The 52778-nt window shown below is 73.1% G+C and carries 45 protein-coding genes, 1 tRNA gene and 1 pseudogene; 10 read left to right on the top strand and 37 right to left on the bottom strand.

Annotation, left to right across the window (positions count from 1 at the left end; genetic code table 11):
* Window positions 1-12: 12 nt before the first annotated feature.
* Window positions 13-618, top strand: a pseudogene (locus BM142_RS11320) (DUF222 domain-containing protein); the annotation flags it as partial.
* 522 nt (window positions 619-1140) lie between these two features.
* Here BM142_RS11320 and BM142_RS11315 read toward each other — a convergent pair.
* The 9 genes from BM142_RS11315 to BM142_RS11275 all read right to left on the bottom strand — a co-directional run bounded on the left by BM142_RS11315 (window position 1141) and on the right by BM142_RS11275 (window position 14429).
* Window positions 1141-2547, bottom strand: a complete 1407-nt coding sequence (locus BM142_RS11315; RefSeq protein WP_092198224.1) for a sugar porter family MFS transporter — start codon at window positions 2545-2547, stop codon at window positions 1141-1143.
* 116 nt (window positions 2548-2663) lie between these two features.
* The gene (gene pgi / locus BM142_RS11310; protein ID WP_092198306.1) at window positions 2664-4295 is read right to left on the bottom strand and encodes a glucose-6-phosphate isomerase; all 1632 of its coding nucleotides are present in this window, start codon (window positions 4293-4295) and stop codon (window positions 2664-2666) included.
* Between the two features lie 154 nt (window positions 4296-4449).
* Window positions 4450-6741 (bottom strand): heavy metal translocating P-type ATPase, encoded by a 2292-nt coding sequence (locus BM142_RS11305; protein WP_254790808.1) that lies wholly within the window; start codon window positions 6739-6741, stop codon window positions 4450-4452.
* 74 nt (window positions 6742-6815) lie between these two features.
* A complete protein-coding gene (locus BM142_RS25510; protein ID WP_092198218.1) occupies window positions 6816-8144 on the bottom strand; it encodes a methyl-accepting chemotaxis protein in 1329 nt (442 codons plus the stop codon).
* 49 nt (window positions 8145-8193) lie between these two features.
* Entirely contained in the window at window positions 8194-9945 is a 1752-nt protein-coding gene (locus BM142_RS11295; protein ID WP_092198215.1) for an FAD-dependent oxidoreductase, read from the bottom strand.
* Window positions 9932-11413: a flavin-containing monooxygenase gene (locus BM142_RS11290; protein WP_092198212.1), complete on the bottom strand. Its 1482-nt coding sequence runs from the start codon at window positions 11411-11413 to the stop codon at window positions 9932-9934. The genes BM142_RS11295 and BM142_RS11290 overlap by 14 nt, the downstream gene beginning before the upstream one ends.
* Window positions 11414-11432: 19 nt before the next feature.
* On the bottom strand, window positions 11433-12251 hold the full coding sequence (locus BM142_RS11285; RefSeq protein WP_092198209.1) for an enoyl-CoA hydratase-related protein: 819 nt from the start codon (window positions 12249-12251) through the stop codon (window positions 11433-11435).
* The gene (locus BM142_RS11280) at window positions 12248-13795 is read right to left on the bottom strand and encodes an acetyl-CoA acetyltransferase (RefSeq protein ID WP_092198206.1); all 1548 of its coding nucleotides are present in this window, start codon (window positions 13793-13795) and stop codon (window positions 12248-12250) included. The genes BM142_RS11285 and BM142_RS11280 overlap by 4 nt, the downstream gene beginning before the upstream one ends.
* 22 nt (window positions 13796-13817) lie before the next feature.
* Window positions 13818-14429, bottom strand: coding sequence for a TetR/AcrR family transcriptional regulator (locus BM142_RS11275; protein WP_092198203.1), 612 nt, complete (start codon window positions 14427-14429; stop codon window positions 13818-13820).
* Between the two features lie 109 nt (window positions 14430-14538).
* Here BM142_RS11275 and BM142_RS11270 point away from each other — a divergent pair, with 109 nt between their 5' ends.
* Window positions 14539-15678 (top strand): acyl-CoA dehydrogenase family protein, encoded by a 1140-nt coding sequence (locus BM142_RS11270; RefSeq protein WP_217640682.1) that lies wholly within the window; start codon window positions 14539-14541, stop codon window positions 15676-15678.
* A gap of 66 nt (window positions 15679-15744) precedes the next feature.
* On the opposite strand, the gene BM142_RS11265 is transcribed toward BM142_RS11270, so the two are convergent.
* Window positions 15745-16206, bottom strand: coding sequence for a PepSY domain-containing protein (locus tag BM142_RS11265; protein WP_092198197.1), 462 nt, complete (start codon window positions 16204-16206; stop codon window positions 15745-15747).
* A gap of 140 nt (window positions 16207-16346) precedes the next feature.
* On the opposite strand from BM142_RS11265, the gene BM142_RS11260 reads away from it, so the two are divergent.
* From BM142_RS11260 to BM142_RS11250, 3 genes are read left to right on the top strand one after another with little or no spacing between them, the layout of a single operon-like run.
* Window positions 16347-17030: a response regulator transcription factor gene (locus BM142_RS11260; RefSeq protein WP_092198194.1), complete on the top strand. Its 684-nt coding sequence runs from the start codon at window positions 16347-16349 to the stop codon at window positions 17028-17030.
* Between the two features lie 5 nt (window positions 17031-17035).
* Window positions 17036-18412: an ATP-binding protein gene (locus tag BM142_RS11255; protein WP_175527238.1), complete on the top strand. Its 1377-nt coding sequence runs from the start codon at window positions 17036-17038 to the stop codon at window positions 18410-18412.
* A 47-nt stretch (window positions 18413-18459) separates the two neighbouring features.
* Window positions 18460-18891: a DUF1707 SHOCT-like domain-containing protein gene (locus tag BM142_RS11250; RefSeq protein WP_092198188.1), complete on the top strand. Its 432-nt coding sequence runs from the start codon at window positions 18460-18462 to the stop codon at window positions 18889-18891.
* Window positions 18892-18915: 24 nt separating this feature from the next.
* Here BM142_RS11250 and BM142_RS11245 read toward each other — a convergent pair whose 3' ends face one another.
* From BM142_RS11245 to BM142_RS11225, 5 genes are all read right to left on the bottom strand, one after another.
* A complete protein-coding gene (locus tag BM142_RS11245; RefSeq protein ID WP_092198185.1) occupies window positions 18916-19551 on the bottom strand; it encodes a trimeric intracellular cation channel family protein in 636 nt (211 codons plus the stop codon).
* Between the two features lie 109 nt (window positions 19552-19660).
* Complete coding sequence (locus BM142_RS24520) at window positions 19661-20203, bottom strand: TetR/AcrR family transcriptional regulator (protein WP_175527237.1); 543 nt, start codon at window positions 20201-20203, stop codon at window positions 19661-19663.
* A gap of 107 nt (window positions 20204-20310) precedes the next feature.
* Window positions 20311-22482 (bottom strand): 3-hydroxyacyl-CoA dehydrogenase NAD-binding domain-containing protein, encoded by a 2172-nt coding sequence (locus BM142_RS11235; RefSeq protein ID WP_092198180.1) that lies wholly within the window; start codon window positions 22480-22482, stop codon window positions 20311-20313.
* 23 nt (window positions 22483-22505) lie between these two features.
* Window positions 22506-23720: an acetyl-CoA C-acetyltransferase gene (locus BM142_RS11230; protein ID WP_092198177.1), complete on the bottom strand. Its 1215-nt coding sequence runs from the start codon at window positions 23718-23720 to the stop codon at window positions 22506-22508.
* Window positions 23721-23752: 32 nt separating this feature from the next.
* Window positions 23753-24895 (bottom strand): acyl-CoA dehydrogenase family protein, encoded by a 1143-nt coding sequence (locus BM142_RS11225; protein ID WP_092198174.1) that lies wholly within the window; start codon window positions 24893-24895, stop codon window positions 23753-23755.
* Between the two features lie 125 nt (window positions 24896-25020).
* On the opposite strand from BM142_RS11225, the gene BM142_RS11220 reads away from it, so the two are divergent.
* Window positions 25021-26811: an AMP-dependent synthetase/ligase gene (locus BM142_RS11220; protein WP_092198171.1), complete on the top strand. Its 1791-nt coding sequence runs from the start codon at window positions 25021-25023 to the stop codon at window positions 26809-26811.
* A 156-nt stretch (window positions 26812-26967) separates the two neighbouring features.
* Entirely contained in the window at window positions 26968-27210 is a 243-nt protein-coding gene (locus BM142_RS11215) for a hypothetical protein (RefSeq protein ID WP_092198168.1), read from the top strand.
* Between the two features lie 88 nt (window positions 27211-27298).
* On the opposite strand, the gene BM142_RS11210 is transcribed toward BM142_RS11215, so the two are convergent.
* From BM142_RS11210 to BM142_RS11195, 4 genes are all read right to left on the bottom strand, one after another.
* Entirely contained in the window at window positions 27299-27580 is a 282-nt protein-coding gene (locus tag BM142_RS11210; RefSeq protein ID WP_092198165.1) for a ubiquitin-like small modifier protein 1, read from the bottom strand.
* Window positions 27577-28659: a sialidase family protein gene (locus tag BM142_RS11205; protein WP_092198162.1), complete on the bottom strand. Its 1083-nt coding sequence runs from the start codon at window positions 28657-28659 to the stop codon at window positions 27577-27579. Before BM142_RS11205 ends, BM142_RS11210 begins: the two co-directional genes overlap by 4 nt.
* A gap of 182 nt (window positions 28660-28841) precedes the next feature.
* Complete coding sequence (locus BM142_RS11200) at window positions 28842-29366, bottom strand: hypothetical protein (protein ID WP_175527236.1); 525 nt, start codon at window positions 29364-29366, stop codon at window positions 28842-28844.
* A gap of 74 nt (window positions 29367-29440) precedes the next feature.
* Entirely contained in the window at window positions 29441-30619 is a 1179-nt protein-coding gene (locus BM142_RS11195; RefSeq protein WP_254790806.1) for a L,D-transpeptidase, read from the bottom strand.
* 181 nt (window positions 30620-30800) lie between these two features.
* Here BM142_RS11195 and BM142_RS11190 point away from each other — a divergent pair.
* Window positions 30801-30876, top strand: a tRNA-Lys gene (locus BM142_RS11190).
* A 550-nt stretch (window positions 30877-31426) separates the two neighbouring features.
* On the opposite strand, the gene BM142_RS11185 is transcribed toward BM142_RS11190, so the two are convergent.
* The 3 genes from BM142_RS11185 to BM142_RS11175 all read right to left on the bottom strand — a co-directional run bounded on the left by BM142_RS11185 (window position 31427) and on the right by BM142_RS11175 (window position 36055).
* Entirely contained in the window at window positions 31427-32764 is a 1338-nt protein-coding gene (locus tag BM142_RS11185) for a peroxidase family protein (RefSeq protein ID WP_175527235.1), read from the bottom strand.
* A 505-nt stretch (window positions 32765-33269) separates the two neighbouring features.
* Complete coding sequence (locus BM142_RS11180) at window positions 33270-35864, bottom strand: AAA family ATPase (RefSeq protein WP_092198153.1); 2595 nt, start codon at window positions 35862-35864, stop codon at window positions 33270-33272.
* Entirely contained in the window at window positions 35861-36055 is a 195-nt protein-coding gene (locus BM142_RS11175; protein ID WP_139228860.1) for a hypothetical protein, read from the bottom strand. Before BM142_RS11175 ends, BM142_RS11180 begins: the two co-directional genes overlap by 4 nt.
* Before the next feature lie 479 nt (window positions 36056-36534).
* On the opposite strand from BM142_RS11175, the gene BM142_RS11165 reads away from it, so the two are divergent.
* Entirely contained in the window at window positions 36535-36780 is a 246-nt protein-coding gene (locus tag BM142_RS11165; protein ID WP_139228859.1) for a hypothetical protein, read from the top strand.
* Window positions 36781-36849: 69 nt separating this feature from the next.
* Complete coding sequence (locus BM142_RS25395; RefSeq protein WP_092198141.1) at window positions 36850-37368, top strand: GNAT family N-acetyltransferase; 519 nt, start codon at window positions 36850-36852, stop codon at window positions 37366-37368.
* A gap of 681 nt (window positions 37369-38049) precedes the next feature.
* Here BM142_RS25395 and BM142_RS11155 read toward each other — a convergent pair.
* The 15 genes from BM142_RS11155 to BM142_RS11085 form a co-directional block, all read right to left on the bottom strand.
* Window positions 38050-38376: a hypothetical protein gene (locus tag BM142_RS11155; protein WP_092198138.1), complete on the bottom strand. Its 327-nt coding sequence runs from the start codon at window positions 38374-38376 to the stop codon at window positions 38050-38052.
* A gap of 171 nt (window positions 38377-38547) precedes the next feature.
* Window positions 38548-38736 (bottom strand): hypothetical protein, encoded by a 189-nt coding sequence (locus tag BM142_RS11150; protein WP_139228858.1) that lies wholly within the window; start codon window positions 38734-38736, stop codon window positions 38548-38550.
* A gap of 590 nt (window positions 38737-39326) precedes the next feature.
* Window positions 39327-40673 (bottom strand): hypothetical protein, encoded by a 1347-nt coding sequence (locus BM142_RS11145; protein ID WP_092198132.1) that lies wholly within the window; start codon window positions 40671-40673, stop codon window positions 39327-39329.
* A gap of 2 nt (window positions 40674-40675) precedes the next feature.
* A complete protein-coding gene (locus tag BM142_RS11140; RefSeq protein ID WP_092198129.1) occupies window positions 40676-40984 on the bottom strand; it encodes a hypothetical protein in 309 nt (102 codons plus the stop codon).
* Between the two features lie 200 nt (window positions 40985-41184).
* Window positions 41185-41583 carry a single-stranded DNA-binding protein gene (ssb, locus tag BM142_RS11135; protein WP_092198125.1) on the bottom strand — a complete coding sequence of 133 codons (399 nt, stop codon included), beginning with the start codon at window positions 41581-41583 and terminating at the stop codon, window positions 41185-41187.
* Window positions 41584-41642: 59 nt separating this feature from the next.
* The gene (locus BM142_RS11130) at window positions 41643-42197 is read right to left on the bottom strand and encodes a hypothetical protein (RefSeq protein ID WP_175527232.1); all 555 of its coding nucleotides are present in this window, start codon (window positions 42195-42197) and stop codon (window positions 41643-41645) included.
* On the bottom strand, window positions 42197-42820 hold the full coding sequence (locus BM142_RS11125) for a hypothetical protein (protein ID WP_175527231.1): 624 nt from the start codon (window positions 42818-42820) through the stop codon (window positions 42197-42199). Before BM142_RS11125 ends, BM142_RS11130 begins: the two co-directional genes overlap by 1 nt.
* A complete protein-coding gene (locus tag BM142_RS11120) occupies window positions 42810-44750 on the bottom strand; it encodes a type IV secretory system conjugative DNA transfer family protein (protein WP_254790804.1) in 1941 nt (646 codons plus the stop codon). The genes BM142_RS11125 and BM142_RS11120 overlap by 11 nt, the downstream gene beginning before the upstream one ends.
* Complete coding sequence (locus BM142_RS11115) at window positions 44747-45859, bottom strand: M23 family metallopeptidase (RefSeq protein WP_254790802.1); 1113 nt, start codon at window positions 45857-45859, stop codon at window positions 44747-44749. Before BM142_RS11115 ends, BM142_RS11120 begins: the two co-directional genes overlap by 4 nt.
* Window positions 45860-45938: 79 nt before the next feature.
* Window positions 45939-47438 carry an ATP-binding protein gene (locus tag BM142_RS11110; RefSeq protein ID WP_092198118.1) on the bottom strand — a complete coding sequence of 500 codons (1500 nt, stop codon included), beginning with the start codon at window positions 47436-47438 and terminating at the stop codon, window positions 45939-45941.
* Window positions 47435-48949, bottom strand: a complete 1515-nt coding sequence (locus tag BM142_RS11105; RefSeq protein ID WP_217640680.1) for an SCO6880 family protein — start codon at window positions 48947-48949, stop codon at window positions 47435-47437. The genes BM142_RS11110 and BM142_RS11105 overlap by 4 nt, the downstream gene beginning before the upstream one ends.
* Entirely contained in the window at window positions 48946-50511 is a 1566-nt protein-coding gene (locus BM142_RS11100) for a hypothetical protein (RefSeq protein WP_254790800.1), read from the bottom strand. Before BM142_RS11100 ends, BM142_RS11105 begins: the two co-directional genes overlap by 4 nt.
* On the bottom strand, window positions 50504-51082 hold the full coding sequence (locus BM142_RS11095) for a hypothetical protein (RefSeq protein WP_254790798.1): 579 nt from the start codon (window positions 51080-51082) through the stop codon (window positions 50504-50506). Before BM142_RS11095 ends, BM142_RS11100 begins: the two co-directional genes overlap by 8 nt.
* 251 nt (window positions 51083-51333) lie before the next feature.
* Window positions 51334-51702 (bottom strand): hypothetical protein, encoded by a 369-nt coding sequence (locus BM142_RS11090; protein ID WP_254790796.1) that lies wholly within the window; start codon window positions 51700-51702, stop codon window positions 51334-51336.
* A 20-nt stretch (window positions 51703-51722) separates the two neighbouring features.
* Complete coding sequence (locus tag BM142_RS11085; RefSeq protein WP_175527230.1) at window positions 51723-52445, bottom strand: hypothetical protein; 723 nt, start codon at window positions 52443-52445, stop codon at window positions 51723-51725.
* Window positions 52446-52778: the final 333 nt, after the last annotated feature.

Genomic DNA, 52778 nt, shown 5'->3' with positions numbered 1-52778 from the left:
GGCGCGGGCGGGGTGTCGGCCGAGCAGGTGGCCGAGGTGGCCCGGGCGGTCACCCCGCGTGCGCTGGGGCTGGCCGCCGACCAGGGCATCGACCTGGCCGCGGTCGATGCGGCGTTCGCGCAGGTCGCCGTGGTCGGGGGGCACCAGGAGCTGGTCGCCGTCGTGGACGGCTACCTGGCGCGGCTGGATCAGGACGGGCCGGAGCCGGACCCGACGGAGGGCCGGTCGATGTCGATCGCCACCCATCCCGACGGCAGCGTCTCGGGCCGGTTCGAGCTCGACGCGGTGGGCGGGGAGAAGTTCAAGGCGGCGGTGGAGTCGCTGGTGCAGGCCGACCGGCCGGCCGGTGACGACCGGTCCCGGGCCCAGCAGCAGGGCGACGCCCTGGTCGCCCTCTGCGACCGGCTGCTGGCTGCCGGCGGTCTGCCGGTGCTGCGCACGGTCAAGCCGCAGGTGGTGGTCACCATCGACCTCGACGACCTGGCCGACCCCGCGACCGGCCCGGGTGCCGGGCGGATGGGCTCCGGCGCCACGATCTCCGCCGCCCGCGCCCGCTGGCTGGCCTGCGACGGTCAGATCGGCCGGATCGTGTTCGGCCCCGACGGCACCCCGCTGGACGTGGGCCGCTCCCACCGGGTGGTGCCCCCGCATCTGCGGCGGGCGAACGAGGCCCGGGACCGGCACTGCGTGTTCACCGGCTGCGGAGCCCCGACCCAGTGGTGCGACGTCCACCACCTGGTCCACTGGATCGACGGCGGCGAGACGTCGCTGGAGAACTCAGCGTTGCTGTGCGAGCGGCACTCGCACCTTGTGTGCACCACGGGTTCCGGGTGGAACGCCAACCCGACGGCCGATGGCGCACCTGGCGCCCCGACGGCACCGAGATCCTCATCGGCACACCCCTGCTCGCCTGAGACGGTCCGCGGCTGCCCGCGGACAACGCCGTCGTCTGCACGCTCGACGATCCGAGGACGCCGGGCGAGGAGTCGGTCCGCCCGCCCGCCGTCTGGGTCGTCGGGGAGGTCGTCGAGCTGGCCGCGCGGCCCGCGGTGCGCCGCCACGCCGACGCCGTACGCAGGTGACGGCCGGTCAGGGGCGGCCCGCCGGCCGGCAGGCGGGCCGCCGGGACCCGGCCGGCTGCTACTCCATGTCCTCCAGCTGGCGGCCCTTCGTCTCCCGGACGAACTTCGCGACGAAGAAGAAGGAGAGGACGGCGAACGCGGTGTAGAGCCCGTAGGCCAGCGACAGCGCGATGCCGGCCAGCACCGGGAACGTCTGGGAGATCACGAAGTTGCTGACCCACTGGGCCGACGCGGCCAGGCCGAGAGCACCGGCGCGGATCCGGTTGTTGAACATCTCGCCGAGCAGCACCCAGACCACCGGGCCCCACGACACCCCGAAGAAGACGACGAAGAGGTTGGCCGCGACCAGCGCCACGATTCCCGCCGTGTCGCCGAGCAACGGCTCGCCGTCCACCACCGGCGCGGTGCCGAACATCCAGGCCAGCGTGCCCAGGCTCAGCGCCATCCCCGCCGATCCGACGAGCAGCAGGATCCGCCGGCCCACCTTGTCGATCGTGGCGATGGCGACCAGCGTCACCACGATGTTGGTGACGGACGTGATCACGGTGATCGTGAGGGCGTCGGACTCGCTGAAGCCGACCTGCTGCCACAGCGCGGTGCTGTAGTAGAAGATCACGTTGATCCCGACGGCCTGCTGGAAGACCGACAGCAGGATCCCCACCCAGACGATCGGCTTGAGGCCGAGGACGTGCCCCCGCAGGTCGGCGAAGCTCGCCTTGCGCCGCTCCTCGGCCTGCACCGTGCGCTCGATCTCGGAGATCCGGTGGTCCACCCCGGCCGTGAGCACCCGGCCGAGCGCCCGGCGCGCCTCCTTCGGCTCCCCCTGGGCGACGAGGTACCGCGGGGACTCCGGGATGGTCAGGCACATCACCAGGTAGACCAGGCCCGGCAGGGCCTCGGCGATGAACATCCAGCGCCAGGCCTGCAGGCCGAAGGCCAGGTCCTCGGCCGCCCCGCCCGCGAGGTTGGCCAGCAGGGCGTCGACCAGCAGCGAGATGAAGATGCCGGTGACGATCGCCAGCTGCTGCAGCGAGCCGAGCCGGCCGCGGATCGGGGCCGGCGAGATCTCGGCGATGTAGGCCGGCGCGATGACCGAGGCGGCGCCCACCGCGATGCCGCCGACCACCCGCCAGACGGTCAGGTCGATCGGGCCGAAGGCCAGGCCGGAGCCGAAGGCGCTGCTGATGAACAGCACCGCGGCCCCGAACATGACCCGGATGCGGCCGTACCGGTCGGCCACCCGGCCCGCGCCCCACGCGCCCAGCGCCGCACCGAGGAGGGCCGAGGCGACGACGAAGCCGGTGAGGCCGGCGCCCATCGCGAAGTCCCCGCGCAGCGCCACGACGGCGCCGTTGATCACGGCCGTGTCGTAGCCGAACAGGAAGCCGCCGAGCGCGGCGACGGCGGCCAGGTGGATGGCCCGGACGGTGTTGTACTGCTCCTGGGTGCCCGTGGTCTCGGCCATGTTCCGCCCCGGTCCGGAGAGAGATGGGTCGCGCTATGTGACCACGTCGTCCCGGCGGCGGCATCTCCACCGGGACACGCCCGGGCGGGACCGCGCCCCCGGCCGTGCGCCGGGGCTCAGGTCGCCCGGCCCCGCATCCGCCGGTACTCGGCCACCAGGGCGGCCGTGGACCCGTCCTGGTCCACGGCCACCGGTTCCGCGCCGGTCAGGGCCGGCGCGAGCTCGCGGGCCATCACCTTGCCGAGCTCGACACCCCACTGGTCGAAGGAGTCGATCTGCCAGATCACGCCCTGGGTGAGGACCACGTGCTCGTACAGCGCGATCAGCTGCCCCAGGACCCCCGGGGTCAGCCGCGGCGCCAGGATCATCGAGCTCGGCCGGTTGCCGGGCATCACCTTGTGCGGCACCACCGACGGCGGCGTGCCGTCGGCGGCCACCTCCTCCGCGGTGCGGCCGAAGGCGAGGGCCGCGGCCTGGGCGAACATGTTCGCCATCAGCAGGTCGTGCATCTCGCCGATGTCGTGGGCCGGCTCCCCGAAACCGATGAAGTCAGCGGGGATGAGGGTCGTCCCCTGGTGCAGCAGCTGGTGGAAGGCGTGCTGGCCGTTGGTGCCCGGTTCGCCCCAGTACACCTCGCCGGTGGCGGTGGGCACCGGCTCCCCGTCCGCGCGGACGGACTTGCCGTTGCTCTCCATCGTCAGCTGCTGCAGGTAGGCCGGCAGCCGGGACAGGTACTGACTGTAGGGCAGCACCGCGTGCGACTGGGCGCCGAAGAAGTTGCGGTACCAGACGTTCAGCAGCCCGAGCAGCACCGGGACGTTGGCCTCCAGCGGGGCGGTGCGGAGGTGCTCGTCGACGGCGTGGCACCCGGCGAGCAGCTCGTCGTAAGCCTCCGGCCCGATCGCCACCATGAGGGACAGCCCGATGGCGGAGGTCATGGAGTAGCGCCCGCCGACCCAGTCCCAGAAGCCGAACATGTTCTCCGGGTCGATGCCGAAATCCCGGACGGCGTCGGTGTTGGTCGACACCGCCACGAAGTGCCTCGCCACCGCGGCGTCGTCCACGCCCAGGCCCCGGAGCAGCCAGTCGCGGGCGACCGCGGCGTTGGTCAGGGTCTCCAGCGTCGTGAACGTCTTGGAGCTGACCACGAAGAGCGTCTCGGCCGGGTCGAGGTCGCGGGTGGCCTCCGCGAAGTCCGTCGGGTCGATGTTGGAGACGAAGCGGACGGTCAGCTCCCGGTCGGTGTGGTCGCGCAGCGCCGTGTAGGCCATGGCCGGCCCGAGGTCGGAGCCACCGATGCCGATGTTGACCACCGCCCGGATCGGCCGGCCGGTGTGCCCGCGCCATTCCCCGGAGCGCACCCGGTCGGCGAAGGAGCGCATCCGCCCGAGCACCTCGTGCACGTCGCGGACGACGTGCTGGCCGTCCACCACCAGGTCCTCGTCGGCCGGCATGCGCAGCGCCACGTGCAGCACGGCGCGGTCCTCGGTGGTGTTGACGTGCTCCCCGCGGAACATCGCGTCGATCCGCTCGCGCAGGCCGGCACGCGCGGCGAGCGCGACCAGCAGGCGCAGCGTCTCGTCGGTGACCCGGTGCTTGGAGTAGTCGACGAGCAGGTCGCCGACCCGGCCCGTCATCCGCGCCGCCCGCTCGGGGTCCTCGGCGAACAGCGTCCGCAGGGTCTGGTCCTCGATCGCCCGGTGGTGCTCGGCGAGCGCCTGCCATTCCGCGGTCCGGGTGATGTCCATGCCGACTCCCTGTCGCCGTGCTCCGCCGTTTCCGGCGCTGCCGTGGTGCCTGCCAGCGTATGGGGACCGGCTGCGCCGATGACCCGGCCGGTCGGTGCTCGCCGCTGCGGCGCCGGTCGCCGGACGGCTCATCGCCTGCCCGGCGGCCGACCGCTCAGCGGTGCCCGGCCGCCGCCGGCTGCCGTCCGGCCGGGACCGACCGGGCGCCGCCGGCCGCGACACCGGCCTCCGGGCGGAGGTCGAGCCTCCGCAGGAGCTGGGCGTTGAGGGCGACGACGACCGTGGACAGCGACATCAGCAGGGCGCCGACCTCCATGGGCAGGACGAACCCCACCGGGGCGAGCACCCCGGCCGCGAGCGGCACCGCGGCCAGGTTGTAGCCGGCGGCCCACCAGAGGTTCTGCGTCATCTTCCGGTAGCCGGCGCGGGACAGCTCGATCACCGAGAGCACAGAGCGGGGATCGTCGGAGGCGAGGATGACGCCGGCCGATGCGATGGCGACGTCGGTGCCCGCGCCGATGGCGATCCCGACGTCGGCCTGCGCGAGCGCGGGAGCGTCGTTGACACCGTCACCGACCATGGTCACCGTCCGGCCCTGGCGCTGCAGCTCCGCCACCTTCTCGCTCTTGTTCTCCGGGCGCACACCGGCGAACACCTGGTCGATGCCGAGGTCGGCCGCGACCGCCCGCGCGACCGGTTCGGCGTCGCCGGTGATCATCACGACCTCAATCCCGAGGGCGTGCAGGGCGTCGACCGCCTCCCGCGACTCCTGCCGCACCTCGTCGGCCAGGGCGAGTGTCCCGAGGACGGCGCCGTCGACGAGGACGTGCAGCACCGTCGCACCCGCGGCCGCCCACGGTTGCGCGGCCGGCATCGGCGCCAGGTGGTGCTCGGCGAGCAGGTGCGGGCCGCCGACGGCCACCGTGCGTCCGTCGACCGTGGCCGTGACCCCGACGGCTGCCGACGCCCGGAAGCCCGTGGCCGCCGGGATGCTGAGCCCGCGGCGCCGCGCCGCGGCGACGACGGCCCGGGCGAGCGGGTGCTCGCTGTCGGACTCCGCAGCGGCCGCGAGCGCGAGCACCTCGTCGTCCGAGACGCCGACGCCGACGACGTGCTCGACCGTCGGCTCGCCCCTGGTCAGCGTGCCGGTCTTGTCGAACAGGACCGTGTCGATGGTGCGCATCCGCTCGAGCGCGGCCCGGTCCTTGACCAGCACGCCCCCCTTCGCGGCACGCTCGGTGGAGATGGAGACCACCAGCGGGATCGCCAGCCCCAACGCGTGCGGGCAGGCGATCACCAGGACGGTGACGACGCGGGTGATCGAGTCCTCCGGAGCCCCGTAGGCCGACCAGACGACAGCGGTGATCGCCGCCGCACCGAGGGCGTACCAGAACAGCCATCCGGCGGCCCGGTCCGCGAGCAGTTGGGCGCGGGTCGAGGAGGACTGCGCCTCGGCGACGAGCCGCTGGATGCCGGCCAGTGCCGTGTCGTCCCCGACCGCGGTGACCCGCACCCGCAGCGCGGTGTCGGTGGCCACCGTGCCGGCCACCACGGGGTCGCCCGGGCCGCGCCGGACGGGCTTCGACTCCCCGGTGATCATCGACTCGTCGACGTCGGCCGTACCCTCGACGACCTCCCCGTCGGCCGGCACCCGGCCGCCCGGCCGGACGATGACCACGTCACCGCTGGCCAGCTCGGCCGGCGGGACGGCGACGACCTGGTCACCGACGACCTTCTCCGCCTCGTCGGGCAGTAGCGCGGCCAGCGAGTCCAGGGCGGAGGACGTCTGCGCCAGCGAGCGCATCTCCAGCCAGTGCCCGAGCAGCATGATGACCACGAGCAGGGTTAGCTCCCACCAGAAGTCCAGCTCGTGGGAGAGCACACCCAGGACGGCCCCCCAGGAGGCCACGAAGGCCACCGTGATGGCCATGCCGATCAGCAGCATCATCCCGGGCTGACGGACCCTGATCTCACCGACCGCACCGGTGAGGAAGGGGCGCCCACCCCAGACGTACACGACGGTGCCGAGCACCGGCGCGACCCACTCGAGGCCCGGGACATCAGGAAGCCGGTAGCCGACGATCGAGGCGAACATCTCGCTGAGCAGCACCGTCGGCACCGCGAGCACGAGCATGATCCAGAACAGCCGCCGGAACATGGCCACGTGGTCGCCGTGGCCGGACCCGTGACCGCCGTGGCCGGACCCGTGGCCACCGTGGCCGGACTCGTGGCCACCGTGGCCGGACCCGTGGCCCTCCGGCGTCCCGGGGTGCTCGCCGGGCGCGGGCCGTCCCGCGGCGGCCAGCGGGTCGGTGACCTCCGCACCCGGACCGGCCCCGCCACCCGCGACCGGCATGCCCTGCCCGTGGGTGCCGTCGTGGTCGTGCGCCGTGCTGACGTGCCGAGGCCCCGCGGTAGGACCGGGGCGATTCGTGGGATCTGACATGACCGTCCACCTCCGACCCGGAACATATACCCCTCGGGGGTATATGCGCCAGGGTCTTCCGGCGGACCGAGCGATCAGACCCCGTCGACGATGCGCTGCAGGTCGGCCGCCATGCGGGTGGCCTCGTGGGAGGCGCCGACGATGGCGTCCTGGGCCTGGGCGGTCGAGGCGCTCTGCTCCTCGACGGCGGCGGCGATCGTGGTCTGCGCCTCGACGACGCCCTGGATGACCTCCTGCACGCCGCTCAGCGCCGCGCCGGCCGCCTCGACGTCACCGCGCACCGCGTCGACGACCCGGCGGATCCGCTCGGTGGCCTTGGCCGTCTCCCCAGCGAGGTCCTTCACCTCGCCCGCGACGACGGCGAAGCCCTTACCGGCCTCGCCGGCGCGGGCCGACTCGATGGTGGCGTTGAGCGCGAGCAGGTTGGTCTGGTCGGCGATGGTGGAGATGCTGCCGGCGATCTGGTCGATCTCGGCCATCGTCTCCGCCAGCCGCTGGACCGTCGCCGCGCTCTCGCGGGACCCCTCACTGGCCTGGTTGGCCGTCGTCGTGGCGGAGCTGGCCGCGGCGGCGATCTCGGCGATCGCATCGCGCAGGCCGGCCATGACCGACGTCGCCGTCCCCACGTTGCCGTCCAGCCGCCGGCCGGCGTCGACCAGCTCGGCGAGCTGGTGCTCCAGCAGGGCGGTGCGCTGGGTCCGCTGCGCGAGCTCGGCCGCGGCGCCCTCGGCGGCTCGGGCGCGCTCGTCGGCGAGCTCCCCCTGCGCGGCGGCCTGGGCCAGCGCCTGCTCCTCGGCCCGGGCCTGCTCGGCCCGGCGGCCGCGGTCGGCCTCCTCGGTGAACTTCCACCCGTAGGCGAGGAACGTCGCCTCGGCGAGCAGGAACACCGCGTGCAGCAGGGCGAACAGCAGCGGGTACTCCAGCGCCAGCGGGGTGGAGTAGACCATCTCCGGCATGACCAGGCTCATGGTGCCGTGGTGGACGGCGACGAAGGCCACGGCGAGCAGGAACGGCGCCCACGACTGGTACAGCGCGACGAGGGCCAGCAGGGCGTAGAACCAGATGTGCATGTCGGTCAGCCCGCCGCTGACGTGCACCAGCGTGCCGGCCGAGAGCATCAGGCCGACGCCCACCGCGCTCGCCCGCAGCACCTGGCTGCGCAGCACGTACCCGAGCACGGTCAGGGCGACGATCCCGGCGAGCTCCAGCCAGAGCCCGACCCCGTGCGTGTGGTGCTGCCAGTAGCCGATGCCCAGCAGGACGGGCGGGTGCACCGCCAGGACCCCGGCGATGATCCGGTGCCGGGACCGGAAACTCGCCTCGTCCAGCTGGACGCCGCGGGGGATGGTGGCCCAGAAGCCGGTGGGCCGAGGCGTCGTCGGCTCGGCGAGAGTGGTCGTCACCCTCCGGCTATCGGCATCCGCACGGCCGTGTTGAGCACAATCGGTGGAGTCAGTCCACGTCTGCCGCTGCCGACCGCTGCACGACCGTCAGCGGGAGCAGCCGGAGCGCCCCGTGCGCGTGCGCGGGCACGACCGGGTGCCGCGGCGGCACCGGCGCGACGGGGCGGTAGGGCTCTCCGGGCGCCGGCCGAGGGTCGGTCTCCCCCGTGTTCGGCCACAGCGCCGCGGCGCGCTCGGCCTGTGCGGTGATCGTCAGCGACGGGTTGACCCCCAGGTTCGCCGACACCGCCGACCCATCGACCACCGACAGGCCCGGGTAGCCGTGCACCCGGTGGTAGGGATCGACGACGCCCTCCTCCGGGGTGGCGCCGATGGCGCAGCCACCGAGGAAGTGCGCCGTCATCGGGATGTTCGCCAGGTCGGTGAACGCACCGCCCGGGTCGCCGCCGATCTTCGCCGCGATCCGGCGGACCGCCTCGTGGCCACCGGGGATCCAGGTGGGCACCGGCTCCCCCGGTCCGGGCCGGCTGGTCAGCCGCCGGCCGAACCTGGCGGGCACTCTCCCGCCCCACCGCCCCGACCGACCGGAGACCACGATGCTGTTGTCGCGGGTCTGCATGACCAGCGCGATCAGCGTCCGCTCCGACCAGCCGCGCACCGACAGGCTGCGCGCGAACGCCGCCGGGTTCCGGAGGACCACCCCGATCGCCGCCAGCCAGCGGGGCAGCCGGCCGCCGCCGTCGACCAGCACGGTCTGCAGGAGGCCGATCGCGTTGCTGCCCCTGCCGTAGCGCACCGGCTCGACGTGGGTGTGCTCGTCGAGGTGGAACGAGGACGTGATCGCCACGCCACGGCTGTAGTCGGTGGGCCCGCCGCGGCGTCCGGTCGCGGCCAGCACCGCCTCGGAGTTCGTGCGGGTCTGGTGCCCCAGGCGCGGGGACAGCGCCGGCAGCGTGCCGGCGTCCTTCATGGCGTGCAGCAGCCGCTGGGTGCCGTAGGTGCCCGCCGCGAGCACGACCTGGTCGCAGGTCCACCGGCGCACGGTGCGCTTCCCGAGCCACGCGCCCGTGCGCCGGGTCTCCACCTCGTACCCGCCGTCCGGCCGGAGGCGGACCGAGGTCACCGTGGTCATCGGGTGCACCACGGCCCCGCCGCGCTCGGCCAGGTGCAGGTAGTTCTTCACCAGGGTGTTCTTGGCGCCCACCCGGCAGCCGGTCATGCACGAGCCGCACTCGGTGCAGCCGGTGCGCTCCGGGCCGGCGCCGCCGAAGAACGGGTCGGGCACGGTCACGCCCGGCTCGCCGTAGAAGACGCCGACGGGGGTGGGGACGACGGTGTGGCCCACGCCCATCTCCTCGGCCACCTCGCGGAAGATCTCGTCGGCGGCCGTGGTCGTCGGGTTGGTGGTCACGCCGAGCATCCGCGAGGCCTGCTCGTAGTAGGGCGCGAGCTCGGCCTGCCAGTCCGTGATCCCGGCCCACTGCGGGTCCCGGAAGAACGCCGCCGGCGGCTGGTAGAGCGTGTTCGCGTAGTTCAGCGAGCCGCCCCCCACCCCCGCCCCGGCCATGACGAGGACGTCGGGCAGCAGGTGGATCCGCTGGACGCCGTAGCACCCGAGCTGCGGCGCCCAGAGGTAGCGGCGCAGGTCCCACGACGTCCGGGGCAGCTCGTCGTCGGCGAACCGGCGCCCGGCCTCCAGCACCGTGACCCGGTATCCCTTCTCGGTCAGCCGGAGCGCGGCGGTGCTGCCGCCGAACCCGCTGCCGACGACGACGACGTCGGTGTGCTCAGTCCTGGGCACGGGCGCCTCCTGCGACGGGAACCGGGGCCGGCTCGAACTCCTCGAGCCGGAGGCGGCGCAACCGGCGCCGGAAGGTCAGCGTGGACGCCGGCCAGTTCTGCGTGTTCCGACCGCTCTCGGTCAGGTACCAGCTGCGGCAGCCGCCGGCGAAGACGGTGTGCCCGACCCGCTCCTGCACCCACGCGTCGAAGGCCTCGGCGACGTCGCGGCGGACCTCCAGCCGGCGCACCCGCCCCTCGGCCAGCGCCCGGACGGCCTGCACGACCCAGCCGACCTGCGCTTCGAGCATCACCAGGATCGAGTTGTGGCCCAGGTTGGTGTTCGGGCCGTAGAGCACGAACAGGTTCGGGAACCCGGGGACGACGGTGCCGAGGTAGGCGCTGGCCCCGTCCCGCCACTGCTCGTGCAGGTCGCGTCCACCCCGCCCGGTGATCCGCATGGGCGCGAGGAACTCGGTGGCGGCGAAACCGGTGCCCAGGATGATCGTGTCGACCTCGCGCTCGGTGCCGTCGGCGGTGACGACGGAGCGCGGCCGCACCTCGGCGATCCCGTCGGTCACGACGTCGACGTGCGGCAGCTGGAGTGCTGCGTACCAGTCGTTGCTCAGCAGGATCCGCTTGCAGCCCAGGGGGTCGGTGGGCGTCAGCTTCTCCCGCAGCACGGGGTCGGGCACGCTCGCGCGCAGGTGCCTGCGGTAGGCGGCCCGGTGCGCGAACAGCAGCCGGGGCTCGGTGTTGAAGCCCAGGGAGCGCAGCTCGTTGGAGAGGTAGTTGCCCTCGCGGGACAGCCGCAGCAGGCCGGGCACGCGGGCGAAGGCCTGCGTCGCCCGCCCGCGGTAGGCGCGGTCGGGCTTGGCCAGCACGTAGGGCGCCGAGCGCTGGAAGACGGTGAGGCTCCGCGTCCGGGGGGCGATGGCCGGGACGAACTGGATGGCGCTGGCCCCGGTGCCGAGGACGGCGACCCGCTCGCCGGTGAGGTCGTGGTCGTGGTCCCACTCCGCCGAGTGGAAGGCCGTGCCCTCGAACCGGTCGAGCCCGACGATCGCCGGCGTGCTCGGCCGGCTGAGCTGCCCGGTGGCGGTGATCAGGACGTCGGCCTCGTGCTCGGCGCCACCGGCCAGGTCGAGCCGCCAGGTGCCGGTGTCGTCGTCGAAGGCGGCCCCGAGCACCTCGGTGCCGAACCGGATGTGCCGGAGGACGCCGAAGTCGCGGGCGACGTCGCGCAGGTAGGAGTGGATCTCCGCCTGCGGCGCGAACCGCCGCGACCAGTCGGCCTTGGGGGCGAAGGAGAGCGAGTACAGGTGCGAGGGGACGTCGCAGGCCGCGCCGGGATAAGTGTTCTCCCGCCACACGCCGCCGACGTCGTCGCTCTTCTCGAACAGCACGAGATCGGAGAAGCCGGCCTGCGTGAGCCGCACCGCGGCGGCGATCCCGCCGAAGCCGGAACCGATGATCGCGATCCTGGTCATGCCGGGCGCCCCCTGGTCATCAGCTCGCCGTCCAGGTCGGGTCGCGCTTCTCGAGGAAGGCGACGATCCCCTCCATGGCGTCGGCGCTCCTCCCGACGGCGGCGATCTCGGCCTCGTTGCGCTCCCAGGCGGCGGCCTCGTGCGGGAGGTCGCCGTCGACCATGCCCAGGGCGAGCCGCTTGCTCGCCTGCACGGCCAGCGGGGCGTTCGCCGCGATCCGCTCCGCCAGCGCGAGCGCCGTCGGCAGCACGTCGGAGGCACGGACGACGTCGTTGACCAGCCCCCAGCGCACCGCGTCCTGGGCGGACATCGCCTCGCCGGTGAGGATGAGCCGCATCGCGACCTTGCGCGGCAGCTGCTCGGGCAGCCGCATCGCGACCTTGCGCGGCAGCTGCTCGGGCAGCCGCAGCACACCGCCCGCGGCGGCGAAGATGCCGCGGGCGATCTCCGGCAGCCCGAAGGTCGCGGTGTCCGCGGCGACGGCGACGTCGCTGGCGAGGACGAGCTCGGTGCCGCCGCCCTGCGCCGCCCCGTTGACCGCCGCCACCACCGGCGTGCTGATCGGGTGCCGGACGAACCCGGCGAAGCCGTAGTGCTCGCGGCCGGCCGCGAGCGGCAGCTCCCCGCGGCCCAGCGCCGCGAGGTCGGCGCAGAACGCCTTCTCCCCCGCCCCGGTCAGCACGAGGCACCGGATGCCGGCGTCGGCGTCGGCCTGCTCGAGGGCGTCGGCGACCCGGCCGGCGAGGTCGGCGTCCACCGCGTTGCGGACCTGCGGCCGGTTGAGCGTGACGACCAGCACGGCGCCGATCCGCTCGGTCAGGACGCTGGGTTCGCTCATGCGGTACCTCCGGGAAGGGCGACGGCCGGCTGGCCGTCGCGCAGGGTCAGCCGCACGGTGCGGCCCACGTGGGTGGTGGCGCCGTCCGGCAGCGCGGTGCGGGAGAGGGCGGCCGCGGTCCCGGCATCACCGGGTGCGCTGGACACGGCGAGGCGGTCCCCCGCGACCGTCCGGCCCACCACGAAGGCCTGCTGCGGGCCGCCGGACCGGCCGTGCTCGACGGTGAGCGTCTCGATCACGAGGTCGGCACCCTGCGCGGCCAGGCAGGCAGGGTCGACCAGGGCCGGCGCACCGGGGTGCTCGATCCGCTCGGGCTCGGGGTCACCGACGTAGCCGTCCGGGTGCGGCCGGCCGGCCAGCACGATCGCGTGCTGCGAGCCGAGGTAGCCGCCGTTGGCGTGCACGAGACCGGTCGCGCCGGTGCCGCGCAGCCGCTGCGCCAGGGTGGCGATCGCGTGCAGCGAGTAGGTGTTCAGCGGCCCGCCGAACGAGGAGTGCCCGCCGGCGACGCTGAGCACGGCGTGCCGGTCCAGGCCGAGGTGGAGGGCGGCGAGCTTGGGCACCACCGGGAAGCAGCTGTAGACGTCGATCACGTCGAGCTCGTCGGCCGTGGTCCCGGTCCGCCCCCGCGCCCGGTCGAGCGCGGCGGCCAGCGCGGCCGACCGCCCGAACCCCGTGCGCCGCAGCGGATCGGGGTGGTCGTCGGCGCCGGCCCCGCCCCGGACGTGGGTCAGCCGTTCCTCCGGGACGCCGGCCGCGCGGGCGATCGCCAGGGAGGTGACGACAACGGCGGCGGCCTGGTCGACGTGCGGCATCGCGTTCATCGCCAGCGGATAGGGCTCGCAGACCATCCGGTTGCCCGGCCCGGGGGTGCCGACCTGCTCCGGGGTGAGCTGCTCGCGGTTCCAGGCGGCCGGGTGCGCCGCCGCGATCCGGCTGTAGTCGCTGTAGAGCCGCGCGGACCAGGCGGCGCCCTGCTCCGGGGTGAGCCCGAGGTCGGCCTGCAGCCGGTTCTCGTAGAGCGGGTAGACCCGGGCCGGCAGGAACAGGCCCGCGGCGAGCTGCTCGGCGGTGCCCAGCTCGGCCAGGTCCAGTTCGGGCGGGCCCCCCGGCTCGGCCGACCAGCCGAGCTCGGCGACCGGGTCCACGCCCGCCTTGCCGAGCGCGCCCACCGAGGCCTGGGCCTCACCGCCGACGACCCCCGCGACCTCGCTGTCCCCGGCCGCGATCGCCGCCGCCGCCCGCTCGAGGAGGCGGGCCGGCAGGTGCCCGCCGAGGGCGGTGTTCTGCGCCGTCCGGGGGCGCGCGCCGATCCGCGCGGCGACGGCCCCCGCGAGGTCGGCGTAGGCCCAGCTGGCGGCGCGGATGGCCAGGACGGTGTCGGCCCGCTGCAGCAGCCCGGGGACGCCGGCGTCCCGCTCGGCCGTCTCCAGCGCGTCGGCCATGAGGGCCAGCGGTTCGCGGGCGGCCGCGACGGCGCGCTCGCGGTTGGCACGGAGCTGGCCGACCCCGATCAGGACGGGGACGCGGGTCGCGTCGGGCAACGGGTCTCCTGGGTTCGGCAGGTCAGAGCCGCGCGGCGGCGGCGTAGAGGGCGGTCAGCTCGTCGAGCAGGTCGTCCAGCGGCACGGGCGTGCGGGTCGAGGCGGCCGCGATGAGCAGCTCCACCAGCCCGCCGGTGAGCACGGCGGCACGTATCTCCAGGGCCGGCCCGGAGGAGGCGTCGGCCCACAGCGACCGCATGAGCTTCCCGGCCAGGGCGCTGAAGGACTCCAGCAGGCGGCGACGGTGCCCGCGGAACTGCTCGGTGGCGAGGGACTCCATGAGCGCCACCCGCACGGTCCGCGGATCGGCGGTGAAGTACGCGGCCAGCGCCTCCAGCACGGCGCGGGCCCGTGCCTGCGGGTCGGCCGCCGGCGCGGCGACGACGGTGCGCACCGTGCCCTCGACCTGCTCGGCGATCCGGCCGGTGACGGCGAGGAAGAGGTCCTCCCGGCCGCCGAAGAGCTCGTAGAAGTACCGCGGGCTCAGCGCCGCCGCCCGGCAGACGTCGGCCACGGTGCTGGCCGCCCACCCGCGGTCGGCGAAGACCTCGAGCCCGGCGGCCAGGAACTGCTCGCGGCGGCGGGCGGTGCGTTCCTCCGCGCTCATCCCGGCGTAGACCCGCTGCTCCGTCATGGCCGCACCCTCCCTCCGTCGCCAGAATCTTGAGCGGGACTGTACAAGATGAAACGCACCGTACAAGATGTTGCCGCCACCACATCCGCCGAACCTCGAGGAGAACGACGTGAGCGCCTGGGACACCGACGAGCGCAGGGCCCTGCGGGCGTCGGCCCGCCGCTTCACCGAGACCGAGATCGCCCCGCACCTGGCCGCCTGGGAGAAGGCCGGCGCGCTCCCCCGCGAGCTGCACGCGAAGGCCGCCGCGGCCGGGCTGCTCGGCGTCGGGTTCCCCGAGGAGGCCGGCGGCGAGGGCGGCACCGCGATCGACACCTGGGTCGTCGCCGAGGAGATCATCGGCAACGGCGGGTCCAGCGGCGTGGTCGCTTCGCTGTTCACCCACGGCATCGGGCTGCCGCACCTGATCGAGGCGGGGAACCCCGAGCTGATCGAGCGGGTCGCCCGCCCGGTGCTGGCCGGGGAGAAGATCGTGTCCCTCGCTATCACCGAGCCCGAGGGCGGGTCCGACGTCGCCGGGATCACCACCCGGGCGGTGCGCGACGGGGACGAGTACGTCGTCGACGGGGCGAAGCTCTACATCACCTCCGCCACCCGGGCCGACTTCTTCACCGTCGCCGTCCGGACCGGCGGCGACGGCGCCGGGGGCATCTCGCTGCTGCTCCTGGAGCGGGGCATGCCCGGTCTGCGCGTCTCCGCACCGCTGGCGAAGATGGGCTGGCTGTGCTCGGACACCGCGGAGGTCTCCTTCACCGGCGTGCGGGTGCCGGCGGCCAACCTGATCGGCCGGGAGGACGAGGGCTTCTACGCGATCATGGGCCAGTTCGCCGCCGAGCGGCTGAGCCTCGCGGTGCAGGCCTACGCCACGGCCCAGCGCTGCCTGGATCTCACGCTCGCCTGGGTGAAGGAGCGGCAGACCTTCGGCCGGCCGCTGTCGAGCCGCCAGGTCGTGCAGCACAAGGTGGCGGAGATGGCCCGGCAGACCGACGTCGCCCGCGTCTACACCCGCGCGGTCGTCGACTCCTGGCTGGCCGGGGAGAACGTGTTCAGCCAGGTGGCGATGGCGAAGAACACCGCCGTGGCCGCGTGCGACGTCGTGGTCGACGCCGCCGTCCAGCTGCACGGCGGGATGGGCTACATGCGCGAGTCGGAGGTCGAGCGGCACTACCGCGACAGCCGGATCCTCGGCATCGGCGGCGGCACGAACGAGATCATGACCGAGATCGTGGCCAAGCTCATGCTGAGCTGACCGGGCCGCCGGCGAGCCGCGCACCGAGCGCGGCCCGCCGGCTCCGGGGCCCGTCCGGGGCCGGGATCAGTCGGCGTCGGTGCCGTCCGCGTCCTCCGTGTCGTCGGTGTCCTCCGCGTCCTCGGTGTCGTCGGTGTCGTCGTCCTCCGCCTCCGTGCCGAGGACGCCGGCGTCGCCCGCGTCGATGGTGACCTCGTGCAGCGTCCCGTCGTCGCCGCGCACCTCGACCTCCCACACGACGAAGCCGTCCTCCTCCTCCAGCTCCGCGCGGACCACCTCACCGCCGACCGACTCGACCGCCGCATCGACGGCCGCCGCCTCGTCCACGGTGGCCAGGTCGGCCAACGCCTCGCTCTCCTCGGCGTCGTCCTCCGGCAGCGTGGACTCGTCCACGGCCACCGTGCCCGGGCGGGTCAGGTCCTCGCCGCCCTCCTCGCCACCGACGGTGGCCACGGCCACCCCGCCGGCCGCGGCCAGGACGACCGCGGTGCCCGCGGTGACGACGACGGCGCGCTTGCCGATACGCATCTGAGTGTTCCCTCCTCGAGGGTGCCGGCCCGGTGCCGTCACCTGAGCGACCACGGTCCCCGCGCCGGATGAGGGTTCGATGAGGCGCAGCTGAGCGCCCGTCTCATCGTTCCCTCATCCCCGGGTGCCACGCTGCCTCCATGCGGGTGCTGGTCGTCGAGGACTCCACGAACATGCGCGACGTCCTCGTGCGGGGCCTGACCGAGGCCGGGCACGCCGTCGACGCAGCCCCCGACGGGCCGGCGGGCCTGGCTCGGGCGGTGTCCGGTTCCTACGACGCCGTCGTCCTCGACGTGATGCTCCCGGGGATGGACGGCTTCGCCGTGTGCCGGGACCTGCGCGACCGGCAGGTGTGGACGCCGGTGCTCATGCTCACCGCACGCGACGCCGTGCCGGACCGGGTGAACGGGCTGGACTCCGGGGCCGACGACTACCTGGTCAAGCCGTTCGCCTTCACCGAGCTGCTCGGCCGGCTGCGCGCCCTCCAGCGTCGTGGCGCACCGCCCCGTCCCGCCGTGCTGCGGTGCGGTCCGCTGTCGCTGGACCCGGCGGCCCGCCTGGTGCAGTGCCGCGGCGAGACGGTGGAGCTCTCGCGGCGAGAGTTCGCCCTGCTGGAGTTCCTCCTGCGCCACCCCGGGCACGTGCTGTCGCGGGCGCAGATCCTCGAGCAGGTGTGGGGTCTCGACTACGACGGCCTGTCCAACGTGGTGGACGTGTACGTGAAGTACCTGCGGGACAAGATCGACCGGCGGTTCTCCGTCGACCTCGTGCAGACCGTCCGCGGCGCCGGCTACCGGATCGCCTGCGTCCCCCCGGCGGGGTGAGGCCCGTGCCCCGGCTGCCGATCAGCGTCCGGCTCGCCCTGCTCTCCGCGGCGTCGCTGGCCGCCCTGCTGGTCCTCGTCGGCGTCGTCGTGCACCACCAGCTCGGGGCCGCCCTGCGCGGCGGGGTGGACCAGCGGCTGGCCGACCTCGCCGCGGCGCTGCCGGGCGGGTCGACCGGGGCCGACCTCGACGCGGACCGGCTGGACCGGGACGGCGCCGAGATCGACCTCGCCGACCGCCTCGTGCAGATCGTCGGCGACGACGGGCGGGTCCTCGGCTCCACCGACGACGACATCGACGGTCCGCTGCTCGGACCCGCAGACCTCGACCGGGCCCGGTCCGGGGACGCGGTGCTCCGCACCGTCGTCGACGACGGGGAGGAGCTGCGGGCGCTGGCCGTGCCCTACGGGGAGGCCGGCCGGGTCGCCGTGCTCGCCGCCGAGCTCGACGAGGTGGACGAGGCCCGGGAGGCGCTGGTCGCCGGGTACGTGCCCGCAGCAGGCCTGGCCACCGTGCTCGCCGGGGTCCTGGGGTACGGCATCGCCCGCCGTGGGCTGCGGCCGGTCCGCCGGGCGACCGCCGAGGCGCAGGCGATCAGCGCGGTGGACCTGTCCCGGCGGCTGTCCTCGCCGACCCGGCTCGACGAGGTCGGCCGCCTCGTGCAGACCCTCAACGGGATGCTCGACCGGCTGGCCGCCGCCGTGGCCAGGGAACGCACGTTCACCGCCGACTCCAGCCACGAGCTGCGCACCCCGCTGGCCATCCTCACCGCGGAGGTCGAGCTGGCCCGCGAGCGCGCACGCGACCCCGACGTGCGGGCAGGGCTGGACACCGCCCTGGAGGAGGCGGGCCGGCTCTCCGGGCTCGTCGACGACCTGCTCGTGCTGGCCCGCGCGGACAGCGGCCACCTCGAGAGCTTCCGGCCCCTGGACCTCGACGAACTCGTGGAACGGGTGGTGGTCCGGTTCCGGTCGCTGGCCGCGCGGCGCGGCGTCGACCTGCACACCCGCGGGGCGGCCGTCGTGCGGGGCGACCCCGCAGGGGTGGAGCGGGCGGTGAGCAACCTCGTCGACAACGCCCTGCGGCACACCCCCGACGGCGGGACCGTCGACGTGGAGGTGCAGGCCACCGGCCCGGAGGGCGCGGAGATCGTCGTCCACGACACCGGCCCCGGCGTGCCGGCCGAGCGGCTGCCCGACCTGTTCGACCGGTTCAGCCGGGTGGACGACGCCCGGCACGAACCGGGCGGGGCCGGGCTGGGCCTGGCCATCGTGGCCGCCGTCGCCACGGCGCACGGTGGCCGGGTCATCGCCACCAACCGCGCCCCCGGCGGCCTGACCGTCACGCTCGCCCTCGGCCCACCGGACGGGCCCCACCCCTGACCGACGCCTGCCCCGACCACCGCGCGACCGACGAGGAGCCAGCAACCATGACCGCGACGTACCGCCCCGCCGACCTGCCCGAGCCGCACCCGCCGGCCGATGGGCACCGACCGCTCCGCGCCGCGGACGCCGACCGCGAGGCGGTCGTCCACGTCCTCCGGGAGGCGACGGCCCGCGGCATGCTCACCCTGGACGAGTGCGACGAGCGCATGCGCACCGCGTACGGCGCCCGCTTCCGGGACGATCTCGCCCCGCTGACCGCCGATCTGCCCGCCGCGCCCGCGCCCGCTCCCTCCGGTTGGGCGGGGTTGGCCACGCTCGCCCTGCTGCAGGCCCGCGCGTCGCTGGCCGCGATCCCGCACGCCGGCGTCCTCCGGTCGCGCCCCGGGCGGGCCGCCGTCCTCGTGCTCCTCGTGGGGCTGCCGCTGCTGGGTGTGCTCGAGGTCGACGAGCTGCTGGGCCTGGAGCTGCTGGACTGACCGGCAGCTCGCACGGTGCCGGGATCAGGAACTCTCGGCCGGAGGCCGTCCCGGGGGGAACGGTGCGTTGACGTCGAAGTGCACCCCCAGCATGCGGATCGCGAAGCACACCGCGGCGGCGCCGACGGCGGCGACCGGGCCCCGAGTGTCCGCCACGTCGGCGAGGACGACGACGGTGGCACCGACGATGGCCGGGACGGCGTACAGCCCGCTGCTGAGCACCGCCGGCACCTGGCGGATGAGGACGTCGCGGAGCGTGCCGCCGCCGACCCCGGTGATCCCGCCGACGACGACCGCCTGCAGGGGGCCGAAGCCGAGGTCGAGGGCCTTGAGCGCACCGGTGACGGCGAACAGGCTCAGGCCGGCGGCGTCCAGGACGTTGATCGCGCCGTAGATCCGCTCCAGGTAGTGACCGATGGAGAAGGCGATCAGCCCGCCGGCCGCGGCCACCACGAGGTACCGCCAGTCGACGAACGTGGCCGGCGGGAGCGCGCCGAGGAAGACGTCGCGGATCGTCCCGCCGCCGAGCGCGGTGATCATGCCGAGGGTGACGACGCCGACGATGTCCAGCCGGGTGCTGCGGACGGCGATCAGCGCCCCGTTGAGGGCGAACGCGAACGTACCGACCAGGTCGAGGACCAGCAGCGCCGTGGTCGCCATCGCCGGCCCGCTCCTTCGCTCCCCCGTCGTGGTGTGCGGCCGCCACGATCCCAGACGGGGCGATCCCGGACCGGGCGGGGCCCGCCGCGCCTGCTCCCGTGCGGCGGTCTCAGGAGGCGGGCGGCGTGAAGGCCTCGATGATCGTGCGCCAGTGCTGCAGGTGCGGGCCGGTGCGGGGGGCGCCCGGCTGCAGGGCGTAGGTCATCGCCTGGCCGCGCATCGAGGTGAGCAGCACCTGGTAGAGCGCCTCGGCCGACGGGTGCCCGGCGACCTCCTCGCCGAACACCTCGGTGGCCAGCCGGCGCAGCTGGACGCCCAGCCGTCGCTCGTGCGGCAGCAGCGCCGCCCGCAGTTCCGGATCCGTGCGCGCCGCCGTCCACAGCTCCATGGCGGCGACGAACAACGGCCCGTGGAACCGCTGCCAGACCAGCTCGATGCCCGCCCGCACCCGCGCGCCGGGCTCCTCGGGCAGGTCGACGGCGGCCTCGCGGACGCTGCGGCTGAACTCCTCGTACAACTCGTCCATGGCCGCGAGCACCAGCTCGGACTTGGTGGCGAAGTGGTGGGTCAGCGCCCCGCGGGACACCCCGGCGCGGCGCTGCACCTCCTGCGTCGTCGTCCCGGCGTGGCCGAGCTCGACCAGGCAGTCCACCGTCGCCCGGACCAGGGCGGCCCGGGTGGCCGCCCGCCGTTCCGCCTGGGTGCGGCGGACCGGCGGGCGGGCCTCCCGGGCCGGGGACCTGCTGGTGTCGGTGCTGGTCAGCTCGACGCCCCGGCCAGCGCAGCGCGCAGGCTGCCGGCCGGGACGGCCCGCTCGAGCAGGATCGCCGGCGGGCGGAACCGCTCCCCGTAGGCGTCGGCCAGCTCGTCGGCCCGGGCGACGAATGACGCGACACCCGGCTCCGCAGCACCTCGGTACTGGTCGACGTACTGGAGCACGCCGCCGTACAGCGGCGGGAAACCGATGCCCATGATCGAGCCGATGTTGGCGTCCTCGACGGAGTTCAGTACCCGCTCCTCGACGCACCGGGCTGTCTCGACCGCCATCGCGAACAGCAGCCGCTCCTGGGCGTCGCGGAACGGCACCGCGTCGCTGCTCGGGAACAGCCCGGTCAGGCCCGGCCACACCCGCTTCTCCGGCTCCCAGTCGAAGAAGCCCTTCCCCGCCGACTTCCCGGTGCGGCCGGCCTCGACCAGCGCCCGCAGCACGGCGACGCCCGGGTGGTCGTCGGTCGCGCCGGCCCTGGCCGCCTCGTCGCGGATCTTCAGCGGCAGGGTCAGCGTCACCTCGTCGAGCAGCGTGAGCGGCCCGGCCGGGAAGCCGGCCTGCAGCGCCGCGCGCTCGACGCTCATCGGCGCCAGCCCCTCGGCGAGCAGGGCGGCGCCCTCCAGCACCAGCGTGCCGAACACCCGGCTGGTGAAGAAGCCGCGGCTGTCCTGGACGACGATCGGCGTCTTGCCGATCTGCCGGACGACGTCGTAGGCCCGCGCGAGCGCGGCGTCGGAGGTGTCCCGGCCCACGATCAGCTCGACCAGCGGCATCTTGTCCACCGGTGAGAAGAAGTGCATGCCCACGACGTCGGCCGGCCGCGAGACGCCCTCGGCGAGGCCGGTGATCGGCAGCGTCGAGGTGTTGGACGCCAGCAGCGCGTCCGGCAGGGCGTGGACCTCCGCCTCGCTCAGCACCCGGTGCTTGAGCGCGGTGTCCTCGAACACGGCCTCGACGATCACGTCGCAGCCGGCCAGGTCGGCAGCGTCCCCGGTCGGCCTGATCCGGGCGAGGACGGCGTCGGCCTTCTCCTGGCTCATGCGCCCGCGCGAGACCTGCTTGCCGACGAGGTCCGCGACGTGCGCCTTCCCCTTCTCGGCCGCCTCGGTGCTGACGTCCTTGAGGACGACGTCCACGCCGACCGTGGCGAAGGCGTGCGCGATGCCCGCACCCATCATCCCGGCTCCGAGCACACCGACCTTGCGGGCCGCGTAGGCGTCCACGCCGTCCGGCCGGGAGGAGCCGCCGTTGATCCGGTTCAGGTCGAACCACAGCGCCTGGATCATGTTGGTCGAGACCTGGCCGACGACGAGGTCGACGAAGTACCGGCCCTCGACGGTGAACGCGGTGTCCACGTCGACCTGCAGGCTCTCGACCGCCGCCGACAGGATCGCGTACGGCGCCGGGTAGGGGGCGCCCTTGAGCTGCTTGGTCAGGTTCGCCGGGAACGCGGGCAGCGTGCTGGCCAGCGACGGCGAGGACGGGGCGCCGCCGGGCACCTTGTAGCCCTTGGCGTCCCAGGGCTGCTGCGCGGTCTCGTTCGCCAGCACCCAGGCCCTCGCCTTGGCGAGCAGCTCGTCGCGGTCGGCCGCCGTGTCGTGCACCAGCCCGAGCTCCAGGGCCTTGCCGGGGCGGATCTGCTGACCCTGCAGCAGCAGTTCCAGCAGCGCCGTCGTCAGGCCCAGCAGCCGGACCGAGCGGACGACCCCGCCACCGCCGGGCAGCAGGCCGAGGGTGACCTCGGGGAAGCCGAGCTTGACCTTCGGGTCGTCGAGGACGACGCGGTGGTGGGCGGCCAGCGCGATCTCCAGGCCGCCACCGAGCGCGGCGCCGTTGATGGCCGACGCCACCGGGACACCCAGGGTCTCCAGCCGGCGCAACTGGCTCTTGACCAGGGTGACCTGCGCGAGGACCTCGTCGGTCTTCTCCGGCGTCGCCTGGATGAGGCTGCCCAGGTTGCCGCCGGCGAAGAACGTGTTCTTCGCACTCGTCAGGACGACGCCGCGGACCGACTCCGACTCGGCTTCCAGCCGGTCGATCGTCTCGCCCATCGACGCCACGTACGCGTCGTTCATGGTGTTCGCCGACGACGAGGGGTCGTCGAGGGTGAGGGTGACGACGCCGTCGGCGTCGGACTCCCAGCGGATGGTGCTCTCACTCACGGGGGTGCTCCTCAGACTCGCGCTCAGACGCGTTCGATGACGGTGGCGATGCCCATGCCGCCGCCGACGCACAGGGTGGCCAGGCCGTAGCGCAGGTCGCGCCGCTCGAGCTCGTCGACGAGCGAGCCCAGGATCATCGCGCCGGTGGCGCCCAGCGGATGGCCCATCGAGATGGCCCCGCCGTTGACGTTGACCTGCTCGTGGTCGAAGCCGGTGTCGGCCATGAACCGCAGCACGACGGCGGCGAACGCCTCGTTCATCTCCACCAGGTCGATGTCGTCGACGGCCAGCCCGGCCTTCGCCAGCGCCTTGACCGTCGCCGGCGCGGGGCCGGTCAGCATGATCACCGGGTCCGCGCCGGACACGGCGGTGCTCAGGATGCGGGCGCGCGGGGTCAGCCCGTTGCGGGTACCCGCCTCCTCGGTGCCGACGACGACCAGCGAGGCGCCGTCGACGATGCCGCTGGAGTTCCCGGCCGTGTGCACGTGGTCGATCCGCTCGACCCAGTGGTACTTGTTCAGCGCGACGGCGTCGAAGCCGCCCATGTCGCCGATGCCGGCGAACGCCGACGGCAGCCCGGCCAGCGACTCGACGGTCGTGCCCGGCCGGACCAGCTCGTCGGTGTCGAGGACGACGGTGCCGTTCCGGTCGGTCACCGGGACGACGGAGCGCTCGAAGTAGCCGTTGGACCAGGCCTTGGCGGCGCGGGCGTGCGACTCGGCGGCGTAGGCGTCGACGTCCTCCCGGCTCCAGCCGGCCAGGGTGGCGATGAGGTCCGCGCCGATGCCCTGCGGGACGAAGCCGGTACGGGCCGCGGTCTCGGGGTCCATCGGCCAGGCGCCGCCGTCGGACCCCATCGGCACCCGTGACATCGACTCGACGCCACCGGCGAGCACCAGGTCCTCGAAGCCGGAGCGCACCTTCTGCGCGGCCAGGTTGACGGCCTCCAGGCCGCTGGCGCAGAACCGGTTGATCTGCACGCCGGCCACCGTGTCGGGCAGCCCGGCGGCCAGCGCCGCCGTCCGCGCGATGACCGCGCCCTGCTCCCCGACCGGGGAGACGACGCCGAGCACGATGTCGTCGACCAGCGCGGGGTCGAGCCCGGGGTTGCGCTCCCGGACGGCATCGATCAGGCCGGTGGTCAGGCTGATCGGCTTGACCGAGTGCAGCCCTCCGGTCCTCTTGCCCTTGCCGCGCGGGGTGCGCACGGCGTCGTAGATGAACGCCTCGGTGCTCATGCTCGTCCTCTCGGGTCCGTGCAGGGATGGGTTCAGACGCCGAGCGAGCGGCCGACGATCTCCTTCATGATCTCGGTCGTCCCGCCGTAGATCGTCTGGATGCGCGAGTCGAGGAAGGCCTTGGCGACCGGGTACTCGAGCATGTAGCCGTAGCCGCCGTGCAGCTGCAGGCACCGGTCGACCACGCGCTTCTGCAGCTCCGTCGTCCACCACTTGGCCATGGCGGCGTCCTCGGCGGTGAACCGGCCGGCGTTGTGCTCGGTGATCGCCTTCTCGAGGTAGGTCTCGGCGATCGACACCTCGGTGTGCATCTCGGCGAGCTCGAAGCGGGTGTTCTGGAACTTCCCGATCGGCTTGCCGAACGCGGTGCGGTCCTTGCAGTACTGCACGGTCAGATCGAGCACGATCCGGGCGGAGGCGACGGCGCCCGCGGCGATCGAGAGCCGCTCCTGCGGCAGGTTCTCCATCAGGTGGAAGAAGCCGTGGCCCTCGGTGCCGAGCAGGTTGGTCGCCGGCACCCGCACGCCCTCGAAGAACAGCTCCGCGGTGTCCTGGGCCTTGAGGCCGACCTTGTCGAGGTTCCGGCCACGTTCGAACCCGGGCATCCCCCGCTCGACGACGAGCAGCGAGAAGCCGCGGGCCCCGGCGTCGGGGTCGGTGCGGGCGACGACGATCACCAGGTCGGCGTTGATGCCGTTGGTGATGAACGTCTTGGACCCGTCGAGCACCCAGTCCTCACCGTCGCGGCGGGCGGTGGTCCGCAGTCCCTGCAGGTCGGACCCGGCGCCCGGCTCGGTCATGGCGATCGCGGTGATGATCGCCCCGCTGACGATCCCGGGCAGCCAGCGCCGCTTCTGCTCCTCGGTCGTGAGCCCGATCAGGTACGGCGCGACGACGTCGTTCTGCAGCGCGAAGCCCAGGCCGCTGGCGCCCACCCGGCTGATCTCGGCGGAGAGGATGGCGTTGTAGCGGAAGTCCGTGACCCCGCCGCCGCCGTACTCCTCGGGCACGTCCATGCCGAGCAGCCCCTGCTCGCCGGCCTTGAGCCAGACCGACCGGTCGACCACCCCCGCCTCCTCCCACGCCGCGTGGTGCGGGACGACCTCCTTGGCCAGGAAGTCGCGCAGCATGGCGCGGAACGCCTCGTGGTCGGCCTCGTAGAGCGCGGACTGCACAGGAACCCTCCGGGGAGCGTGATCGTTTGCGGCGCGAGGAGCACCAGAAAGCTCAACATACAGACCATCCGTTCTGTATGTTCGCGACTCAGGTCACAGCGTTGTGCCTACCGACAGGAGCCCCCGTGCAGGAGTACTCCACCCCGACCGCCTTCGAGATCCCGACCACCGCGGCGCTGCCCGATGCGGTGCACGACCACGCCGGGACGACCCCGGACCACGTGGCCTTCAGCCGCAGCGTCGGTGGCCGGTGGACCCCCGTCACCAGCAGGGAGTTCGCCGACCAGGTGTCGGCGCTGGCCCGGGGCATGATCGCCGCCGGCGTCCAGGCCGGCGACCGGGTCGGCATCCTCAGCAAGACCCGCTACGAGTGGACGCTTGCCGACTACGCGATCTGGACCGCCGGCGGCGTCGCCGTCCCGATCTACGAGACGTCGTCGGCCGAGCAGGCCGAGTGGATCCTGGCGGACTCCGGCGCGGTGGCCGTCGTCGTCGAGACCGCGGCCCACCAGGAGATGGTGGACTCGGTCCGCGGCGGGCTGCCGGGGCTGCGCGAGGTCTGGCAGATCGAGGCGGGCGACCTGGACGACCTCGCCGCCCGCGCGACCGACGTGCCCGGCGACGAGCTGATCCGGCGGCGGGCCGCCCTGTCCGCCGGCACCCTGGCCACGATCATCTACACCTCCGGCACCACCGGGCGGCCCAAGGGCTGCGAGCTCACCCACGGCAACCTGCTCTACGTCGCCGAGCTCGCCGGGACCGTCATCCCGGCCATGCGCGCCGAGGACGCCAGCTCGCTGCTGTTCCTGCCGCTGGCCCACGTCTTCGCCCGGATCATCGAGGTCAGCTGCGTGCAGAACGGCGCCCGCCTCGGCCACACCGGCGACCTCGCCCAGCTGCTGGCCGACCTGGGCACCTTCCAGCCGACGTTCCTCGTCGCCGTCCCCCGGGTGTTCGAGAAGGTCTACAACGGCGCCCGGCAGAAGGCGCACGCCGGCGGGAAGGGCGCGATCTTCGACCGCGCCGAGCGGGTCGCCGTCGCCTGGTCCAAGGCGCAGGACACCGGCGGCCCGGGCCTGGGCCTGAACCTGCAGCACAAGCTGTTCGACACCCTGGTCTACGGCAAGCTCCGGGCGGCGATGGGCGGCAAGGTCGAGTACGCGCTGTCCGGCGGCGCCCCGCTGGGCGAGCGGCTGGGCCACTTCTTCCGGGGCATCGGCGTGACCATCCTCGAGGGCTACGGCCTCACCGAGACCACCGGACCGGCCACCGTGAGCGGCCCCGAGGCCCTCAAGGTCGGCACGGTGGGGCGGCCGGCGCCGGGCTCGGCCGTCCGCATCGCCGAGCACGGCGAGATCCAGGTGCACGGGCCCCAGGTGTTCACCGGCTACTGGAACAACCCGACGGCGACCGCCGAGACCATGCACGACGGCTGGTTCGCCACCGGCGACATCGGCGAGATCGACGCCGAGGGCTACGTGACCATCACCGGGCGGATCAAGGAACTCATCGTCACCTCCGGCGGCAAGAACGTCTCGCCGGCGATCCTGGAGGACAAGATCCGGGCGCATCCCCTGGTCAGCCAGTGCATGGTCGTCGGCGACAACAAGCCGTTCATCGGTGCGCTGATCACCCTCGACGTCGAGGCGCTGCCGGCCTGGCTGGAGGGCAGGGGACGCCCGGCCGACACCCCGATGACCGATCTGGCCGAGGACCCCGACGTCCTCGCCGAGATCCAGGCCGCCGTCGACGCCGCCAACAAGCAGGTCTCCAAGGCCGAGTCGATCCGCTCCTTCGAGATCCTCCCGGTCGAGTGGACGGTGGAGGGCGGCCAGCTGACCCCGTCGCTGAAGCTGAAGCGCTCGGTGGTCATGAAGGAGTTCTCCGGCGAGGTGGAGAAGATCTACGCCGGCTGAACAAGGCCCGCCGAGAGCCCCCGTCCGCGTCGCCGGCCGGGGGCTCTCGCGCGTTTCCCCTGGTGCCGGCGACGGGTGGGACCGGTGTGACGGATGCGGCCGACACGTGACCGGCGGTGCTGGTGGAACGGCCGCAACCCTCGGACTCTGTCGGACATGACCAGCGTCTACGCGTACGGAACGGCCCACGCGGTGGTGATGGTCGGCTCCTTCGGCGCGGAGGGTCTGAAGCCGCGGCAGATCGGCCCGGCGCACGCCACCATCGGCCGGGTCAGCGGGCAGAGCCGCAAGGCGCTCTGCGGTGCCTACGTCTCCGTCGACGAGCAGCAGCCCTGGCCGCCGGAGGGCTACGAGGAGCAGCAGCTCTGCGAGAACTGCGCCACCCTCGCCGCCCTCTGAGCGCTCCGGGTCGCCGAGTGTCGGCCTGATGTCCTCGTCGCGGGTCGGAGACGACCGCGACCCGACACCCGTCGGGCGGCCTGCCTCCTCAGCCGCCTGCGACGGACGGCAGCACCTGGACCTCGGCGCCCTCCCGGACCGGCGCGGTGAGCCCACCCCCGTACCGGACGTCGTCCCCGTCGACGTAGACGTTGACGAAGCGCCGGACGCGGCCGGTCTCGTCCCTGATCCGCCGGCCGAGCAGCGGGTGCGCCGCGCACAGCGCGTCCAGCACGTCGGCCAGCGTGCCCCCGGCCGGGTCCAGGTCCAGGTGCCGCTGCCCGCCCGCCAGCGACGCCAGGGCCCCGGGCAGCACCACCTGCACGGTCACGGGAGCCGGGCCGCGCGGACGGTCAGGACGTCGGGCAGGTGGTCGGCGACCAGCGTGAACGTCTCCCCCTCGTCGGCGCTGGCGTAGACGCAGCCGTCCCGGGTGCCGACGTAGAGGCCGGTGCTCTCGTGCTCGTCGGCGCAGAACGCGTCCCGCAGGACGGCGCTCCAGTTCCCGTCGGGGAGACCCGCCGCCAGCTCGGTCCAGGTCTCCCCCGCGTCGCGGGTGCGGTGCACGCGGAGCCGGCCCTCCGGCGGCACCCGCTGCATGTCGGCGACCAGCGGGACCACCCAGGCCGTCCCCGGCGCGTGCGGCGAGGAGACGATCGGGAAGCCGAAGTCGGCCGGCAGCCCCTCGGCGATGGAGGTCCAGGAGCGGCCGGCGTCGTCGCTGCGGAAGACACCGCCGTGGTTCTGCGCGTAGAGCCGGTCGGGGCCGCTCGCGTCGACGGCGACCTTGTGCACGCACTGCCCGTACTCGGGCAGCTCGTCCGGGAGGAAGCCGGCCGTGATGCCCCGGTTGCGTGGTGCCCATTCACCGCCGCCGTCCTCGCTGACGTAGACGCCCCCGGTGCTCATCGCCACCGTCACCCTGTCCGTCGCGGGGTCGGGCAGCACGGTGTGCACGGCCCCTCCCCCGCCGCCGGGCTCCCAGGTCGTCCGGTGCGGGTGGTCCCAGAGCCCCCGGACGAGCGCGAAGGAGCAGCCGCCGTCGGTGCTGCGCCACAACGAGTGCGGCTCGCAGCCGGCCCACACCACGTCGGGCCGGTCGGCGGTGTCCGGACGCAGCTGCCAGACCCGGGCCAGCGCCGCGTCCTGCCCCTCGGGGAACCGGATGGCGCCGTGGTCGGTCTCCTGCCAGGTCCCGCCGAGGTCGTCGCTCCACATCACCGTCGGGCCCCAGTGCCCGTACTGGATGCCGGCCAGCACCCGGGGCGCCGGGCGCCGGGTGTCGATCGAGACGGCGGCGACCTCCTGGGCGAGCAGGTGCGGTTCCCCCAGCGTCCAGGTGCGGCGGTCGTCGTCGCTGCGGGCGAGCCACAGCCCCTTGCGCGTGCCGATGGCCAGCAGGTCTGTCATGACGCCCCTCCGATGTCGACGGATCGACGTGAGGGCGACCGTAGGGCCGGGCGGCGCCGTGGTCGACGGCTCCCGGCGCGGTCCTGGTGCCCGCGGACGGCTCCCTCACGGGAGGGATGACCGTCCGGGGCGCCGGAACTCAGCGGCGGGATCCCGGCGGCGGGGAGAGGTCCGCGCGGGACTCAGACCCGGGTGGCACCGCCGGACTGGTCCGGGTCCACGGTCGGCTGCGGCCGGGTGGAGACGTCGCGGTGCCGGGCACGGTCGTCGTCCCCGGTCTGGTCGTCGTGCCCGGCCCGGTCGGGCGCCGGCCGGGCGGCCGGATCGGTGCCGTGCTGCCCGCGACCGTCGGCCACCACGTCGGGGGCCAGCTTCTCGGCCTCGGCGCGCAGGGCGTCGGCCTCCGAGCGGTGCTCGCCGGCACGCGCGGCACGTTCGCGTGCCTCCTGCTCGGCCAGCGCGGTGCGCTCCTCCACCTCCGCGCGCTCCCGGCGGGCGCGGGCGGCCTGCTCCTCGGCGAGCGCCTGCTCCTTCTCCGCCTGGGCACCGCGGACGTGGGCCTCCTGCAGGCGCTCGCGCGCCTGCTCGCGGGCCTGTTCCTGCTTGCGGCCCCGGGAGCCCTGCGCGCGCCTGGACAGGGCCAGGGCCAGCACGACGAGCAGCACGATGACGACGGCGACGATCAGGATGATGAGCCAGGTGTCCACGGCAGTGCCTCCTCGACAGAGCCGATCTTGTGCCCGGCCGCTGCGGAACGGAAACGCCTCGGTGGATCAGCCGCTCACTTGAGCGCGCTGCCGGCCTGCCACTGCTCCCACGGGATCGCCCAGTCGTAGATGTCGCCGTCGGCGGCCGAGAGGGTCGGGCCGATCGAGTTCTTGATCTCCACGATGTCGCCGGGCTGGGAGAAGGAGTAGAACCAGGCGGCCCGCTCGGTCGAGAGGTTGATGCAGCCGTGCGACACGTTGCTGTTGCCCTGCTGGGCCACCGACCACGGGGCGGCGTGCACGAACTCGCCGTTGTTGTTCAGCCGGACGGCGTACTCGACCGGGGTCCGGTAGCCGTTCGGGCTGTCGACGGGCACGCCGTAGGTGCTGGAGTCCATCACCCGGTCGCGGTTGAGCTCGGTGACCACGTGCGGGCCGTTGCGGCTGGGGAACTCCGGGCCACCGGCGCTCATCGGGTAGCTCTGCACGAGCTGGTCGCCGTCGTAGACGTCCATGGTGTGCGTCGCCGCATCGGCGACCGAGACGTGCTTGGCGCCGATCGAGAAGCTGATGCTGCGGTTCTTCTCGCCCCACACGCCCTCGCCGAAGTCGACGCCGTAGAGGTTCGCGTCGAGGGTGACCTCGGTGTTCGCCGGCCAGTAGGTGGAGGGCCGGAAGTGCACCTCGGCGTCGTTCAGCCAGCTCCAGACCCCGTCGGTGGGGGTCGAGCTGGTCACCTGCAGGTGGCTCTCGACGGCGGCCTTGTCGGCCACCGGGTCGTCGAACCAGACGCGGATCGGCATGCCCACCCCGACGGTCTGCCCGTCCAGCGGGCCGATGGACGGCGTGGACAGCGTCGTGGGGGTGACCGTGGTGAAGGTCGACGACGCCGTCGTCTCGTCCTCGTCGACGTTCACCGCCGACGCCGTCAGGGTGTACTGCGTGCCGTAGGCCAGCGGTGCCTCGGGCGTGAAGACCGGCGGGGTCGCGCCGTCGCCCTCGTCGACGGCACCCGGGATCTCCGCGCCGGCGCCGTCGACGAGCGCCACGTCGGCCAGCTCGCCGTCGGTCACCGCGATCTCGAGCGGGACCACGGGCGGGACGTCGGCGGAGCCGTCGGCCGGGGCCAGCGACACCTGTGCCGCCGGCGCGGGCTCGGCGGAGACCTCGGCGGGCCCGCCCGCGTCGTCCCCGCTGCACCCCGCCAGGAGGATCATCGCCCCCGCGGTGATCATGGCTGCTGCCCTGCGCACCCTCGCCGTCCTCTCCTCTGGAACCCTGACGTCCGGCGATGGCCGGACCACGGACCTGCTCCCAGTGTCCACGTCCGGACGACGGGTACGACCGAGTCGAGCATCACGCCGGGTGCCCGGCCGTCGTGTGCCACGGCGCTGGTATCGTTCTCCCTCGTCGCCCCGCAGGTTCCGGCGACACGCGCCATTAGCTCAATTGGCAGAGCAGCTGACTCTTAATCAGCGGGTTCGGGGTTCGAGTCCCTGATGGCGCACCATAAGGCTATGTCTTCCCTGGTCAGAGGCCCATTGGCATCGCCGCCACGGCACGCCGGGGCGCCGAGCCCATAGAAAACCCATACTTTACGTCGGTCGACATCGAGTCGACCCCACGGAGAGCACCCACACCTACCGCTACCGGGCTTCACCGCCCTGCCTCCCGCCAGTGAGACCGCCGGTCAGTGCGGAGGCGCCTGCGACCGGCTCCCCGCGGGACGGGTCAGCGACTCACGGCCACGATGGTCACCTCGTGGTTCCCGAAGCGGGCCACCAGCCGCTTGGTCGGCGTGACCCCCTGCGGCAGCTCCACCACCGTGACGTGCGTACTCATGTCCGCGGTACAGGGGTCCCGGTCGGGGAACAGTGACCCCAGACCGATCACCACCTCTCACCGTTCGATGAGGATGCTCCGGGCCGAGCACGGCAGCCACACGAACCGCGGCCATGCCTGGCCGGCCTCCCCGACGACGCGCCGCAACTCCATCCTCGTCGGACGCCCTCTGAGTCTCCGGGGTGCTCGGCCGGGCGGGCCGCCCGGCCGAGCACCGGTCAGGCGGGGCCGGCTCCGGCGAAGCGCAGGAGGTCGGCGATCGTGAACTGGCCCGCCGTGGCCGACGGCAGGACGGGCGTCCACCCGGTGTCGTCCTGCAGCAGGCTCGATGGATCGTCCATCGCCAGCCCGATGAGCACCTCGGCGACGACGCGTGCGCCCACTGGTCCCAGCCGCGCTCCTTCGCCCAAGACCTCGGCTTCCCGCAGGAGGTAGAACCACAGCGGCACCGGACCAGGCTGTCCGAGCTCGTCTGATGTAAGCACGTGCACCGACTCGCCGACCTTGCGGCCTACGGCGTTGGCGAAGTCCTGACCGCCGGGCAGTCCGAGCGCCTGGCCGCGGAACAGATTGAGCAGGGCGATCGATCGCCGCTGCTCGTCGACGTCCACGGGCGGATGGGTCAGCGACGGCGCCAGCCGGCCGTCGAGTCGCATCGACGGCTGAAGCGTGCCCGAGGCCGGCGTCCCGGGCGAGACAGGCGCTCCGTCCAGGCCGGGGAAGAAGCGCTCCCACTCGATGCGCAGTGGTTCCGGCAGTCGACGGAAGCCCCGGAGGTCGGTACCGCCCGCGTCGGCGGAGAACAGGGGCAGCGGGCTGGGATTGCTGCTGTTGAGGACGTAGGAGTCCCGCACCAGGGAGTGCCCGAAGCGGTAGGCGGCGGCCGAGAATTCGATCGGGATGTAGGGGGCCTTGAAGCGCAGGTTGTACAGCTTGAGCCCGGCCTTGTAGCGCTTGCCGGTTCGCGTCAGGACCGCCTCGACGGTCTCTGGCCCGACGATCCTGGGGAGCAGGTCGTGCAGGACGATCCACTGGTAGTGCCAGCGGACCAGCCGACAGGCGGTCTGGAACTCCGACTCGTCCCCCCAGCGGAGTGCCGGGTTGCTCCGGACATGGCTGACCACGGCATTGTGGAAGGCCACGAAGGCCAGGTGCAGCTGGCTGATGATGACGTGGACGTCGTTGCGCGGATCTCCGATGAGCGCCCGTTCCTGACTGTTGCGAGGCAGGTCCAACCCGGCCAGGCGCGGGCCTGCCGGCGCTCCGTCGATCAGCAGCAGGGCCTGGTCGTTGTTGTTGTAGAGGTACGGACTCGCCTTCGGCCCGCCACCGTAGATGCTGTCCAGGTCGAACCGCGGGGTGCGGAAGTTGCTGACGGCCTCGGCGTCATCCACCCGGTCCAGCCGGCTGGTCGAATCGAAGGTGATGTCGTGGTCAACGAACTGGGCGAGATAGGTGTAGCCGGCCGGCAGGGCCGGGTTGTCCGCCGCGGTCGGCTGGCCCGACCAGCCTCCCCCTCCACTTTCGTCCACCATGGTCGCGGCGAGAGCAGTCAAGGTGGCGTCGGGGAGCTCCAGCGGCTTCAGTCCGTCGATCAGCCAGCGGAAGCGACCCTTGTCCGCCCGCGGCTCCGGAGGTGCTCCGAGGCCACGAAGACGAGGCCCACCGTGGTGATCGAGCGGGCGCTGAACGGTCGGGCTCTCTGTCATCGGTCCTCCGAGGTGACGGTTGACCGCGCGGGGATGACGCGATCACAGCAGGAAAGTGCTGCGGCGCGGACGGTAGCCATCGGGTACGACATTCCGTCGCCACGTGGGAACCCTCATCGGGTTACCCGCGCTGGGAGTGGCTGCGCTGTTCGGTGCCGCCGCCATGCGCCGTCGTCGAACGCGGCTATGAGAGCCGAAGGCTACGGCGGCGGGCGGGGCGGCTCCTGCCCGGGCGCACCGGGCGCACGCCTTCGAGACGGGACCGCTCGACCTCGGCCGGGAAGTCCAAAGCCGGCTGGTGAGCGATCAGTGCAAAGTCGTGGTCGCCCTGACGTTGCAGCAGTGGCGGCCGTCAGGGTCGCATAAGCAGAGCGTCGTTCTGCAGGTGCTTGCGCTTCAGGTCGGCCAGTGCCGCATGGCACTGCTTGAGCTCCGCAGGCAGGGGCGGGTCAAGGGTGTCGTGGTCGGCGTCGTTGAGCGTGCGGGCAAGCATCTGCCACTGCCCGGGTTCATTGGGCCTGACGGCGTACTGGCTCGCCAGGGTCCGTAGGTCCTTGAGGTTCTTGTTGTCGTAGTCGGCGACGGCAGCAGTGCCGTCGCCGTCGCGGCGGCGACCAGCGACCGTGACGTGCTTGGCCAAGCGCTCAGCCGCGATCCGCAGGCTATTGCCCGCGGCCCGGCGGTTCGCCTCCAGTGGGGAGTACATCTGGCTCTTGGCGTCGAGCATCAGACGCTCGAAGTCGTCGCCGGTGCGCAGCACCTGTGTGCCGATGCGGGGGTCGACCAGCGACGCCTTGAACTCGTCTACGCCGAGGTGCTGGTGGCTGGTGTGCAGGTGTCGAGCGAGTTCACTGTCGTGTGTGGCGACGAGGACCTGCTGCCCGCCGTCGAGCAGTGCCTCCACGACGTCGCTGGCGAAGGTGCTGCGGTGCTCTCGGTCGCTGCCCGGCACCGGGTCGTCCAGGACGATCAGCGGCGTTGAGAGCAGTTGGCAGCGGGCAAGGAAGGCGGACAGCCCCAGCGCGTTGAGCTGGCTGTTGCTCAGGACAGCGAGCGCGTTCCGGACCACGCCGGCGACGGCGGCCTGTGGCGCCAGGGCGGCGGTGACGTCGAGGTACTTGCGTCCGGTGCCGCGCCGAACGATGGCCTCGAAGGCGGTGAGCTCATCGGGGCGCAGCAGTGCCCACCATCGACTCACTTCGTCACCCATCCGCATCAGGCGCTGATCCAGGACAGCTTGGACGGCAGCGTCGATCTGCTTGGCCGCCTGCTTCAACCGGGCGGTCGCCGCTGTTCGCTGAGTGTGCTCCCGGAGCGCCGCTGCGACCTCGGCGGGGTGGTCGGCGAGCTCGGCGACGGAGGCCCATGCGGCGGTGTCGCTGCCGGCTTCGAGCTGCGGACGGACGACGGCCACGAGGGTCTCGGCACGCGACGCGTTCTCGGTGTGCAGCAGCCGCGCCGACGCGCTGACAGTGGTGAGCTCTCGCAGCTCGGTGGCGGCGACGTCGAGGTGCTCGGCTGGTAGCGCGTGCAGACGCCCAGCCTCAGACACCAGCGCTGACAAGGCCTGTTGGCCGCGATGCTCGGCGTGACGCGCCTTGCCGGCGAGTTCGGCGAGTTCGTCGACGCCGACCAGCACCGACTGGAGCTGACCGTCGACGGCGCCGAGCCGGACGGAGGCGGCGGCGCGAGCCGTGCGTGCCTCTGCTGGCCAGCGGGCCGCCGCCGGGACGGCTCGGGCGACGCTGCCTGCAACGGCCTGCGCCTGGGCGACCAGGCCGCGCAGCTGTTCCTGCATGCGTGCGCCGGCGGCGGACAGCTGCTGCTGGTCGGCGACCTGCGCCCGGATAGACGCGACGCGGGCGGCGGTCAGCGCGTCGGGGGTCAGGCACAGCGGGCACTCGGCCGGGTGCTGCTCGTCGATGCCGATCACCCGTTGGATCTGCAGCGCCGCCTGCAGCAGCGGGAGCACCTGGGCAACGGCGGTGTCGACAGCCAGCAGTCGGTCTTCGTACTGGCGAACGGCTGCCAGCAGCTGGTCGGCGGGCTCGTTGCGAGCGCCGTCGTCGTCAACGCCTCCGGCACCGGCACCGGCACCGGCACCGACACCGACAGGGTCGGGCGGTGCCGGGCTTGCGATGTCCTGGATGGGCAGCATCAGCTCTTGGCGCCTGTGCAATGCCTGGCGCAGTCTGGTAGCCGCCTCGGGCAGGGGCTCGTCGGCATCGGCCGGAATGGGCGGCGGGGCGGCGGCGTGGCAAGCCCTGCGGAGAGCGGCGTCGACGACCGTCGGGTCGCTGCTTCGGCGCAACGGGTCCACGGCGGTAGCGAAGGTCGTCACTGCTGCGGCGTCTCTGAGGAGCAGGAGCAGTCGGTCGCGTGGCATCGCCTCGCGTTCGCTAATCAGCCCATTGATCTCCGAGCGGACGACGTCGAGGTCAGCGACCTCGAGGACTGCCTTGAAGTAATCGCTGCGATCGCCGGGCTTGGCTGACACCGCATAGCGCAACGTGTGCTCAAGCAGAACAGGCGCGGCCAGTGGTGGATCGGACAAGGGCAGACCGGCCTCGGTCACGCTGCGGATGTGGGTGCCGTCGACGGTCAGCGTGCTGGTGCAGTCGGTGGCGCCCCGGTAGTCGCACGTGAGCTCGCGCCGGAGCACCCGCACCGGTCCTGTCCCGTCATCGAGACCGAGTTCGACGTACACGGGACTCGTCGCTGCCAGGTGGGCGTTCCGCAGGGCGTCTTGAAACTCGCTGGGGCTGCCGCCGAGGAGCAGCCGACGCGTCGTCGCACCGGTGAACAGGAACTCCACGGCCTCAGCCAGACTCGTCTTGCCTTGGCTGTTGTCAGCGTGAACGACGGCCAAGGGGGCGCTCAAATCCAGCCGCTGAGCTGCCGTCCCGTAGGAGCGGAAACCGCGGATCTCCAGGTAGGTAGCCTTCACCGCGCAGTCGGGCCGCTGGAGCTCGTTGCGTTGGCGGCGTCGGGCTGCTGCCAGCCGGCGACGGCTGCGCGCAGCGCCGATCTGGCCGCCGCCAGATCGGCGACGTCGAAGGCGGCAGCGAGGCGCGCGCCGTCGGAGCCGTCGTCGAGTGCGGCGGTCAACTCCTCGAGGTTCGGCACGAGCGCGCTCACCCGCGGCGCCCGCGGGCGCTGCCCGACACGGGTGGCGACATGCGATCGACGCTCAGGGCGATGAGCAGCAGCGGTTTCACGAGGGAAGTGTCTCGCATCCCACGTACAGGCGACGAAAATCTCGTAAACGGGCCGCGATCGGCATCCCGGCGGCGAGGGCGACGGCGGCGAGGGCGACGGCGGCGAGGGCGACGACGGCCAGGCGCGGTTGCCCGACGCTTCACCGGGCACGCCGTCCTGGCGACATCGCCTTCTGCCAGGCGATCTCGCGGGCCTTGCTCTCGACGGCGTCGGTGCCGCGCTGCAACCCCGCGGTTCTACGGCAACTGACCGACGCCCACGGCACTATCGAAGGTGTCGACGCCACGCTCGTTGCCACGGAAATGGCGGGGGTCAGCTGCCCATGCGCGCGGACCTGGAGGACCACCCACGGGTGCTGCACGCAGCGAGCTGGCGCCAGCACGTGCGAGTCCACGGCGATGAGCACGGGCTGGTCACGCTCGCAAAAGGGCTGGGCAGGACGGCCCGAGCTTTCGGTGGAGGCGTTCCACCTCGCCGCCGGCTACGGCCACGCCCTGGTTCAAGCAGCGTTCCGGCCGGTACCTGTGGGCGAGCCGGTCTTCGCTGCCGTGTCACCCGGCTATGCCCGCTCATTTCGCGTGTTCATCGCCGCCGGATTCCGGCCCATCGGCAGCGAAGTGCTCATCGTCCGCAGGCGTTCATAAGCCGAACTCCGGCGCGACCGCTAGAGGAACGCCTACCGGACCGCCTCGGTGTGAAGCCCTGCCACTAGCGTGCGCCCCGTGCGGGTGAGGCAGAAGCGGAAGGCGGACCAGGAAGAGTGCCTCGCGCTGCTCCTAGATGTTCACCGTACGGACGGGTACCCCCGCTACCTCCCCGACGACCTGCGCGGCTTTCTCACGCCACCGTACGAAGCCGAAGCATGGGTCGCAGAGGAGCATGGCGCGGTGGTCGGTCACGTCGCCCTCCATGACGCAGCCGTGGACCCGACCCTCAAAGCCGCCCAGCGAGCGACAGGTCTTCCAGCAGAACGACTTGCTGTCTTGGCGCGGCTCCTCGTGTCACCGTCTGCGCGGCGGCGGGGGCTTGGCGCAAGACTCCTGCGACATGCAACGGCTCACGCCCGGTCTGCTGGTCAGCGGGCTGTTCTTGACGTCACCCAGGACGCGGTGTCACCGATGTCCCTCTACGAGTCCGAGGGTTGGTCCAAGGTTGAGTCCTTGGTGCTCCACTTCGACGACAAGTCGCTGCTCCTCTGGGTCTACGTCAGTCCCGATGCCGAGGACGCGTAGGTGGCCTTCTCCGACGTCTCGATCGGCGAACCCGCTACGGCGATTGGCGCGGCCCGAAGGACGCATCCGACGATGTCTCGCAGGGGATCCGGATGAGCAGCAGTGCCAGCCAGGAGAGCAGCACGTGGGCGCTGATCCGGGGCTCGATGCGGTGGTAGACCGGCCGCAGGGCCACGGTCGACTTTCATGTCCCGCGAAGCCGCGTTCACGGGACCAGGCACCGGCACCAAGATCCGCGGTTTCAAGATCCTTGGCCAGGGTAGTCACCGGTGATCGGCTCTCTGAAAGGAGTACCGACATGCCCGTCCCGATGCTCCTGTTCGCCGCATGGCTTCCGTTATCGTTCGTCGTCGCCCTGTTGATCGGCCGAGCGATTAATCTGGCCGACCAACGGTCCGAACTTGGATCTTGGCTGCGACCATCTCGGAGGGATGAGCGGGTCGTCCCAGGCGGCGCTTACGCCCTGCGGTAGGTACTCGCTGGGTCCACGCTGGTCCACATGCGGGCTACCAGGAAATTCACCTGGCCGTGCCGCTGATATCTGACCCGCTGCGGCGAGGTCCGCCTGCGCCGCGACTGTCGCGCCGGCGTCCCGCAGGGGATTCCCTGCGGGTTGATGCGGCAGCTCCGGACGATGACCTCTTGGGCCGCACCGGTGCCCGTGTCGGCATAATCCAGGGCTCAGCGGACGCCGGCGGTGGACTCCTCGAGGACCTCGCCGATCGCCGCGTGCAGCGCCTGCAGGCGGTGCATGTCGCCGCAGTGCCGGGACCGCTCGCGGTACGCATGGTCAATCCTGCGCGCCCAGCGCTCGTCGTCGTTGTCCAGGCGCTGGCCAAGGGGGACGAGTTCGGCGCGGCCAGCGCCACCGTGCCGGATGCCGTCGCGGAGCCGGTAGCACTCGACGTAGGTACCGATGCGGACGACGACGTGCCGTTCGGTGATCCGAGCGACAGTGCCGGTGACGTAGCGGCGACGGTTGTACTCCAGACCCGACTCGATCGTCACGGAGTCGCCCGGGGTGAGGGCGGCCAGCTGCTCGGTGGTGAGGCGGTTCTGGGCGGAAACGGGCTCTCCTTCCCCTCGGTCGGTGCCCGGGGGAAGCCGCGGCGCCTGGAAAGTTGCGCCGGGACGCGGTAGGTACGCTGCCGTCGGATAGCAACTCGGAATCACGCTCTCTCACCGGTCCTCGCAGCTGTTACAGCAAAAGGCGTAGGTGAGACGAAACATGCGATTGGGGCCGGCGGCCTCGACGTCGAGCCACTGCGGAATCAATGCCGTGCCGCAGGCGGGACAGAGCGGCGGCACGTAGGTCGTCCTCTGCCAGGCGGTATACACGCGGTTGTCGATCTGCTGCGTCTCATCCACGGGCATACTCCACCCGCTCGTGCCTGAGGGGCGCGGCCGCGAAGCACACGAAGCGGCTGCGGACGTACCGCTCGGGCTCTTCACCGAGGGAACTGATCCGGGTGTGGTGCTGACGGCCGCTGCGACCGCAGCTGCACCAGCCGACCTTGTCCCGTTCCATCTCGGCCCTGTTCAAAGGGGCCTGAGTCTCCACAGATCGAGAGGATGGGCCAAGGCACGGCCCTGCTGGTATGGCCTACTTCACACCCCCCGGATACGGTCCGGTATCGGCCGGATGGCTGGTGCGGGTGTTCGCCGTCGGCCGCCCGCTCAAAGCCGCCGAGGTGTTCCGCTGAGCGAACGACGACCGGCACAGCGCCCTGTAGGCCACCGGTAAGCGAACCCAGCGGGCGGGCCCATGGCGGCGCCATGGCGCCGGATCCTCTGGCATGACGTGCTGTCCCAGAAGCCCCCGCCCGGTAAAGGTTCTCGTTAAGGCCCGTCAACCGGGAGCAGGTTTTCACCGCTGCCTTTACACACTCCTCACCCGTTCTCCCCTACCACGGTCGGGAACCAGACTTGGCCACCGCCCCCCCGACTACGGGAATGGGTCAGACACCGGGGGCAGTGCCCTCTTGGTGTCGTGGCACCGACTGGAAGGGCGTCCGGTTCGCGGCCATGGCTTGCTCGACGTCGCGTGCCTGGCTAACGAGACCTTCTGTCCCTCCCGGGGCGCGGGTGCGAGCGGCGTAGGCAGCGGCCAGGTTCGGCTGCATCGGCGAACCTGCTGGCTCAGCGTGATTGAGCGCATCCGCAAGTGCGGTCGACAGCGAGCCGGCGCGAGTGACGGACCTGGTCAGCGGATCGAAGTCCTCGCCGGAGGCGATGACGCGATGCCCGGCGATGACATCACGGATTCGCTGCTCAGGCATGTCCTCCATCTGGGGCAGGTCTCTGGCTGAGGCACTGAGCCGTCCCTCCTTCGCCCAGCGCAGGGTGGTTGCTGCCAGCTGGTCGGCTACGACGGGGATCTGGTTGGCGACCTGCTGCACGGCGGGGATCAGCTCCCGCAGATCGCCGTGCGCGCGGAGGCTCGCCGCGTCGATGCCGGCCGCTGTGCCCAGGTCGCGGTGGAGTGCGTCCGGGATGAGGTTCGCCCAGTCGGTCACCTCGGTCCGGGGCGCTCGATGACCGTCCTCGAACAGGTAGGTCGCACGGCCGGCTACCTGCCACGCGATGGCCGCGGACCGCCAGGGCTGACCATTGTCGCCACCCGGGAGCGCCGCGGCTACGGCGGCGATGTTGCGGGTGCTGAGTTCGGCGGCCGCGGCCACGGCCCGGAACTCTCGAAGTGCGAGACCGCCCTGGCGATCCGCCCGGTCGATGGCGGCGACAAGGGTCGCGGCTGCTTCGGCGGCGACCTGCGCACCGGTCAAGCCCACCGGAACTCTGGTTACCGGAATGAGCCGATCCAGCACTGCGCCGGCAGCAGGCCCGGGAGGATTGGCCTGGGCATCCCGCTCGACCGCTGCGGCCAGTCGACGAACCTCGCCGAATTCGTGGACCGTCGCCTGCGGTACCAGGCGCTGAGCCAGTTGGGCGCACTGGTCGGCTGCGGCGGCGAACTCCGCGCAGACCGCGCGCCGCTCGGCGCGACCCACCGGGGGCCGTTCGCGGCCGGCCAGGTCGGCTGCGGCACCCATCAGGTCGGTGAGCGGCCCGCCGGTTGCCGGCCACAGACTGCCTGCGACCTGGCAGGACGCGCCCAATTGCGCGACCATCCGTCCCCGACGCGAGACGGCCCGCGCATCCAGACCGTCCCCGGCCAGTCGCCGGAGCGCCCGGCCGGCATGACCGAGCGCTCCGACGGTGTCCTCGATCGTGAAAGTCGGCGTCCCCGAGCCGTCGGCTGCGCGGGCTGTGACGTCGTCCAGCAGCCGCTGCAGTGAGGTGGCCATCGTCAGTCGAGCAATCTCAGTGCCCGGCGAGCGGCGCGGGCCGCGCCGAGCACCGGTTCCCTGCTGAACACCGCTTCGTCCAGCTCCGACAGGGCGGTCATGGCGGCCCGGATCGTGGTTCGCGGGTCGCCGTGCAGGAGCGGGACGCGGGCCGCCCGCCCGCCGGCGGATTCCAGCAGGGCGGCAGCGAGCAGACACTTCAGGGCGACCTCGGCGTCGACCTGGGTCCGGTCGGCGCCAACCGAGTCGAGGAGCGACGCGGCCCGGCTGAGGATCGCGATTGCCGGGGCGGTCGGTGCAACCTCCGTCATGTGGAGACATCCCTTCGGATTGCGCGGCCGGGTGCACTCTCGACTCTGCCGTCGTGAGCCGGAGATCCCGTGGCTCGGAACGGATCAGTGGACAGCCGCTGTGCTGTGGACACGCGGCAGCGGCCGCGATCCCCTGGGAGGCGGCAGGTTGCGCTCCGGCCACCAGTGGGAACCGAGGATGGCGCCGCCGCGGAGCGTGGTCATGCCGACGCCGGAGTAACGCCGTCCGAGGCATCCCGCAGCGGAAGTCGGACTCTCGTCGGTGCGAAACGCAGAGAGGCGCCGACCTCGTCGGCGGCCAGCTCGATGACGGTCCGCTTCTCCCCTCCTGGAGTCTCGAAGGAGCGTTGGCGGAGCCGGCCGGTGACGATCACCCGGGCCCCCCGATGCAGCGAGGCGGCGGCGTGTTCGGCCGGGGTGTGCCACAGCGAGCAGCGCAGGAACAACGGGTCGCCGTCCTTCCACTCCCCCGAGGCCCGGTCCAGAACGCGGGCGGCGGTGGCCACGGTGAAGCTGACGACGGGCCCGACGGGGGTGTGGTGGAGCTCGGGGTCGTCGGTGAGGTTGCCGACGACGGTGGTGGTGGTTTCGCCGGACATGGGGCGCTCCTTCTTCGGGTGGACCCGGCCGGGATCGGCTCGGGTTGTTCGGTGAGTCCTCAGCGGTCTGGGCCAGCGGCGCGATCGCCGCCGGGTCCGGTGGCGGGCGGCAGGACGAGCGGAGGGCCGACCGGTGCCGGCCCGCCGGTGCTCGGCTCGGTCGGAGGCAGTGGTCCGGCGGCGGCCGGGCAGTTATCGAGCAGCCGCCAGTGCAGCTCGCGGGCCGGATGCCGCTCGGGCAGGGGGGAAATCGCGGCCAGCACGGGGAGGCGGGCCGCGACGTCGTAGCCGGTGGCGGCGGCTCGGGCGAGCGCGGAAGCCAGCGGCGGCCAGTCCGGGCCCTCGGTCAGCCGCCGGTCAATCCGCTCGGCGGCGGCCTGCCACGCCCGCGCGTCCGGCAGCTCGACTTCCGGTGGTGGCTCGCTCTCGGCGTAGGCCGCCAGTCGCAGAATCCGGGCGGCGACGGTGCGCCGGTACTCCGGGGTGTCGGCGTCCCGCCATGCGGCGTACAGCTGTGGGGTGTGCTCGATCAGCCAGCGGTGCGGGCACTGGATACCGTCGATCAGGGTGACCCACTCGCCGTCACCGGCAGGCTCTCGGTGGGCGCTGCTCATCAGGAGGCTCCTTCCTCGTCGGGATCGGAGAACGCCGGCCGGTCCCGGCGGTGCCCGCCGTGGGCGACGGCGTCCGGGTGGGCCGGCCGCGGCGTCGGCGTCGAGCCGGATGCGCCGGCGTCGGCCTCGAACAGCTGGCTGCGGGCGTCCGCGGCATCCGGACTGGCGTATTCGGTGTGTCTGGAGCGGGCCGGCCAGTCGGTGTGCCGGCCCGGTGGGCAGCCGATCCCGAGCCGGTCGGTCATCCGCGCCAGGAAGCCCGGCAGGGCGTAGCGGTGCCAGTCCTCCAGCGGCTGCGGACCGGGCGCCTCGGCGGCCGCGGCGCGCAGACAGGCCAGCACCGCCAGCTCGTGGACCAGGTGGGGGTGCCGGGGCCAGCAGGACGGGACGACATGGGCGGTCTGCCAGCCGTACTCGTGGTTGATCCAGGCAGCGACGTCGTCCAGCCACGGCCAGAGCTGCCCGCGCAGCTGGGCCGAGCAGCCGGCGGGATCCCACGGCCGGCCCGGTATGCGCACGGTGTCCCGGGCGCGTTCGGCCCAACCCGGGGTGGCCGACTGCTCGAGGGCGTGGCGGACCCACCGCGGCGGGGGCGGAAACACCCGCACCAGGTCAGCAGTCATCGCGAGTCTCCGGGAAGGTCGGGCCGAGTCCGACACGGGCGGCGGCATCGTGTGCGTGGCTGGTCCGGTCGGCCAGGCTCGGGGCGGTGCTGCGGGCGGCGGCGGCCCGGTCCCGGGCGGCGGCCTGGGCGGCCAGCAGCGCGCGGCCGTTCTCGCCGGTGATGGCGCGGGACAACGCCGCGATCAGCGGCGGGGCGTTCTCGGCGACGACAAGTGCCCGGCCGGGCGGGAGCCCGCGGATCTCCTCGGGGCGCAGCACCGGGACGTCCTCGCCGTGGGTGGAGCGGCCCCAACCGCCGCGGCCATAGGTGTAGGAGGTGCGCCGCACCCGGGTGACGCCGAGCAGGTCGGAGAGCTCGCGGTGGAAGTCGCCGTCCTTGCCGCCGCCGAACACGACGATGCTGTTGGTCAGGCCGAAGAGGGCGCGCGCCTCGTCCTCGCCGTAGATGATCACCAGCTGCCGCCAGGTCTGGGCCGCGTAGACGAAGCTGATCCCCAGCGCCCGGTCGTTGGCCATCCGGGTGCGCAACGTGGGCAGCGGCGCGGTGGAGGGCAGCTCGTCGAGGCAGGCCAGCAGCGACGGGCACAACCGGCCATGCGCCCTGGCGCCGGCCAGCGCCAGGGCGGTGTCCAGGACGTGCTCGGCCAGGGCGGTCATCAGCGGCGAGGCCGAGGCATACGGGTCGTCGCGGCCGAGCAGGTACAGGGTGCCACCGGCGGCGATCACCGCGGCGATGTCGGTGGCCGGCCGACCCGGTCCGGGCACGCAGCGGCGGCGGATGTCGGCCTGGAAGAACAGGCTCAGCGCCTGCTGGACGGTGGTGATCGTGTTCCCGGCGGTGCGGTGATCGCCGTGCAGCGCACCGTGCAGCAGACCGTCCCAGAACGGTGCGGCGTGCGGATGACCGCGCAGGATGTCTTCAGGTTCGGTGGCCGCCTGCGGATGCGCCGCCCACTCGAGCACGTGCTCGACCGTCCGGCCGGTGAGCGCCGCGGCGTGAAGATAGGCCTGCAGCACCTTGGCCGCCTCGAAGGCGTAGAACCGGGCCGCGGAGTCTCCGCTACCCCCGCTGACCGCGCCGGCGACGGTACCGGCGGCGAAGGCCTTGGCCCGGCGCTCGGCGACCATAGAATCGACGCAGCCGGCGACCGGATCCCACACCAGCTCCCGCACCCCGGGAACGGTCCCGAACGGGTCCAGCACCGCAACCGGGCGACCACCTTCGGCACGGGCGTCGAGGGTGAGCAACAGGTCCTCGGCCTTGGTCAAGGTCACCAGCGCCGCGCCCGGGGCGCCCAGCAGGGCCGGGACCAGCAGGTCCAGCGTCTTGCCGGAACCCTGCGGCCCATACACGCCGGTGGTCCGGTCGTAGGGCACCCACAACTCCACCCCCTGGGGGGTGGCCGAGCGGCCCAGGCGCCAGCCGACCGCCGCCGGAGCGAAACCCGCACCCCGCCGACGGCTGCGCCACCTGACGGGGTCGGTGTGCAGGTCGGGCCGGATGAGCGCGGCCACCCCGCGCAGCCGGGAAAGTCCGAGAACCGTCTGGGCCTCGGATCGAGTGGCCATCCCCGTCCCCGCCCCGACACCCAGACGCTTGCACACCAGCCAGGCTCCGCCAGTGGCCGCGATGAAGATCATCAGCACGGCACCGATCACGCCGTACACGACAGCCGCCCCGGGCAGCAGCAGGACCTGGACGGCGTCCAGGCCGGCGGCGGTGTCCCCGGACAGCAGTCCGCCGATCGAGGCCAGCAGCGCCCCCGACCCGGCCGGCCACACCCAGCCACCGCCGAACACAGCCGCCGCGGTACCGCGGGCGGCGGGCAGCAGCAGCGCAGCCCCCATCAGCCAGACCATCGCGACGGCAGCCGGGATCTCCCAGCTCCAGGGGCCGACATCGGCCCGCGGCCGCGCCCCGGCGGTCACCGTCGCCGCCCGCCGGGATCGGCGGCCAGGTCGACGCCGCGGTCGGCCATGAACGGCACCGGATCGACCGGGACGCCGTCGAGGCGGGTCTCGTAGTGCAGGTGCACGCCGGTGCTGTTGCCGGTCGAGCCCTGATACCCGATCAACGCCCCGGCTGCGACCGGCTGGCCGGCGGTGACGGTGTAGCGGGACAGGTGCCCGTAGCGGGTGGCCACGCCGGCGCCGTGGTCGATCTCGACGAGGTTGCCGTAGCCGGACACGTCCAGCCCGCCGTCCCGGTCGCAGAAGGCGCTGGTGCACGCGGCCGTGGTCACGGTGCCCTCGGCGGCGGCGTAGACGGGTGCGTCGCGGGGCCCGGCGATGTCCACCCCGGCGTGCAGCGCGCCCCAGCGGGGTCCAAAGCCGGAGGTGAGGAGCCCGCCGGTCGGCCGGGTCCAGCTCCCGGCCGGCACCACGAGTCCGGGGCAGACCCCGCCGGAGGGTCCCCCGAGGTCTGCCGCGGTGGCCTCGGCGGCCGGCCACAGCATGGCGGTCAGTTCGGTGGCGAAGGGCGCCCAGCGGGCGTAGGCGTCGCCGTAGGCCGATACCTGCACGGCCTGGGCGGCCTGAGTGAGGGGAATGGTCTGCCAGTTCGGCACGGCGATGAGTCGGGCGTAAAAGGCCTCGGCGGCGTACACCGGGTCCATCAGTTGCGCGACGGTGCCCCACCCGGCGATCCAGCGCTGCTGGAAGGCGTTGACGCTGTCGTGGTCCGAACCCAGCCCGTCGTGCGGATACTGAAGGCTGGTCGCGGTGACCGCCGCCTGCTCGCGGGTCAGTTCCGGGCTGCTGCCGTCGTTGGCCAGCATCCGGATCCGCGACTCCTGGTAGGCGGTGGCCAGGGCCACGGTGGCCGCGTACGGGCCCAATCCGAGGGTGGCGGCGACGTCGGCGATGGTCTGCGCCTGCCCCATCTGGACCGCGTCCAGGTCGATGCCGGCGACGGTGGCGCCGGTGCCACCGGCCGAGCAACGGAGCCCTGGGCCGGCCGCGGTGTCGGCCTCCGCGCCGGCGATGACGGCCAACGGGACAATCAGCAGCGTCACCGCGGCCATCACCGGAATGGCCACCGGGGCGGCGACTTTCCACAGCCACAACCGGGTCCGCCGTCGCACCCACCGCTCAGCAACACCTCCACCCGCCATGCCGTCACCCTTTGAGGGCGTCGTTGGTGTAGGTCAACCGCAGTTCCGGTTCGGTGAGCACCGTCTGCACCTGGAACGCCCGGTCGCCGACCAGCCACAGCGCCCGGCCCTTGCCGGCATTCGCCCAACCGGTGACCACCTGCTGCGCAAGAGGAGCCAGACCCAGCAGGGTGCCGAGCTCGTCAGCGACGGCCTGGTCCTGCCCGTGCAGGACCTTGCAGTCGCACAGGTGCAGCAGGTCACGGGCGATGGCCACCGCCTGGGAGGTGGCGTCACCGGCGGTGAGCATGTCCGAGGGCTTGTGGGCGAGCAGGATCTGCACGTCGGCGTCGCGGCGCGACAGCCGCAGGTTCGCATCCAGGCTCTTCATCGCCTCGGCGCCCAGCCGCATCTGCCGCCAGGTCTCGTCGCGGATCACGATCCGGAGGTCGCCGGGATCGGCGATCTCCCGCATGGCCTGCCCCCAGGAGTTCAGGCAGGTCAGCGCGATACCGACAGCCTGGTCGCCGAGCGGCTCGAGGCGGGACAGCGACAGCGACTGGATCGGTGCCCGCCAATCGACGTCGATGGTGGTGTGGTCGTCGAACAGCCCAGCCAGGGAGCCCTTGACCAGGGAACCGAGCGCGTCACGCAGCGTGCGGGTCGCGTCCAGGAAGTGCCGACGATCGGCGTAGCGGCAGATCGCGACCAGTTGGCCGGTCGGCTCGTCCAGTGCGGCCCACAGTTGCGGGATGGTCACCTCGGTCAGCCGGGTGGCGCCGCTCCGGTAGCCGGTGAGGATCCGCAACGCCTCCCCCACCGCGGTCTCCTCCACCGGGCCGAAAGGCACGTGCTGAGAGCCGACCAACCCGCGGATCAGCACGATCCAGCGCGCGAACATGATCGCCTCACGACGCCGGGCCTCGGCGGCGGCCAGGCTCGCCCAGTTGTGCCCGAGCGGGCCGAACGCCAGCGGATTGACCCGAGCGGGCAGGCCGTGCCCGACGACGAACGGCTCCACGCCGAGCGCCCGACACAGCGGCTCGTACTCGTCCTTGGTATCGCCCAGGATCAGGGCGCGGTAGCCGTAGGCCAGCATCCGCAGCGCGAAGGCCTTGACCGTCGCCGACTTGCCGCGCCCCGGTTTGCCGAAGACGACGACGTTGGGGTTGGTCACGGGGATGTCGTCGTCGGTGACCCAGCCGATCGGGTCGCAGTAGAACGCCCCGCCCGAGAGCAGGTCGATGCCGATCTGGGCGCCGGTGGGCGGCAGCCCGCTGGCGGCGATCAGCGGCCACACCACCGGCGTCTGCTCCGACGTCATCCGCCACACCGACAGCGGGGCCAGCGCCGCCGCGCGGCCAGGGGCGGCCGGGCCGCGGCGGGACACCAGCCGGCTGAACGGATCCGGTTCCGGCCGTGCGGCCGGTGCAGCGGCACGGATCGGAAGGTCGTGGCCGAAATCGCCGAGCAACACCGGGATGTCACGGCCGCGGCGCACCGGACGGCGCCCGAACCCGGTCATCGTCGTCCCCGCCGGGGTGGCAGGCCGATCCCGAGCGGAATGGCGGCGGCGGCGAACCCCGAATCCTGGGCCAGGTCCAGGCGCAGCGGCACATAACCGGCGGCCCGAATGGAGGCCGCGAGCCGGCGGCCGTGCTCGGCCACCGGCCAGCTGGACGGGACGGTGACGCAGGCCGCGACTGCCGGGCGGACCAGCGCCCGCCCGGCCGCCAGCTTCTCGTCCGCGGCGCCGATGCGGGCGGTGTCCCGCCGGGCCCGGGCACGCTGCCGGAAACCCATCCGGGCCTTCAGCTCGTTGCCGGTGGTGGCACTCATCTCCTCGCGGCCGACCAGCCGGGTGGCCTTCGCCAGCGGCAGCGGGCACATGAAGACGGTGACGCTGCGCCGCTCCCCCGCCGTGGTCGGCACCAGCACCGGCGCCAGAGCCCCGAGCACGGCGCCCTGGTCGGGCAGCAGGATCGTGTCGGTGACCGACGTCCACGCGTCGTGGACGTAGTGCCGCACCTCCGCCCGGGCCTGCGTGGGCCCGGCGGCAGCCATCGGCACCCCGGTGGCGATGCGTTCATCATCGGCGGCGGCCAGGTCGGCGGCGCTGAGCTGCCCGCGGTCCCCGGGGGCGAATCCGGTGCGCACCGCGACGGCCAAACCGGCTGAGTCCAGCCAGGCGACGCGCGTGCAACCGACCGGACCGCGCAGCGCGCCTTCCACCTCTGCCATCACCCCGTGCAGGACGAGGGCGCGGCCGTCCACGCCCCCGCCGCACTCCTTCGCCGCCCGCGCGATCCTGGTCTCGCCGACCACCACGGTGAGGAAGGCCTCGGTGCGGACCGCGGCCGGCGTGAGGACGTGTCCCAGCAGGGCATTGACCTGTCCCGGCAGCGCCGGGGCGTCGGCCCGGACATGTGCGCGCTCCCAGGCGGTGCGCTCGGCGCCGTCGTCGGGCACGGTGCGGACCTGCAGCGCGAGGACGTCGACCAGCTCGGTGCGGGCGGCGATCTCGCACAACTCGGCAAGCCCAGCGCCCATCCGGTCCCGCTCGTGCGCCTCGGCCAGCCCGATCCCCGGATGCTGGATGCTGGCCACCGCAGCCCAGGTGCGGGCGGCCTGGTCCTGCACGATCACCGGCCGGACCAGCAGCTGCCCGTAGGGCGGCCCGTCGTGGCTGCGGATTCCGGCCAGCACCCCGGGCAGGTCTGCCCGGGACAGGTCCTCGGCCACCCCTGACGCGGCGGCCGAGCGGAACGTGGTCCAGCCCATCAGTGCTCCGATCGCGTGCAGGCACAGGTCGGTGAGCCATCGGGCAGCGGGACGGCCGCCGACCGGCACCAGGAGCAGCGCCGCGACCAGCGCCCATACCGGCAGCCACCCGAGCAGCAACCACCACGCCTGGGCGTTGAACGCCACCAGCGCGGGCAGCCCAGCAGCGGTGACCAGCGCCAGCTGGGCGCCGGACATCCCCAGAAACCAGCCCGCGGCGTCACGGGAGTAGTCGCCGTAGCGGACCCCGCTCAACGCGCACCACCCGACGCGGGCGGGTCGGCCGGCCGCTGGGTGGACGACGCACGGTCCGGCGGCGGTCCGCTCGGACGCGGCGGTGGCGGCGGAGGCGGCGGCGGCGGCGGCTGCGGCGGGGCTGGCGGAGGGGCTGGTCGGCTCTCCTCTCCGGTCAGCGGCACCGGCGCTCCCGAGCGCTCGCGGCCTCCGGGGACCGCTCCCCGGCTGGGGGCGGGCTGCCCGTAGTAGGGGGCCTGGTGCCCGACCCCGGCACCGGACAGCAGGTCCGAGCCCGCCGACGCGGCACCGGCGGCGAGCTGACCGACCTGGGCCGAGCCGGTAGCCAGCGCACGCACGGCACCGGCGAAGCGACCGCCGGTCACCCCCTCTGCCGTCGACTCCCCCTGCGCCCGTCCACCGGTCACTCGCGCCGCCGCTCCGGACCCGGCGACGCCACCGGACACGGCATCGGTTCGTGCCCGCCCTCCCTGCAGCACGCCCAGAACGCCACCGGAGGCAGCCAGCGACTGCCGCATCGCCGTCCCGCTGGAGGTGCCGGGGTCGACGAAGGCCAGCAACCGGAACAGGATCAACGGGCAGACGGCGCCGATGAGGATGAGCAGGCAGCCGATCACTGCCATTCCGATCGCGGCCTCGGAGCTGGTGCTCCCGTTCCCCGAGACGACACCCTCGGTGATGGCAACACCGACGCCCAGGATGAGCACCGCCAGCGGAGAGATCAGCAGCGCGGCGATGAACCAGCGCAGGCTCTTCCAGAACCAGGCGCTGGAGGTCTCGGCCAGTAGCCCGCCCGCGGAGATGGCCGAGGTGGCCGCGAGCAGCATCAGCGCCGCTTCGCGGATCAGCATCAGCAGCAGGTAGCCGGCAGCGGCGGGGAACAGCAGGAAGACCGATGACATCCCGAGGACGGTGGCCACGGTGCCGTTGACGAGGTCGCGCTCCACACTCAGCGAGGAGTCGAAGGCGGCCAAGCTGTCGATCTCCAGCAAGCCCCGCAGCAGACCGGTGGTCAGACCGCCGACGCCGGTGACCAGCAGTGCGGCGACGCCGACGTAGCCGGCCCACACCAGCCCGAACTGGGCCAGCCCGATCAGTACCCGCCCGAGGGTCTGTCCGTCGCGGCGGACCGCGGCGGACCCGAGCTGGACCATGGCCATCAGCGCAGCCACGGCGGCACCGATCCCGAAGGTCACCGGATACACCTCCCCCAGCGGGCCGTCCGCGGACAGGTCCGGGGTGGTGAGGGCGTCGATCACCGAGAACGCCAGCCCGAGGACCCACAACCCCGCCTCCCACAGCGAGGTCATCGCGCTGATCCACACGTCGGTGACGACCGCGCCGGCCAGTTCCCCGATGGCACAGAAAGGGTTGGTCGGCAGACACGGCAGTTCGTCCCCGGCTGCCGGGGTGCCGGTCGCTGGGAACGCCAACACCGCCGGCTCCGCCGACGCCGGCCCCGCCGACAGCACCCCCGCCAGCAGGAAGAGCGCCAGTCCGCCGCCCAGGACGAGGGTCGCGCTTCCCGCCCGGGTCGGCCGGCCGCTGGTGGTCTCATCCATAGCGCAGGTCCTGGTAGCCGACCTCGATCGCCAGGTCGGTGCCCGGCCACACCGACGGCGCCGGTGCCGGCTCCGGGCCGGGGCCGATCAGCCACCGGTCGTCGGCCCACGTCATCCGCTGGCAGTCGGCGATCGCGATCCGGGACGTCGCCTCCACGGTGACGGTGAACTCGAAGTCCACGCACACCACCGCAAAGTCCGGGCCGACGGTGCCCTTGATCAGCCCCATGGCCGGGCGCACCACGATGGCCAGCTGCGGCGAGCCGGCGCCGGACAGGTCGGCCGCCGACAGCAGGCCGGCCATGCCGTGCACCCCGCTCCACGTCTCACCGGTGGGCCCGCCCGGGGCAGCCCAGGCCTCGATGACCCGGCGAACGCCGTCCAGGGAGCCGGTCTGCATCGCGGTCACGTCGATCGACGCCAGCTGCGCGAGCGCCCCCTCCGGTGTCCGTGGAAACCCGGTGGGGACGCCGGCCGGGCCGGCTCCGGTGGCCCGCGGCAGCTCGATCACCCCCGGGTTGCGGGTCGATACGGGGCCGGGCAGTGCGGCCTCCGCACCGGCGCTGGGCATCGGCTCATCGGCCAGCGCGTCCCGCTGGGTGTCCCGGTTCGACGGCCCTCGGTCGGCTGTCGGCTGTCCGACCGGTCCGCTGCCAGCAGGTGACGGATCCGGAGAAGTCAGCGCATACGCCACGGCCAGGGCCAGCCCGGTCACCAAACCGAGGGCGGCCACCACCGCCGCGGCAAGCACCGCCAGCAACTTGCCCCGCCCCCACACCGGCGGCGGTACCGGCGCTGGCACGGTCGGGCGTCGGGTAGCCATCAGGTACACCCACTGCCGGTGATCGAGTCCAGGATCACCAGGATCACCGTGTAGGTGATCGCCACCATGATCACCACGGCGACGCCCATCGCCCCGTACCGGGAGGCGTGCGGGTGGGAGAAGATCCGGCCGACCAGAATCGAGCCCAGCGACACCACCGCGCCGAGCACGAGGAGCACCAGCACGCCCCACTTCGCCCACGCGGTCACGTCGTCGGCGAAGGCCTGCGTGCCGGGCGGCGCCTCGGGGCACACCGCGGCGTCCAGCTCCCGCGCCGCGGACACCGGACCGGCCAGCACGACCCGGACCACGAACATCGCCACGACCGCCAGGACGACGGTCACGATCTCGCAGCGGCGGCGAGGCACCGGTCCTCGCCGGTCCTCGCTCAACGCGCCACCCCCGGGACATCATCGAATTCCCGGAGCGGCATGCGGGGCGGGTCGGGCACCGTTGACGGATCCAGGGCGAGCAGGCTCGCGAGCGCCCTGCCGGCCGCGGCCACGGGCCTGGGCAACGGGTCGGGAGTGAGGCCGGCGATCGCCAACCGGCGGTCGACGGGCACCGGCACCACTCGGCCGGCCGCCCGGGCCGCCCGCAGTGCCGGCCCACAGCTGGCGGTCACCATCCGCGGCCAGCGACCCGATCCGACGCAGGCGACCACCGCCGGAACCTCGAGCACGCCCAGGAGGTGCTCGGTCTGGCGGACGGCGGGGACGGTCACCCGGCTGACCACGACAAGCCGGGCGCGGCCCTGCAGCGCCCTGGTCCACCCCGACCCGGACAGCATCGCCATGGTCGGCCACCCGACGTCGATCACCAGCAACCCGTCACCTTCGGATGGGTCCGTGCCGGTCGATGGCGGAGCCGGAAGGTCGTCGACCGACCGGCGATCCGTGACCCGCCGAGCGAGGTCGATGCGGTTGCGGCGGCCTCGGTGCCACCCGGACTCGTCGACGCCCAGCTCGCTGCTGCTCGCGGCAGCGAGGCCCGATCGGTGGGGGTCGGCGAACTCCACCAGCTGCACCGCTCGATACGCGGACAGCGCCTCGGCCACCGACAGCGCCACGGCCGAGGCGCCGGCGCCGGCGTGGGCGGGCAGCACCACCACCGCGGCTCTGCCAAGGTCGCCGATCGAAGGCGGGGCAACCGTGGGGCGGGTCGCCGCGACCTGAGCCACGACGTCCGTCGCTGCCGGAGCGCCGTCGAATGCACCGGCGCGGACCGCGATCACCGCGGACCGCATCGCCTCCACCGACATCGGCCGCACCGGCCCACGCGACAGAACCCCGCCCGACGGCAACGGCGTGCACGGCGTCGATCCACCGCTCATCGCACGCCGCCTCGCCGGTCAGCGCGGAGGAGGTCCTCCCCTGGAAATTCCATGCCGCCGACGATGCGACCGCGACCTCCAGATCTTCTTCAGTTCCCTCAGTCGCGGGCG

It is taken from the genome of Blastococcus tunisiensis (genome assembly GCF_900112815.1).
In the GTDB taxonomy this organism is placed as follows: Bacteria; Actinomycetota; Actinomycetes; order Mycobacteriales; family Geodermatophilaceae; genus Blastococcus_B; species Blastococcus_B tunisiensis.
The sequence above is the reverse complement of the archived record's forward strand: the minus strand, read 5'-3'. Positions and strand labels throughout refer to the sequence as shown.

Coding starts and splice junctions, on each gene's coding strand:
- BM142_RS11315 (WP_092198224.1), bottom strand. CDS start 2,547: ATGGCCGAGACCACGGGCACCCAGGAGCAGTACAACACCGTCCGGGCC.
- pgi (WP_092198306.1), bottom strand. CDS start 4,295: ATGGACATCACCCGGACCGCGGAATGGCAGGCGCTCGCCGAGCACCAC.
- BM142_RS11305 (WP_254790808.1), bottom strand. CDS start 6,741: ATGTCAGATCCCACGAATCGCCCCGGTCCTACCGCGGGGCCTCGGCAC.
- BM142_RS11290 (WP_092198212.1), bottom strand. CDS start 11,413: ATGACCAGGATCGCGATCATCGGTTCCGGCTTCGGCGGGATCGCCGCC.
- BM142_RS11285 (WP_092198209.1), bottom strand. CDS start 12,251: ATGAGCGAACCCAGCGTCCTGACCGAGCGGATCGGCGCCGTGCTGGTC.
- BM142_RS11275 (WP_092198203.1), bottom strand. CDS start 14,429: ATGACGGAGCAGCGGGTCTACGCCGGGATGAGCGCGGAGGAACGCACC.
- BM142_RS11265 (WP_092198197.1), bottom strand. CDS start 16,206: ATGCGTATCGGCAAGCGCGCCGTCGTCGTCACCGCGGGCACCGCGGTC.
- BM142_RS11260 (WP_092198194.1), top strand. CDS start 16,347: ATGCGGGTGCTGGTCGTCGAGGACTCCACGAACATGCGCGACGTCCTC.
- BM142_RS11250 (WP_092198188.1), top strand. CDS start 18,460: ATGACCGCGACGTACCGCCCCGCCGACCTGCCCGAGCCGCACCCGCCG.
- BM142_RS11245 (WP_092198185.1), bottom strand. CDS start 19,551: ATGGCGACCACGGCGCTGCTGGTCCTCGACCTGGTCGGTACGTTCGCG.
- BM142_RS11230 (WP_092198177.1), bottom strand. CDS start 23,720: ATGAGCACCGAGGCGTTCATCTACGACGCCGTGCGCACCCCGCGCGGC.
- BM142_RS11215 (WP_092198168.1), top strand. CDS start 26,968: ATGACCAGCGTCTACGCGTACGGAACGGCCCACGCGGTGGTGATGGTC.
- BM142_RS11205 (WP_092198162.1), bottom strand. CDS start 28,659: ATGACAGACCTGCTGGCCATCGGCACGCGCAAGGGGCTGTGGCTCGCC.
- BM142_RS11165 (WP_139228859.1), top strand. CDS start 36,535: ATGAGCACGGGCTGGTCACGCTCGCAAAAGGGCTGGGCAGGACGGCCC.
- BM142_RS11145 (WP_092198132.1), bottom strand. CDS start 40,673: ATGGCCACCTCACTGCAGCGGCTGCTGGACGACGTCACAGCCCGCGCA.
- BM142_RS11140 (WP_092198129.1), bottom strand. CDS start 40,984: ATGACGGAGGTTGCACCGACCGCCCCGGCAATCGCGATCCTCAGCCGG.
- ssb (WP_092198125.1), bottom strand. CDS start 41,583: ATGTCCGGCGAAACCACCACCACCGTCGTCGGCAACCTCACCGACGAC.
- BM142_RS11130 (WP_175527232.1), bottom strand. CDS start 42,197: ATGAGCAGCGCCCACCGAGAGCCTGCCGGTGACGGCGAGTGGGTCACC.
- BM142_RS11125 (WP_175527231.1), bottom strand. CDS start 42,820: ATGACTGCTGACCTGGTGCGGGTGTTTCCGCCCCCGCCGCGGTGGGTC.
- BM142_RS11110 (WP_092198118.1), bottom strand. CDS start 47,438: ATGACCGGGTTCGGGCGCCGTCCGGTGCGCCGCGGCCGTGACATCCCG.
- BM142_RS11100 (WP_254790800.1), bottom strand. CDS start 50,511: ATGGATGAGACCACCAGCGGCCGGCCGACCCGGGCGGGAAGCGCGACC.
- BM142_RS11095 (WP_254790798.1), bottom strand. CDS start 51,082: ATGCCCAGCGCCGGTGCGGAGGCCGCACTGCCCGGCCCCGTATCGACC.